This is a genomic window from Staphylococcus lugdunensis (assembly GCF_002901705.1).
Classification (GTDB): Bacteria; Bacillota; Bacilli; order Staphylococcales; family Staphylococcaceae; genus Staphylococcus; species Staphylococcus lugdunensis.
Genome location: NZ_PPPV01000012.1, coordinates 996,453 through 1,047,583 on the forward strand (window position 1 = coordinate 996,453; position 51,131 = coordinate 1,047,583).

The 51,131-nt window shown below is 34.7% G+C and carries 43 protein-coding genes, 1 other RNA gene and 3 pseudogenes (1 of these 47 only partly in view); 9 read left to right on the top strand and 38 right to left on the bottom strand.

All coding sequences use genetic code 11. The features are described 5' to 3' along the window. On the bottom strand, nucleotides 1-185 hold the beginning of the coding sequence (locus CD041_RS05490) for a MarR family winged helix-turn-helix transcriptional regulator (RefSeq protein WP_002492753.1). The gene continues 334 nt to the left of window position 1, outside the view; 185 of the gene's 519 nt are visible here — the first part of the coding sequence; it begins with the start codon at nucleotides 183-185; its stop codon lies beyond the left edge, outside the window. A gap of 608 nt (nucleotides 186-793) precedes the next feature. Between CD041_RS05490 and CD041_RS05495 the strand changes: the two genes are divergently transcribed. Continuing rightward, nucleotides 794-1,303, top strand: a complete 510-nt coding sequence (locus tag CD041_RS05495; RefSeq protein WP_002459684.1) for a YagU family protein — start codon at nucleotides 794-796, stop codon at nucleotides 1,301-1,303. A 551-nt stretch (nucleotides 1,304-1,854) separates the two neighbouring features. Here CD041_RS05495 and CD041_RS05500 read toward each other — a convergent pair. Further along, nucleotides 1,855-2,240: pseudogene (locus tag CD041_RS05500) on the bottom strand (DUF1433 domain-containing protein). A gap of 412 nt (nucleotides 2,241-2,652) precedes the next feature. On the opposite strand from CD041_RS05500, the pseudogene CD041_RS05505 reads away from it, so the two are divergent. Together CD041_RS05505 and CD041_RS05510 are read left to right on the top strand one after the other, a co-directional pair. Continuing rightward, nucleotides 2,653-2,937 (top strand): annotated as a pseudogene (locus CD041_RS05505) (site-specific integrase); the annotation flags it as partial. Continuing rightward, complete coding sequence (locus CD041_RS05510; RefSeq protein ID WP_225306464.1) at nucleotides 2,930-3,154, top strand: hypothetical protein; 225 nt, start codon at nucleotides 2,930-2,932, stop codon at nucleotides 3,152-3,154. The pseudogene CD041_RS05505 and the gene CD041_RS05510, both read left to right, overlap by 8 nt. Before the next feature lie 78 nt (nucleotides 3,155-3,232). On the opposite strand, the gene ssrA is transcribed toward CD041_RS05510, so the two are convergent. From ssrA to CD041_RS05575, 13 genes are all read right to left on the bottom strand, one after another. Next, nucleotides 3,233-3,594: a transfer-messenger RNA gene (ssrA, locus tag CD041_RS05515) on the bottom strand. 65 nt (nucleotides 3,595-3,659) lie between these two features. Next, nucleotides 3,660-4,124 (bottom strand): SsrA-binding protein SmpB, encoded by a 465-nt coding sequence (gene smpB, locus CD041_RS05520; protein WP_002459686.1) that lies wholly within the window; start codon nucleotides 4,122-4,124, stop codon nucleotides 3,660-3,662. Nucleotides 4,125-4,145: 21 nt separating this feature from the next. Further along, nucleotides 4,146-6,521 carry a ribonuclease R gene (gene rnr, locus CD041_RS05525; protein WP_070647883.1) on the bottom strand — a complete coding sequence of 792 codons (2,376 nt, stop codon included), beginning with the start codon at nucleotides 6,519-6,521 and terminating at the stop codon, nucleotides 4,146-4,148. Between the two features lie 40 nt (nucleotides 6,522-6,561). After that, entirely contained in the window at nucleotides 6,562-7,302 is a 741-nt protein-coding gene (locus tag CD041_RS05530) for an alpha/beta hydrolase (RefSeq protein WP_002479324.1), read from the bottom strand. A gap of 146 nt (nucleotides 7,303-7,448) precedes the next feature. After that, a complete protein-coding gene (gene secG, locus CD041_RS05535; RefSeq protein WP_070647882.1) occupies nucleotides 7,449-7,682 on the bottom strand; it encodes a preprotein translocase subunit SecG in 234 nt (77 codons plus the stop codon). A gap of 69 nt (nucleotides 7,683-7,751) precedes the next feature. After that, complete coding sequence (locus CD041_RS05540) at nucleotides 7,752-8,213, bottom strand: hypothetical protein (RefSeq protein ID WP_070647881.1); 462 nt, start codon at nucleotides 8,211-8,213, stop codon at nucleotides 7,752-7,754. Between the two features lie 290 nt (nucleotides 8,214-8,503). Further along, nucleotides 8,504-9,817, bottom strand: a complete 1,314-nt coding sequence (eno, locus tag CD041_RS05545) for a surface-displayed alpha-enolase (protein WP_002459691.1) — start codon at nucleotides 9,815-9,817, stop codon at nucleotides 8,504-8,506. A gap of 135 nt (nucleotides 9,818-9,952) precedes the next feature. Then, nucleotides 9,953-11,473: a 2,3-bisphosphoglycerate-independent phosphoglycerate mutase gene (gene gpmI / locus CD041_RS05550; protein WP_070647880.1), complete on the bottom strand. Its 1,521-nt coding sequence runs from the start codon at nucleotides 11,471-11,473 to the stop codon at nucleotides 9,953-9,955. Nucleotides 11,474-11,475: 2 nt separating this feature from the next. Beyond that, nucleotides 11,476-12,237, bottom strand: coding sequence for a triose-phosphate isomerase (gene tpiA / locus CD041_RS05555; protein WP_002459693.1), 762 nt, complete (start codon nucleotides 12,235-12,237; stop codon nucleotides 11,476-11,478). A 125-nt stretch (nucleotides 12,238-12,362) separates the two neighbouring features. Next, the gene (locus CD041_RS05560; RefSeq protein ID WP_070647879.1) at nucleotides 12,363-13,553 is read right to left on the bottom strand and encodes a phosphoglycerate kinase; all 1,191 of its coding nucleotides are present in this window, start codon (nucleotides 13,551-13,553) and stop codon (nucleotides 12,363-12,365) included. A gap of 132 nt (nucleotides 13,554-13,685) precedes the next feature. Beyond that, nucleotides 13,686-14,696, bottom strand: coding sequence for a type I glyceraldehyde-3-phosphate dehydrogenase (gene gap, locus CD041_RS05565; protein ID WP_002459695.1), 1,011 nt, complete (start codon nucleotides 14,694-14,696; stop codon nucleotides 13,686-13,688). Nucleotides 14,697-14,743: 47 nt separating this feature from the next. Continuing rightward, nucleotides 14,744-15,763, bottom strand: coding sequence for a sugar-binding transcriptional regulator (locus tag CD041_RS05570; protein WP_002459696.1), 1,020 nt, complete (start codon nucleotides 15,761-15,763; stop codon nucleotides 14,744-14,746). A gap of 352 nt (nucleotides 15,764-16,115) precedes the next feature. Beyond that, nucleotides 16,116-16,745 (bottom strand): DUF4887 domain-containing protein, encoded by a 630-nt coding sequence (locus tag CD041_RS05575; RefSeq protein WP_002492757.1) that lies wholly within the window; start codon nucleotides 16,743-16,745, stop codon nucleotides 16,116-16,118. Nucleotides 16,746-17,343: 598 nt separating this feature from the next. Between CD041_RS05575 and CD041_RS05580 the strand changes: the two genes are divergently transcribed. Next, complete coding sequence (locus CD041_RS05580) at nucleotides 17,344-18,243, top strand: TIGR01777 family oxidoreductase (protein WP_070647878.1); 900 nt, start codon at nucleotides 17,344-17,346, stop codon at nucleotides 18,241-18,243. Between the two features lie 303 nt (nucleotides 18,244-18,546). Here the strand turns inward: CD041_RS05580 and clpP are convergent, their stop codons facing one another. The 21 genes from clpP to fakB1 form a co-directional block, all read right to left on the bottom strand. Beyond that, on the bottom strand, nucleotides 18,547-19,134 hold the full coding sequence (gene clpP / locus CD041_RS05585; protein ID WP_002459699.1) for an ATP-dependent Clp endopeptidase proteolytic subunit ClpP: 588 nt from the start codon (nucleotides 19,132-19,134) through the stop codon (nucleotides 18,547-18,549). A gap of 358 nt (nucleotides 19,135-19,492) precedes the next feature. Then, nucleotides 19,493-20,437 carry a DNA-binding protein WhiA gene (whiA, locus tag CD041_RS05595; protein ID WP_002459700.1) on the bottom strand — a complete coding sequence of 315 codons (945 nt, stop codon included), beginning with the start codon at nucleotides 20,435-20,437 and terminating at the stop codon, nucleotides 19,493-19,495. Between the two features lie 45 nt (nucleotides 20,438-20,482). Then, nucleotides 20,483-21,490, bottom strand: coding sequence for a gluconeogenesis morphogenetic factor MgfK (mgfK, locus tag CD041_RS05600; RefSeq protein ID WP_002459701.1), 1,008 nt, complete (start codon nucleotides 21,488-21,490; stop codon nucleotides 20,483-20,485). Next, nucleotides 21,487-22,398, bottom strand: a complete 912-nt coding sequence (rapZ, locus tag CD041_RS05605; RefSeq protein ID WP_002459702.1) for an RNase adapter RapZ — start codon at nucleotides 22,396-22,398, stop codon at nucleotides 21,487-21,489. The genes mgfK and rapZ overlap by 4 nt, the downstream gene beginning before the upstream one ends. Nucleotides 22,399-22,553: 155 nt before the next feature. Continuing rightward, on the bottom strand, nucleotides 22,554-23,492 hold the full coding sequence (trxB, locus tag CD041_RS05610) for a thioredoxin-disulfide reductase (RefSeq protein WP_002479331.1): 939 nt from the start codon (nucleotides 23,490-23,492) through the stop codon (nucleotides 22,554-22,556). Nucleotides 23,493-23,556: 64 nt separating this feature from the next. Then, complete coding sequence (locus CD041_RS05615; RefSeq protein ID WP_002459704.1) at nucleotides 23,557-24,996, bottom strand: tetratricopeptide repeat protein; 1,440 nt, start codon at nucleotides 24,994-24,996, stop codon at nucleotides 23,557-23,559. An 11-nt stretch (nucleotides 24,997-25,007) separates the two neighbouring features. Then, a complete protein-coding gene (locus CD041_RS05620; RefSeq protein WP_070647877.1) occupies nucleotides 25,008-25,487 on the bottom strand; it encodes an acyltransferase in 480 nt (159 codons plus the stop codon). Further along, nucleotides 25,484-26,332 (bottom strand): prolipoprotein diacylglyceryl transferase, encoded by an 849-nt coding sequence (gene lgt, locus CD041_RS05625; protein ID WP_002459706.1) that lies wholly within the window; start codon nucleotides 26,330-26,332, stop codon nucleotides 25,484-25,486. The genes CD041_RS05620 and lgt overlap by 4 nt, the downstream gene beginning before the upstream one ends. A 3-nt stretch (nucleotides 26,333-26,335) precedes the next feature. Continuing rightward, on the bottom strand, nucleotides 26,336-27,271 hold the full coding sequence (hprK, locus tag CD041_RS05630) for an HPr(Ser) kinase/phosphatase (protein ID WP_002459707.1): 936 nt from the start codon (nucleotides 27,269-27,271) through the stop codon (nucleotides 26,336-26,338). A 369-nt stretch (nucleotides 27,272-27,640) separates the two neighbouring features. Beyond that, nucleotides 27,641-30,475, bottom strand: coding sequence for an excinuclease ABC subunit UvrA (uvrA, locus tag CD041_RS05635; RefSeq protein WP_070544959.1), 2,835 nt, complete (start codon nucleotides 30,473-30,475; stop codon nucleotides 27,641-27,643). 7 nt (nucleotides 30,476-30,482) lie between these two features. Beyond that, entirely contained in the window at nucleotides 30,483-32,468 is a 1,986-nt protein-coding gene (gene uvrB / locus CD041_RS05640; protein WP_002459709.1) for an excinuclease ABC subunit UvrB, read from the bottom strand. Nucleotides 32,469-32,706: 238 nt separating this feature from the next. Next, entirely contained in the window at nucleotides 32,707-32,940 is a 234-nt protein-coding gene (locus tag CD041_RS05645) for a CsbA family protein (protein ID WP_002459710.1), read from the bottom strand. A gap of 5 nt (nucleotides 32,941-32,945) precedes the next feature. Continuing rightward, on the bottom strand, nucleotides 32,946-33,587 hold the full coding sequence (locus CD041_RS05650) for a YfbR-like 5'-deoxynucleotidase (RefSeq protein WP_002479337.1): 642 nt from the start codon (nucleotides 33,585-33,587) through the stop codon (nucleotides 32,946-32,948). Between the two features lie 159 nt (nucleotides 33,588-33,746). Further along, nucleotides 33,747-34,718 carry a COG3942 and LysM peptidoglycan-binding domain-containing protein gene (locus CD041_RS05655; RefSeq protein WP_070647875.1) on the bottom strand — a complete coding sequence of 324 codons (972 nt, stop codon included), beginning with the start codon at nucleotides 34,716-34,718 and terminating at the stop codon, nucleotides 33,747-33,749. Between the two features lie 491 nt (nucleotides 34,719-35,209). Then, nucleotides 35,210-36,329 (bottom strand): peptide chain release factor 2 gene (gene prfB / locus CD041_RS05660; protein WP_096032083.1). Its coding sequence is split into 2 segments (ribosomal slippage): nucleotides 35,210-36,256 and nucleotides 36,258-36,329, totalling 1,119 coding nucleotides; the frame shifts between segments, so codons are not numbered across the junction. Between the two features lie 237 nt (nucleotides 36,330-36,566). Beyond that, the gene (gene secA, locus CD041_RS05665) at nucleotides 36,567-39,098 is read right to left on the bottom strand and encodes a preprotein translocase subunit SecA (RefSeq protein WP_070647871.1); all 2,532 of its coding nucleotides are present in this window, start codon (nucleotides 39,096-39,098) and stop codon (nucleotides 36,567-36,569) included. 541 nt (nucleotides 39,099-39,639) lie between these two features. After that, the gene (locus tag CD041_RS05670; protein ID WP_080606622.1) at nucleotides 39,640-40,419 is read right to left on the bottom strand and encodes a peptidoglycan recognition protein family protein; all 780 of its coding nucleotides are present in this window, start codon (nucleotides 40,417-40,419) and stop codon (nucleotides 39,640-39,642) included. Nucleotides 40,420-40,835: 416 nt separating this feature from the next. Next, nucleotides 40,836-41,408, bottom strand: a complete 573-nt coding sequence (gene hpf / locus CD041_RS05675) for a ribosome hibernation-promoting factor, HPF/YfiA family (protein ID WP_002479342.1) — start codon at nucleotides 41,406-41,408, stop codon at nucleotides 40,836-40,838. 58 nt (nucleotides 41,409-41,466) lie between these two features. After that, nucleotides 41,467-42,141 (bottom strand): ComF family protein, encoded by a 675-nt coding sequence (locus CD041_RS05680; RefSeq protein ID WP_062078667.1) that lies wholly within the window; start codon nucleotides 42,139-42,141, stop codon nucleotides 41,467-41,469. Beyond that, entirely contained in the window at nucleotides 42,104-43,294 is a 1,191-nt protein-coding gene (locus tag CD041_RS05685) for a DEAD/DEAH box helicase family protein (RefSeq protein ID WP_080606623.1), read from the bottom strand. The genes CD041_RS05680 and CD041_RS05685 overlap by 38 nt, the downstream gene beginning before the upstream one ends. A 197-nt stretch (nucleotides 43,295-43,491) precedes the next feature. After that, a complete protein-coding gene (fakB1, locus tag CD041_RS05690) occupies nucleotides 43,492-44,358 on the bottom strand; it encodes a fatty acid kinase binding subunit FakB1 (RefSeq protein WP_070647868.1) in 867 nt (288 codons plus the stop codon). Between the two features lie 397 nt (nucleotides 44,359-44,755). Between fakB1 and CD041_RS05695 the strand changes: the two genes are divergently transcribed. Continuing rightward, the gene (locus CD041_RS05695) at nucleotides 44,756-45,397 is read left to right on the top strand and encodes a YigZ family protein (protein ID WP_002479345.1); all 642 of its coding nucleotides are present in this window, start codon (nucleotides 44,756-44,758) and stop codon (nucleotides 45,395-45,397) included. Nucleotides 45,398-45,449: 52 nt separating this feature from the next. On the opposite strand, the gene CD041_RS05700 is transcribed toward CD041_RS05695, so the two are convergent. Further along, entirely contained in the window at nucleotides 45,450-46,508 is a 1,059-nt protein-coding gene (locus CD041_RS05700; protein WP_037540533.1) for a glycosyltransferase family 4 protein, read from the bottom strand. 320 nt (nucleotides 46,509-46,828) lie between these two features. Between CD041_RS05700 and gdpS the strand changes: the two genes are divergently transcribed. From gdpS to pepT, 4 genes are all read left to right on the top strand, one after another. Further along, the gene (gene gdpS / locus CD041_RS05705) at nucleotides 46,829-47,902 is read left to right on the top strand and encodes a GGDEF domain-containing protein GdpS (protein WP_002459722.1); all 1,074 of its coding nucleotides are present in this window, start codon (nucleotides 46,829-46,831) and stop codon (nucleotides 47,900-47,902) included. 254 nt (nucleotides 47,903-48,156) lie between these two features. Next, nucleotides 48,157-48,918 carry a threonine/serine exporter family protein gene (locus CD041_RS05710; RefSeq protein WP_002459723.1) on the top strand — a complete coding sequence of 254 codons (762 nt, stop codon included), beginning with the start codon at nucleotides 48,157-48,159 and terminating at the stop codon, nucleotides 48,916-48,918. 16 nt (nucleotides 48,919-48,934) lie between these two features. Then, nucleotides 48,935-49,429 (top strand): threonine/serine exporter family protein, encoded by a 495-nt coding sequence (locus CD041_RS05715; protein WP_002459724.1) that lies wholly within the window; start codon nucleotides 48,935-48,937, stop codon nucleotides 49,427-49,429. A gap of 14 nt (nucleotides 49,430-49,443) precedes the next feature. Beyond that, on the top strand, nucleotides 49,444-50,673 hold the full coding sequence (gene pepT / locus CD041_RS05720) for a peptidase T (RefSeq protein ID WP_070647866.1): 1,230 nt from the start codon (nucleotides 49,444-49,446) through the stop codon (nucleotides 50,671-50,673). 186 nt (nucleotides 50,674-50,859) lie between these two features. Here pepT and CD041_RS12445 read toward each other — a convergent pair. After that, a pseudogene (locus CD041_RS12445) lies at nucleotides 50,860-51,034 on the bottom strand (IS5/IS1182 family transposase); the annotation flags it as partial. Nucleotides 51,035-51,131: the final 97 nt, after the last annotated feature.

Here is a 51,131-nt window from a genome sequence, read left to right on the forward strand (position 1 = left end):
GAAAACTTAGCTTCTGACAAATCATATTCTTCTATAAACTTGTCATATTTACTTTTCATAATTTTGTAAGCTTTATTAATTTCAAGATATAACATGACAGAAATAATATCTAAGTTTTCATATTCTTTTTTCAGTCCTTCTAATTTTGTATAAGTCGGACTATCTATCAAATAAAATTCGTTCACGTGAACAACCCTTTCTAATATAGTTAGGCGCCTAACCACTTAAAGCGTAACACATCTTTTTATTTTTGAAAAGTATAAATACATTCAATTAGTTCGTGTCTAGATTAGGTTCAAATTCACTTTTCTTAACCACAAACTTTTTATTACTATTTCATCGTCTATACGCAGTCCTCTTTTCGCAGATTCTTTAAACCATATTACTAAATGTAGTGTTGGTTAATACTCGTAGTCTCAATTAATGTCTGCTTTATTCTATTTATCTAATTTCACAATTTTCGAAGCGTGAGAGAAAAATACGTCACTGAATGTATGACTTAGTATTTCATGTCCCCTAAAAACAAAGGAAATTCCATTTTTTCTACTCTTTATATCTAACAGAATGAATTGTTTAAGTAGCTATTTTCAAAAATTAGACATTGTTATTCATAAAGAATAGATAATCATTCAAACATACACATTAATTAGATTTCTATGCTTAATCTACCTAATTTTTTAGTAAAGCATCACAAAAATACTAATTTTGACTATTAACTTTAAATAGTATATTAAATATTCAAAAAGTTCTAATAATGCTATAATAAAAATGATATAGAAAGGAGAAATTAAAAATGGACAATACTAATAAAAAGCAAAACTGGTTAAAAGTTCTTTGGGTAGGTATTTTAGCCGGTTTACTGTCAGGAATAGTTAAATTAGGTTGGGAAGTTATGTTCCCACCAAGAACACCAGCTAGAGATGCAACAAATCCGCCTCAAGAACTCTTACAGATATTGGGAATACCTTCAAATGTCACACACCTTACATATAGTTTTTCTGAACATGCATTGCCATTTGTAAGCTTTATTGTTCATTATAGTTTTTCAATTGTAATAGCAATTATTTATATTATTTTAGCTAATAAATATTCTAAGATTACTTTGGGATATGGTGCATTATTTGGAATTATAATTTGGATTGCTTTTCACTTGGTTATTATGCCTATCATGCAAGTTGTCCCAAGTCCTTTTGAACAACCATTCACAGAACATATTTCTGAACTATTTGGTCATGTAGTTTGGATGATGGTTATAGAAATGGTCAGACGATATTTTTTTAAGTTAAAAATAATAAATGCTTAATTTAAGTCATACTATTAAAAATCAAAACCACCCGTCAAACGGGTGGTTTGTTTTGCGGCTATAAGCCCGCTATACCGGCCAGCGTCTATAGGCGCTGGCTTTTTCATTTCATTTCCAATCCAAAATGTGATTGTCACTTTAGCTAGCCTATAAAGAGGTTTCTCTTACATTCAATTTACCTAGTGCTTTATCTTGCATTTCTTAGTTTTGAATATATTTTTTATTTCGCACGCTTTACGTGCTCAACAGACTAAAGTCATTAATAAAAATTGGTTCTATAATAAATCACCAGTCCGATTTATTATAGAACCTAAGTAATTTCAGTTGATTGATGGGCCATCTTTATAAATTCTAATAGAATTATATTTTAAAACTACTTAAACAAAGCATGAAACCAGTTGTTCCCTTATATTTGCATAAATCGTAACGATTAGTCACTTGATATTTACCATAACCCACAACCTTTACGTAGTAATTCATCTCTACTTCAACAAAGAACATATCTCAGCGTAAAAACACCACTTAAAATATTGCTTAGTTACAATTTTGACCTACCTATGTTCTTTCTTTATTTGTGATACTGTTTTCGTATTTTTAATAAATTTATTTTCTAATTCTTCTGAATAAGATATATTTCCATTAAATTGAAAATTTTCTGTAGACCTTATACCTACACTAAAAGATAAATTTTTATCTTTATTTATATAACCGCTAATATCATAGCCATCCATTGGATTTTTTTGAATTCTGTAAATTCAATGTTTTTGAAATCTTTGACATTGTATTTCATATATAAAGTTATTCTTTCTTTTTGTTCATTATAGTACTTTTGTTCTTTTTCTTTTTTTTCATCATATTTCATTTTTAAATAGACGCCTCCTACGATCAATACTATACTAATTAATATAATAACTGTTAAAAATATTTTTTTATTCAATAAAATCAATCCTTATTTAATTTTAAATATTTCGTATCAAATTTATTTCTTTCAACTTTTCTTCTAAATTTTAAAAGTGTTTCTCCAATAACTAATGATTGATACGCTTCATACAAATACTTGCTAACTTTCTAAATTCATTTATCCACTCAATTCTAGCTTTTGAGATAATTTCAGCATGCAGTTTTATATTATTAAATTTCCTATTAATCCAATAAAAAATATTGTTGTAATTATCCCTGATACTAGAAATGACTAATAATCATTCCAATAAATCCCCACAATCTCAATTGTCCCTTTCTTTACATTTATTCTTTTAGAATAACCGTTAAATTTTGTAATTTGAATTATAATTTTTTAATTAATAATTAATTTTCTTAAAAGTGATAATACTATTTTTATATAAAAATAGATAAACAATAGCAAAGATTATTTAAAATGTTATAAAAAAAATAACATTTATAAAGATAATTATGTATTATTTGGTACGTTCTTCAAAGCCTACAGTGAATCTACTATTTTAAGACATTCTCATGCTTCTATGTTAGTCAATCATGGTGCATGCATTATGATAATAGCACAACGTTTAGGTCATGCAGGTTGTTATGAAGTATATAATAGATACGGACATTTGTACCCTAGTACACAGAAAGAAATAATTAAATATTTATGGAGGCTAAATTATGATAATGTTTAACTGGAAAATTATTAACAAATCAAATTACGAAATAACATGCGATAACTTAGATAAAGATATAATTATTGTCGACAAAACAAATAATAAACATCTTACGTATTTTAATTATAATGATAAAAAAGAGATTTATACCAAGTTTGACGATGTTCATAAAGTAGTTGCACAAATTAATGCTATAAATAAAACAATCACGATTTATAATAATATTACGTCCTAATTTATAGGGCTTTTTTATGCGCTGGGTCAATATAGACGCACTCAAAAAAGCCCACAACCACAGTGGTTGCAGGTTATATAATGGAGACGGCGGGATTCGAACCCGCGTCCAGAGGTCCTGATACAAATCTTTCTACGTGTGTAGTCTATATTTCAGTTTCGCACAATGAAAGGTCATAGACAACCAACGTTATGCTAGCTTGATTGGTATTCTTCTAAACAGACTTCAAACGGCAGTGTTTAGCATATCCTATTCAGGTTGAATCGCGTTAACAGCACATAGGAAATGCGGTTAGGCGATGCAGAGTGCGCTTAGGCAGCTACTGCGAAATTATTGTTTGATTTGCCAGTTATTATAAACTGAATGTGTTGATGACGAAGACAACCCTCCGACACGCTTAATAAGCTCGGGGGACCCCTGTCGAATCCAAGAACGTCCCCGTAATGAATAATAAACAAGCATTAATTATCATATCAAAATCAGCCCGATTAAGCAATGACGTTGCTTAATAACGGGCTTTCATCGCACGATCTACATCGCGTTTCATCGCTTTTTCTTTCAACGCTTGACGCTTATCGTATTTTTTCTTACCTCTTGCTACGCCAAGCAGTACTTTACAATGACCGTGTTTTAAATACAGTTTAAGCGGAATGATTGAGTATCCTACTTCTCTTGTACGCTCGCCTAGTTTGATAATTTCTCGTTTGTGTAATAAGAGTTTTCTAGAGCGTAATGGATCATGATTAAAGCGATTTCCTTCTTCATATGGTGCGATGTGCATATTGTTTAAATAGATTTCTCCACGTTTTACTTGGGCATAGCTATCTTTTAAGTTAGCACTGCCACGACGTATCGATTTTATTTCGGTTCCTTGTAAGACGATGCCTGCTTCTATGGTATCTTCAATGTTGTAGTCGTGTCGTGCTTTACGATTTTCAGCTAATGTCCCTGGTGATTTCTTTTTAGCCACTGGTTATCACCTCTTTGTTGCTTATTTTTTCTTTCTTCGTGACTTTTTCTTCACACTTTTATCTTTGTAAAATGGTTTGTGATTTGTTTGGCCATTTTTTTCTTTTTTGCGTGCATTTTTACCTTTGCGCTGTTTTGACTTCTTAGATTTTTTGCGACGTTGCCCATCGTTTTTTGATTTATCTAAAGCTTTGCCGCGTGTTTTAGCTTGAATGGTTTTACCTATCGCTGGACGTTGACTACTACTTTGAGATATTGGCATACCGACAATTTGGAAGTCTATCATGCGTTCGTCTACATCTACGTGGGACACTTTAACTTTGACGGTATCTCCAATTCTAAATACTTTTGCTAAGCGCTCACCAATCAATGCCATTTGACGTTCTTCAAAATGATAATAATCGTCTGTCATATTGGAAATATGGACCATGCCTTCAATTGTATTTGGTAATTCGACAAACATGCCAAAGTTGGCTACAGAACTAATAATACCTTCAAATTGATCACCGATATGTTGAATCATATACTCTGCTTTTTTAAGCTCATCGGTATCACGTTCTGCATCTATCGCACGACGCTCACGTTGAGATGTGTGCTCAGCAATTTCTGGTAATTTTTCTGCCCAATAGTGTTGTGTCTTACTGTCCATGCTATGCTCAATTAAATATTTGCGAATCAAGCGATGGACGGTTAAATCTGGATACCGACGTATTGGTGAAGTAAAGTGTGTATAATATTCTGCCGATAAGCCAAAGTGTCCAAGGTTTACATCGTCGTAATGCGCTTGTTGCATTGAACGTAACATCATTGTTGAGATGACCATTTGTTCCGGTCGTCCTTCTACTTCTGCTTGGATAGATTGTAGTGTAGCTGGATGAATATCTTCACCTGTACCTTTTATCATTATGCCAAAGTTCGTTATAAAGTCAAAGAACTGTCTTAGTCTTTCGGATTTTGGCTGTTCGTGTACACGATAGATAAATGGTACGTCTAAGTTACTAAAATGCTCCGCTACGGTTTCATTGGCTGCCAACATAAACGATTCTATTAGCCGTTCACCATCACCGCGTTGTCGTGTGACGACATCTGTTGGAATGCCTTCACTATTCACTAATACTTTCGCTTCGCTGATGTCAAAGTCGATTTCTCCTCGACGATGACGCATTTGAATCAAGCGTTGTGATAAGTCTTGCGCTAAATCGAGCATAGGTGTGAGGGCTTCATATTGTTGACGGACTTCTGGGTCTTTTTCAGTAATAATCTGATTTACAGCATCATATGTCATGCGATAGTCTGAATGTATCACACTATCAAAGATGTCATGATTAACGACTTCACCACGTGCATTAATTTCCATACGGCAGCTTAATGTCAATCGGTCAACGTCTGGATTTAATGAACAAATACCGTTACTTAAACGGTGTGGAATCATAGGTATGACGCGGTCAACTAAATAGACACTTGTCCCACGATCGTAAGCTTCCTTATCTAGCTGAGAATCTTCAGTAACGTAGTAGCTGACATCTGCAATGCTAACGGTAAGTTCGGTGTTTCCATTTTTTAATGCTTTAACACTAATGGCATCGTCAAGATCTTTTGCATCTGCACCATCAATCGTAATCGTTAATTCATCACGTAAATCTGTACGACCTTCAATTTCAGATGGAGAAATCTCATCTGGAACAGCTTCTGCTTCTTTCAAGACTGCATCTGGAAATTCAATTTCTATGCCATGTTGATAAATAATAGACAAGATATCAACGCCTGGATCATTTTTATGACCAAGTATAGCGGATACTTGTCCTTCTGGATTATCATGTCCATCCGCATACTTAGTAATTTGTACGAGTACTTTATGACCATCTATAGCACCTAGACTTTGCCCTTTTGGTATAAAAATATCTTGCATAATTCGTTTGTCATCAGGAATGACAAAACCAAAATGTCTAGCTTCACTATATGTTCCCACAACTTGTGTGACCGAATGCTTTTCAATGGATTTCACTTCACCTTCAATTTTCCCTTTATGGTCACCTTTAGATTGTTTTACTTCAACAAGCACTGTATCACCATCTAAGGCTCTGTTTATTTTTGTCGGTGGAATAAAAATATCTTCCATATCATCATTTTCAGGTCGAAGAAAGCCAAATCCTTTTTTGTTTTGACTCAATGTTCCTTTAATCAATTTTGAGCCTAATGACTTTCCTTGCTTTCGCTGATACCTATCTGTTTTTGTACGTTCAACTAACCCCGATTGTTCTAGTTCAACAAGCACCTTTATTAAATCTCTAAATGAGTCGGCACTATTAAGACCTAAAGCATCTTGGAAATCTGACACAGACATCGGTTCGTAATCTGGTTGCTTAACGATTGCTTCAATGGATTGCTTTAAATTCATCATGCCCCTCCTTTCTATATTCATTTCTATTGTTTATTCCTTACTCTGACCATTCTAACGTATTTAAAAAGTCATTAATGTCATCAAAAACTTGTTCTTTTTCTTTATCAATCGTAATGACGTGACCTGAATTGGCATACCATTTAATGTCTTTTTGTTCTGAATCAACATGGTCATATATATAATTGGCTGATTGAGGATCAATCATCTCATCATGTTCTGCTTGTATAACCAAAATGGGATCCAGCACCTCTTCGACAACATCTCGAACTTCACTTAATGTCGCACTTAGCTCTTTTAATGTCTCAGTTGGGTGAAAGTTTTCCATTTCTTGATCAATCGTTGCTTGATCTTTTCCTTCATATTTTTTGAAGTTGCGTGCATATTCAAGGAAACCATCGTATATTGTTCCTTCAGTCTTACCTTCCATAGGAGCACACATCGTTACAATACCCTTTACATCTCGATTTAAGCTTAATTTTAGTGCAAAAACACCGCCTAGAGATAATCCAGCAACGACAATATCGTCATAGCCTTTTTCTTTAAGAAAATCATAACCATCTAATGCATCTTTAAACCAGACATGTGGGCTTGATTTTAAAATTTCTTCTGGCGGAGCCGCATGACCTTCATATTGAGGCGCGTAAGAGGTGATTCCCTTTTTCTGTAAATAACGCCCTAGTTGTCTTACATCTGAAGAATTTCCTGTGAAACCATGAAGCAGTAAGACAGCACGGGGGCCTTCTTCAAAAAAGAATGGTTGGGGTAGTTTAATTTGCATAACAACATCTCTCCTATTTCTAAACATAACTATTTTATATTATTACATGTCTTTAAAGGCGACATTATTTTCCTATTTATTGTGTACTTTAACAGTCACATACACTTATTATAATTAAAAAAGCCCGACATTTATATCGTCGGACCTTATAATTGGAAATAACTTATGCCAATCAATATGATAAAGAATATGATTGCTAAAATAATTGTTAATCTATGCAAAAATAAATCGATGCCACGTTGTTTTTGCTTACCAAATAACTGTTCTGCGCCACCACTAATAGCACCTGAAAGTACATTACTTTTACCTTCTTGGAGTAATACAACAGTTACTAATGCAATACAATCAATGATTAATAGTGCGATTAAAAATGTATGCATGAAAATTGTCCTCCATTCATTATATACGAACTGAATTATATCACAGAACGCTTGTTTATATCAAATCTACTAACGATTAAATGTACTTTTACGTTTAATCGAGATAACGAGCATATACAATGCTAGTGCTAAAGAACCAATAATTACTATAAGAATTGGTAATGCATACATGAATGAATGTGCTGTAGTGATGCCTTTTATCACTAGTGAAATATTGATTAAGGTAAAAATGGCATTTGACACGAAAACGGCAAACATAAACCACCATAAGTACATATGTCTATTCCAAAATGCAATTACACCTGCTAAATAAGCTAAAATATACATAATCCCCGTATATCTAAAGCCATTTAATAAATTATGTGCGACAGCATCTGATGTTTTCTGACCTGCAAAAGCAAGTAGCGCTTTAGCTGTAGCCATATCCAATGCGACAAAATTATGGAACACTAATAAGAAGCTGAACACAAATGAACTGATTGCAATTAAGTTGCCTGTCCGCTTTTCTCTTACTTGAGTTTGTTTTTCCATCATGTAACTCCTTTTAATCAATTCAAATCTTATTATATCAGTTTCACTACTATGTTAACATTACCGTTCCAGCTTTTTATATAAAAAATAGAACAGGATTGAAAGCGAGATAGCCTTCATTATGAATTCGTAGTCCTGTCCCGGCAAGGTTGAACAGGATTGAAAAAGCTTGGTATCAGCGTATTTTCAATCCAGTCAATTACTGCCAATATATAGTTATGAGCCTGGAACAAAAATAATGTTCCAGACTCATAATTATTAGCGTGAACTTTTATTGCATTTTTTGATAATTATTTTTTTGAAACGTCTAAATTGTAGAATGATTTTAAACCATCAAATTTTGCAGTTTCATATAATTCGTCTTCAATGCGTAATAATTGATTGTATTTAGCAATGCGGTCAGTTCTAGATAATGAACCTGTTTTAATTTGGCCAGCATTTGTAGCTACTGCGATGTCAGCAATTGTAGTATCTTCTGTTTCACCAGAACGGTGTGATACAACTGCAGTGTAGCCTGCTTTTTGTGCCATTTCAATCGCATCAAATGTTTCTGTTAATGTACCGATTTGGTTAACTTTAATTAAGATAGAGTTACCAATTCCTTCTTCAATACCTCTAGAAAGGATTTCAGTGTTTGTAACAAATAGGTCGTCACCAACTAATTGTACTTTATCACCAATGCGGTCAGTTAATTGTTTCCAACCTTCCCAGTCATTTTCATCCATACCATCTTCAATCGTAATGATAGGGTATTTACCAATTAATTCTTCTAAGTAGTCAACTTGCTCAGCTGCGCTACGTTTAGCACCATGTTCACCTTCGAATTTAGTGTAATCATATACACCATTTTCATAGAATTCTGATGAAGCACAGTCAAATCCTAAGAATACATCTTCGCCTGGTTTGTAACCTGCTTTTTCGATAGCTTTAATAATTGTTTCAACAGCATCTTCAGTACCGTCAAATTTAGGTGCAAATCCACCTTCATCACCAACAGCAGTTTCTAAACCACGTTCGCTTAAGATTGATTTTAAGTTGTGGAAGATTTCTGCGCCCCAACGTAATGCTTCTTTAAATGATTCAGCACCTACTGGTAAAATCATAAATTCTTGGAATGCGATTGGTGCATCAGAGTGAGAACCACCATTAACGATGTTCATCATTGGAACTGGTAATTGTTTACCATTAAATCCACCTAAATATTTATATAAAGGTTGACCTAATAATTCAGCAGCTGCACGTGCAACAGCGATAGAAACACCTAAAATTGCGTTTGCACCTAATTTACCTTTGTTTGGCGTACCATCTAATTGAATCATCATTTTATCGATAGATACTTGATCTAATACTGAAAATTCACCTTCAATGATTTCTGGTGCGATAATTTCGTTAACATTTTCAACAGCTTTAGTAACACCTTTACCACCATAACGTGATTTATCACCATCACGTAATTCAACGGCTTCGTGTTCACCAGTAGAAGCACCTGATGGCACTAATGCACGGCCAAACGCACCGCTTTCAGTTAATACTTCAACTTCAACTGTTGGGTTACCACGTGAGTCTAAGACTTCGCGAGCATAAACATCTGTAATAATTGGCATGTTCAAAAACTCCTTTTACTTTAATCTAAAGCTATTATAGCTTGATTTGAATAATTAATAAAATAATTTCATATATTAGCAGACAAGCTGCATGTCATCATTGCGCATCAATGATTTCACCATTAAACAATGTTTTTAGTCATGTTTAATGAGTGATTCGCCTGTCATTTCTTCTGGTTGCGTTACATTCAATAAATCTAACAATGTTGGCGCTAAATCACCAAGACGGCCAGTTTTCCGTAATTCTACGCCTTCTTTAGTGACGATTACTGGAACTGGGTTTGTGGTATGTGTCGTCATCGGTTGATCATCATCCGTTAATACTTCATCTGAGTTACCATGATCAGCTGTAATAATGGCATAGCCGTTCATTTCTAAGATTTTATCAACGACTTCACCTAAACAATCATCTACCGCTTCAATTGCTTTGATTGTTGGCGCTAACATACCACTATGTCCAACCATATCGGGATTAGCAAAGTTTAAGATAATTAAATCTAAATCGCCTTTATCCAACTCTTCAAGTAAAGCATCTTTAACTTCATAAGCACTCATTTCAGGTTTCAAGTCATATGTTGCTACTTTTGGAGAATCGATTAAACGACGACGTTCACCTTCAAATTCTTCATTTCTACCACCACTCATGAAATAAGTGACGTGTGGATACTTTTCTGTTTCGGCAATACGCAATTGCTTTAATTGGTTATCTTGAGCTACTTGACCAATTGTATTAGTTAAATCAACCTTTTCAAAGACAATTTCAGCATCAATGTGATCATTATATTTCGTGAATGTGGCATAGAATAAATCTTTGACTTGTTCTACTTTAAAGCCACCAAAAGCTTTGTTTGTAAATATTTCTGATAATTGAGCTGCACGGTCTGGACGGAAGTTAAAGAAAATTACCGCATCGCCATCATTGACTCCTTCATTTTGACCTTCAATAATAAATGGTTCTACAAATTCATCGGTTAAATCTTTAGCATAGTTAGATTCTACACCTTCTTCGGCTGAAGCAAATTGGGGTCCTTCAAAAGCACGTATTGCGTTATATGCTTTTTGCTCACGATCCCAACGTTTGTCTCTATCCATAGCATAATAGCGACCTGAAACAGAGGCGAACTGTCCAATACCTAGTTCTTTAAATTTATCTTCGGTTTCAGCAATATATTTTAATGCTGATTTTTGATCTACGTCACGACCATCTAAGAACGCATGGACATAAACTTTGTCTATGCCACGTTGTTTTGCTAACTCTAATAATGCAAATAGGTGTTTATAGTGACTATGCACACCGCCATCAGAGAGCAAGCCAAAAACATGTAAAGTAGATTGATGATCTTTGACATGTTGAATCGCATTGTTCAAGACATCATTATCAAAGAAGTCTCCTTCTTCAATTGCTTTATTAATACGCGTTAAACTTTGATACACGATTCTTCCTGCACCAATATTCATATGCCCGACTTCGGAATTACCCATTTGGCCTGGAGGTAAACCTACATCTAGACCACTTGCTTCAATTTGCGTTGTAGGATACTTATTATAATATCTATCGAAATTAGGTTTGTTGGCTTGCTTAACAGCATTACCGTGTTCTTCCTCACGATTTGCAAAGCCATCTAAAATAATTAATGCAGTAGGTTGTTTCGCCATTATTATTTTGCACCTTCTAACAATTGAACGAAATCTTCCACTTTAAGAGATGCGCCACCGACTAAAGCGCCATCAATATCTGGTTGTGCCATGTATTCTTTTACGTTGTTTGGTTTAACGCTACCACCGTATTGAATGCGTGTTGCGTCTGCTACATCTTGGCTAGAAACTTCAGCTAATGTGCGTCGTACTTGTGCACACATTTCATTCGCATCATCAGATGTTGCAGATTTACCAGTACCAATTGCCCAAATTGGTTCATAAGCAATTACAACTTCTTTAAGTTGTGCATCAGTTAAGCCAGCAACAGCTTTTTTAACTTGATTACTTACAATATCGTTTGCTTTACCATTTTCACGTTCTTCATCCGTTTCACCTACACAAATAATTGGTGTCATGTGATGGTTAAAGACTGCATGTGCTTTTTTATTTACATCTTCATCTGTTTCATGGAATAATTCACGACGTTCAGAGTGTCCGATAACCACGTATTTAACGCCTAAATCAGCTAATGCTACAGGAGATGTTTCACCTGTATAAGCACCATTATCCTCAAAATAAGTATTTTGAGCACCGATTTTAAGGCCTGTTGCTTTACCTTCTTTTACTAACGTAATCAAAGCATCAAGTTGAATTGTTGGTGCACAGATTACTGACTCTACTTCTTTTTCATCTGGTAAAGTTGGCAAATTATTTACAAAATCTTTTGCTTCTTGAACTGTTTTATTCATTTTCCAGTTGCCAGCAATAATTGGTTTTCTCATTAATAACACTCCTATTGTTTAAATTCTAAAGGTTAAAGGCGCATGACTTAAACTAATAACTCAGTACATGGAATAAGCCACCGCACTTTATATGTTAGCCAATAAATCAATTTCTGACGACAATTTTATTTATTATTAATTGCTTTGATACCTGGTAGTTCTTTACCTTCAAGATATTCTAATGAAGCACCGCCACCAGTAGAGATATGTGTAAAGTCATCAGCAAATCCTAATGAAATTGCAGCTGCAGCTGAATCTCCACCACCAATAATTGTAATGGCATCGTCTAATGCTGCAATTGATTTATAAACGCCAATGGTACCTTGAGCAAAATTACTGAATTCGAAGACACCCATTGGTCCATTCCAAACTACTGTATGTGCACCTTGTAATTCTTTGTTGAACAATTCAACCGTTTTTGGTCCAACATCTAATGCTTCCTGGTCAGCTGGAATTTGATCAATAGCTACTTCAGTAATTGCTGCATCATTAGAGAATTCTGCAGCTACCTTTGCATCAACTGGTAAAATAATTTGATCTCCATTAGACGCCAATAATTCTTTGGCGAAATCAATTTTATCTTCTTCTAATAATGATTTTCCTATTTCGTGACCTTGCGCTTTAATAAATGTATATGCCATACCACCACCGATAAGAATTTTATCAGCAATGTTGACTAAGTTTTTAATAACACCGATTTTATCTGAAACTTTAGCACCACCAAGAATGGCTACAACAGGTTTATGAGGGTCATTTACAACGCCACCAATGAATTTAATTTCTTTTTCCATTAAATAACCTGCTGCTGTTTCTAAGTGAGTAGAAATTCCTACATTTGAAGCATGCTCACGGTGTGCTGTACCGAATGCATCATTTACGAATACATCTCCTAATGAAGCCCAATATTTACCTAATTCAGGATCGTTCTTAGATTCTTTTTTGCCATCTAAGTCTTCAAAACGCGTATTTTCTACTAATAATACGTCGCCTTCTTTTAAATTTTTAATAGCTGATTCTAATTTTTCACCGCGAGTTTCAGGTACAAATATAACTTCTTGCCCCAATTTTTCTGATAAAGCTTCAGCAACGGGTTTTAATGTTAATCCAGCTTTATCACTCTCTTGTTTTACTTTTCCTAAATGAGAGAATAAAACTAATTTGCCACCTTGCTCAATGATGTATTTAATTGTCGGTAAAGCTTGAACAATTCGGTTGTCGTTTGTAATTTTTCCATCTTTAAGTGGAACGTTAAAGTCTGCGCGTTCTAGAACTGTTTTACCTTTTAAATCTAAATCAGAAACAATTTTCTTTGCCATTATAATTTCCTCCTTTTACTAGGAACACTCATATAAAAATAAGCGGAGAAGCGTTTGTGCTCCCCGCTTACTCATAAGCTTATCTTTATTATTTATCAGTACAGAGCACTCGTCAAATAACTATGCTACAAATTATTTAGATAATTGAGCTAAATATTCTAAAGTACGTACTAATTGTGCAGTATAAGACATTTCATTGTCATACCAAGCTGCAACTTTAACTAATTGACGGCCACCAACTGACATTACACGAGTTTGTGTTGCATCAAATAATGAACCGTAAGTCATACCAACTACGTCAGAAGAAACAATTTCATCTTCATTGTAACCGAATGATTCGTTAGAAGCTTTTTTCATCGCTTCGTTTACTTGTTCTACTGTTACATCTTGTTTTTCTAATACTACAGTTAATTCAGTTAATGAACCTGTAGCTACAGGTACACGTTGCGCACCACCGTCTAATTTACCATCGATTTCAGGAATAACTTTACCGATTGCTTTAGCAGCACCAGTTGAGTTAGGTACGATGTTTTGTGCAGCTGCACGAGCACGACGTTTGTCACCTTTTCTGTGTGGACCATCTTGAGTCATTTGGTCACCAGTGTATGCATGAATAGTTGTCATTAAACCTTCTACTAAACCAAATTCATCGCTGATTACTTTAGCTACTGGTGCTAAAGAGTTAGTTGTACATGAAGCACCTGATACAACTGTTTCTGAACCGTCTAAGTCACTATGGTTAGTGTTGTAAACGATAGTTTTAACGTCACCTTTAGCTGGCGCAGAAATTAATACTTTTTTAGCACCTGCATGAATGTGTGCTTCAGCTTTTTCTTTATCTGTATAGAATCCAGTACATTCTAATACCACGTCAACACCTAGGTCACCCCATGGTAATTTGCTTGCGTCTGGTTCTTCAAATGATTTAACTTCTTTACCATTTACACGGAAACCACCATCAACAACTTCAACTTCGCTAGTGAAGCGACCTTGCATAGTGTCATATTTTAATAAATGCGCTAACATATCATCATCTGTTAAGTCGTTTACTGCTACTACCTCGATGCCTTCTACGTCTTGAATTCTTCTAAATGCTAAACGACCGATTCTACCAAATCCATTGATTGCTACTTTAACTGCCATAAATAATGGCCTCCTTTAAAATGATATTTAAAAAGTCAAATAACTTTTTATTCCTTATTTAATATTACCTTTGCGGCTTCCTCATCTGTGATAAGGACTGTGTTGTCTGGCGCAATACTGAGATAAGCTTTAATAGCTTGCCCTTTCGATTTGCCACCAGCTACTGCAAATATAAATTCCTTTGATTCTAGGTCTTCGAGTTGTAGTCCAATTGTTTTAACTTTATGCACTACTTGACCATAAGCATCAAAATAATAACCAAATGCCTCGGCTACGGCATGGTGATGTTGAAGTTTTTCAACAACCTCTTTAGAGGAATGACGTCTATGCGCCATTTTCAGCGCATCACCGATACCGTGTATTGTAATATTTGCTTGCTTAATTTTGTCTAATGTATGAATGACAGACGGTTCCATCATCAACGTATTATAAGTTGTTTCACTCACATTATCTGGCACATACAATGAAGTGTAATAACCACCTGTTTGTTGTGCCATGCTTGCTGAAATGGTGTTTGCTTGATAGACCATATTTTCTCCTAGGCCCCCACGCGCTGGAACAAAGAAGACATTGAAAGGTAGTAAATGCATCGCTTCACTGACACGAGCCATTGTGGATCCGCCAGTAACAGATACAATTGCATCTTCATAAAGTATACCTTCAAGTAACTGTCCAGCTTGTCTACCCATTTCTGCTTTTACCGTTTCGGTAGTGTCAGAATTACCCGGTATAACATGAACTTCTTTCAAATTATAAATCTCTCTAATTTGCTGTGCCATCTGATGATCATCTGAATAAACATTAAAATAATCATTGAGATATTCAACAACCATTTTACCTTCTTCAGTAATTTCCATACCTGTTGTCTTAACTCGTATCAGTTCTTGCTTTTTTAACATATCCGTTTCAGCTCTCAATACACGTTCTGTCATGTCCATGTATTCACTTAAACTACGTCGACCTACAGGTTGGTTTTTAGAGATAGTAGTTAAGATAGAAAACCGACGATACATTTTATCAACAAGGTCAGGTATGAGCTTTTGTTGAACTTTCATCAAGTCTTTCACTACTACCTTCCTCCTCTTTTTATAAAAAAGGTAATGAGTAGAAATTATAACTAGGTTTGACGTTTATAGTCCCACGCGGGACAAAATCTAACCTTTCTACACTGCAATAGTACTATGTGATGTTTAAAAATGCAAGACATTTGACCGACTTTTTTAAATTTAATTGCGAAAAATTATCAATAGTCTGACTATTAAACGACTTTCCTTTTAATACTTGTATTTTCTTACCCTGATACACCAATGATAATCGTCTACGTACGAGATGTAAGCTATAAATTTTGTGCCTAAAATGCTTCATAGATAAAAAATCAGCAAACTAGTCGCTTATATGACTAGCTTGCTGATTTTATCTTTATTGCGCTTTAGATGTTGATTGTGATGTGTTCGATTGGTGACTGTTACGCTGTTTATTTTGTTGTCCATTTTGATTTGAAGAAGGTTGCTGTGCTGATGGTTTATTTGAGCGTTGTTGACCTGAAGATTCTCTCGTTGGCGTCTTATTGTCGTTTCGCGAATTGCTTTCTTTAGACTTTTCTTGTGTAGCTGGTTCTTTAGTTTTGTCAGGCTGATTATTTTCTTCGGTAGACGGCTCTTTAGTATTTTTCTCTTGTGTATTTCGTTCCTCAGTGGACGGTTTTCTTGGCTTTTGTTGTGTCGCTGGTGGCTGTTGCGTTGTCTGAGGTGTTTGTTGCGTTTGTGGAATTTGTTGCTGCGTTTGTTGTGTTTCTTGCGTCGGTTGCTTTTTCTTTTGCTCATTCGTTTTATTGTCTTTTTTCTTTGAATCTTCTTTCTTTTCCTCAGTTGACTGTTTGTTAAGTCTTTCATTGGCACGATTAGAATGGTCTACAAATGAAAAGACTGCAAAAACTAATCCACCTAAAAGCAATAATACTGTTATGATACTTATCACTTTTGCGCCTGTGCCCATACGTTTCTTATCTGAATCTTCATAATCATTGAACTGTTTATTTTCCTTAGACAATAGGCTCCCTCACTTCTCTATATTTGAGTATAATAATTTACTATTATGATGGTACATTTTACATCAATATGTCATTAAAAGATATTCATACACAACTCACTTTTTTATTATCATTTATATGATAACATTTTCAGTTCTTGGGAACATTAATTTAATTATTAAGATTTCCTTACATCCCTCTAATTTTAGTTAAATAATTGAAAAAATCAGCTATCATATTGTAACTTTGAAACATAATAGTTGATATTATGCGTGGGATGATAAAGAATGATATTAATAGGTATTGTTAGCATATCTGTTGTTAGTGGTTTTACAATTATATAGTAAAATAGACCCATACGCTTATCGCATGGGTCACTACTAAAGGGAGTCAAAATTTACCTTCGAGGGTATAATATGGGGTATACTCATACTAATTAAGAGATGTCTAATTAATTATCGAAGGTACGCTTTTATTATAACTTATTCAAAATGATTTAAAACCATTTATAAAGAAAGTAAATGACATATTAATGACTAACTATTGTATAAAGTTTGAACAATTATAATGACTATTAATAATAGTTCTTAAAAGAAAAAAATTATAGAGGTGACTTGCATGAAACATTATTTAATCACTGGTGGTACCGGCATGGTAGGACACCATCTTGTGGATCGTATTTTACAACGTGAATCAGCACAAATCACCATTCTCACGCGTAGCGATAAAGTCAGTCAAAATAATCATATTACCTATGTTAACTGGTCTAAAGACGGGTGGGAGCAAGAAATTGGTCATATTGATGTTGTTATAAATTTAGCAGGCGCTACCTTAAATAAACGCTGGACTGATAGCTATAAACAACTCATTATGACTAGTCGTATCCAATCTACTCAAGCATTAGTGTCATTATTTGAACAGCGCTCAGATAAACCTGAAGTGTTATTTAATGCAAGTGCAATGGGTTATTATCCACCTGATATCAATCGTTCTTATACTGAGTTATATCAAACGTCACCTTTTGATTTTCTATCTGATGTTGTATATCAATGGGAACGTTTTGCCAAGAAATTTGAACAATTTGGAACGCGTGTGATTTTAGGAAGATTCAGCATGATTTTATCTGATGATGGTGGTGCACTACAAACGATGGAATTACCTTATAAATTTTTCGTTGGTGGAAAATTAGGCTCTGGATTCCAATGGTATTCATGGATTCATATTGATGACCTAGTACGTGCTATTCTTTTCACTATTGATGAACCAGATGCAGCAGGCCCATTTAATTTTGCAGCACCTATCGCCGAACGTCAAAATTTATTTGGCTATACTTTAGGACGCGCCATGCATCGACCACACGAAACATGGATGCCAGCATTCGTGTTACGTACTGTACTTGGTGAAATGTCAACCGTTGTATTAGATACACAAAAGGTGTTACCAAATAAACTCGAAGCGCTAGGTTTCCAATTTAGCTATCCTCATTTAAAATCAGCATTGGATGATTTAGTTCAATAAATATTTAAAAGGAAGCAGAACAAAATTCATTTTCAATTCAGTCACCTAATGTCAATATAGGCTGAACAAGCTGGGACATAAATCATAAAATATTAGCACAAAGATGGTTTGACATAAATCATCTTTGTGCTTCTTCTATATTCAATACTTCGTCATGTTGGTTCGCTTGTGTGGTCTTATTTTTACTTAATATATTAATAATGAAGAAGGCGATCTCTACTAAATTTCAATAGAAATCGCCTTCTTCTACTTGTCTGAGACATTGATGTCTCAAGCAATTTTTGCTCTGTTGAATTGTATATATTATTTGTCTTCTGGTTCCATGACTTCATCAATTAAGCCATACGCTTTCGCTTCTTCAGCAGTTAAGAAATTATCACGATCTGTATCTTTTTGAATTTGTTCAATAGATTGACCAGTACGTTCAGCTAAAATACGATTTAATTTTTCACGTGTTTTTAAAATATGGTTTGCTGCGATTTCAATTTCAGTTGCTTGACCTTGAGCACCGCCTAGTGGTTGGTGAATCATTACTTCAGCATTTGGTAATGCAAAACGTTTACCTTTAGCACCAGCAGCTAATAAGAATGACCCCATTGATGCTGCCATACCAATACAAATCGTTTGTACGTCTGGTTTGATATGTTGAATTGTATCATAAATTGCAAAACCAGCTGTTACACTTCCACCTGGTGAATTGATATATAAATAAATATCTTTTTCAGAATCTTGTGCTTGTAAAAACAATAATTGTGATACAATTGAATTCGCAACGTTATCATCAATTGCTGATCCTAACATGATAATACGGTCTTTTAATAAACGTGAATAGATGTCATAGGCACGTTCTCCACGGTTTGTTGTTTCAATTACTGTAGGAATTAAATTCATTCATATTGCCTCCTTATAATAACTAGTAATGTTAGTTTACCTTAAAAGTCAAAAATGGTCAAAAAAGACGATTTATTATTTTATCTTATTGACGTTTGGTTCTACATTTTGTAAACTAGATTCGCTCACTAAACTAGATTGTACTGTTAAACACGCAATGAGTACAGCGTTTTGATTATATTTTATTTACCCCTCGTAGTGTAATGGATAACACTTAAGATTCCGGTTCTTACAATAGAGGTTCGATTCCTCTCGAGGGGGCTACATATTAAAACACCCGATTGGTTTAATCAATCTCAAACCATTCGGGTGTTTTCTATGTGTTATATAAATCATGGTTAAATACTGTATGAAACTATTATAAATCGATTTTTTCTCCGCTTCTGATTTTATCTGCTAATTCATTTAATTTGCGTAATCGATGGTTAACACCAGATTTAGAAATGGCTCCTGTCGATAACATTTCACCTAATTCTTTTAATGAAATCTCTTGATGCTCAACACGTAGCTTAGCTATTTCACGTAAACGGTCTGGTAGATTATCTAATCCAATCTCTTTGTCGATAAGCCGAATGCTTTCAACTTGCTTCATTGCAGCACTTACAGTCTTATTTAAATTCGCCGTTTCACAATTTACCAAACGATTTACTGAATTTCTCATGTCGCGCACGATTCGTACATCTTCAAATTTTAATAAAGCCTGGTAACCACCAATAAGACTTAAGAAATCTGATATTTTTTCTGCTTCCTTCAGATAAGCAATACTTCCCTTTTTACGTTCTAAATGTTTCGCATTTAGCTCATAGTGGTTCATTAATTTTACTAAGCCTTCTGAATGATCTTCATACTGTGAAAATATTTCTAAATGGTATGAAGAGGTCTCGGGATTATTTACCGATCCCCCCGCTAAGAATGCGCCGCGTAAATAACTACGTCTCATTTCATCATCTTGAATAATTTCTTTATCAATATCATAGGTAAAGATCCCATTTTTCAATATTCCAAGAGCATCTAATATTTCTTTTGCCTGCACTTTTGTCCGACAAATATATATATTATTTTTCTTTAATTTCATCTTTTTACGTACTAAGATTTCTACCTCAACATCAAACACACGTTTAATTAATGAATAAATACGACGTGCTGTTGCTGCATTTTCAGTTTGCACATTAATGACGAATTGCTGATTAGAAAGACTAAGCGCACCGTTCATTCGAATCAATGCACTAAGTTCTGCTTTCGCATTTAAATCGTCAACTTCAATTCGTGTTAATTCATTTTTCATTTCAGAAGCAAAACTCATGTTACCTTCACCTTTCTAATCGCGTCATTGTCAACTACTAACAATCTAATCGTTAGATTTTGATTGATGCCGTGTTGGTTTAAATGGTATTGTACTTGTTAAATCTAGTGCTATATCATATATTAATTTGGCTAACACTTCGTTGTTGTGCCTTACCCGGTAATCTTTAGACACTTCGATTAAGTTGGAAGCTGTAATTACCTTTAATCCTTTAGCTGTTAACATGTCATAATGGGCTGCTACAGGTTCAGCATTCTGTTTCTTATAATGTGCTAGCACTGCTTCATCATATAATTGCGTGTTACATATCACATATTTGATAAAATCTTTACCTGCATGCTTATGTATCGCATTAATATGGTCTAACACATCATAACCATTGGTTTCACCTGGTTGCGTCATTACATTTGCTACATATAACTTTGGTGCGTCGGTATCAAATAGTGCTTTCTGGATGCCGTTGACACATAAATTTGATATGACGCTTGTATAGAGTGAACCTGGTCCTAGAACGATTAAATCGGCCTCTTTTATGGCTTGTACTGCTTCATCCATTGGTTTTACATCGCTTGGCTCTAAATAGACCCGTTCAATTTGTTTATTGCGTTTTGGTATGCTGGACTCACCAGAAACAATCTCTCCATCTTTAAAAACAGCATTTAATTTAACGCTCGTATTAGTTGATGGGATAACTTTACCTTTGATGTTTAATATTTTACTCAGTTCTTTTACTGCGTGACCAAAATCATTTTCTATATTTGTCAGTGCTGCCAATAATAAATTGCCTAACGAATGGCCACCAATTTGATTAGCTTCAAAGCGATATTGAAATAAATCTTGTATGATAGGTTCAGCGTCACTTAATGCTGCGATGACATTGCGAATATCTCCTGGTGCCGGAATATCCATTTCATTACGTATTACGCCTGTACTACCACCATCATCTGCCACCGTCACAATTGCAGTAATATCTATTGGATAGTTTCTAAGTCCTCTTGCTAATACGGATAGTCCTGTGCCACCACCGATAAGCACAATTTTTAGCTTTTTCATTTATTCACGCCACTTTCAATATGCGCATCTCTATGATGAACATATACATTATAGTCAAAAATTTCATCGAGCTTTTCTCCGATGCGTCGCGCAAGTGCTACAGAACGATGTTGACCGCCTGTACACCCGATTGCAATCACTAATTGAGATTTACCCTCTTTTTTATAACCTGGAATCATAAATTTTAATAAATCCATTAGTTTATCAAAGAAAATTTCAGTTTCTTTCCATTTCATAACATAATTATATACAGGTTCATCTTCACCAGTCATCGGTCTTAAGTCTTCAACATAGTACGGATTTGGCAAAAAACGTACATCAAATACTAAGTCGGCGTCTTTTTGAATGCCATGTTTAAATCCAAAGCTAGTAACATTGATACTAAATGATTTAAATGTTTCATCTTTAAAATACTTATTAACACGTGTTCTTAATTCTTTCGGTTTCATCGTTGTTGTGTCTACTATATAATTAGCAATTGTGCGTATTCTTGAAAGCAGTTGGCGTTCTTCTTCAATCGCATCAATTAACGATACTTCTCCTTTTACATTCAACGGATGGGCACGTCTTGATTCTTTATAGCGTGAAATAAGCTTTTCTGTACTCGCTTCTAAAAACATAACATCAACAATAACGTCATTGCGACTTTTTATGTTATCAATTTCTTGTACGAGTGAGGTGAATAGTTCTTTCCCACGTAAATCAATAGCTATGGCTACTTTATGCAATGAAGGGTTGCCTTGTTCCATAAGCTCTACAAATTTTGGCAATAATATTGGCGGCAAATTGTCCACACAAAAAAAGCCAATATCCTCCAAGCTTTGAATAACGAGTGATTTACCGGCCCCAGATAGACCAGTTACAACGAGTAATTCACTTTTACTTATTTCCCTTTCTGATTGAGTCATATCAGAATCACCACCATAACTTTTTATTCCAACTTATTTTTATATGCTTTAATCATAACGTATAGCTTAAACAAATGTAAGTATGTAAATAAAAGCCAGTACCATTTTAATCTAAATAGTACTGGCTTTATATCATACTGTGCACATGCTTAAATTTAAGCTTCTTTGTCTTTCAATTCTTCAATATAATCAATGGCACTTTGTGCGGCGATACTACCATCACCTGTTGCCGTAACAATTTGGCGTAAACCTTTATCGCGCACATCTCCAGCAGCATAGATGCCAGGAACCGCTGTACTCATGTCGTCCTTAGTTACAATATAGCCAGTTTCATTAGTAATACCTAAATCAAGGAATGGTGCAGTTAATGGTTTCATACCTATATAGATAAACACACCATCTGCATCTAATGTTTGTTCTGAACCATCTTTAGTTGATACGAGTGTCACTGAACCAACTTTTCCATCTTTATCGTTAATTGATTTCAACGTGTGACTCCAAATAAAGTTGACTTTATCATTTTTAAATGCACGATCTTGCAAGATTTTTTGTGCACGCAGTTCATCTCGTCGATGTACAATCGTTACTTTGTCTGCAAATTTCGTTAAGAAGGTTCCTTCCTCAACTGCTGAATCACCGCCGCCAATAACAAATAGATTTTTATTTTTAAAGAAGGCACCATCACATACAGCACAATAACTTACTCCACGGCCACCTAATTCTTGTTCACCAGGCACGCCTATTTTTTTATATTCTGCACCTGTAGCAATAATAACTGCACGTGCTGTCACTTCTTTATTACCAAGATGAATGACTTTATAGTCACCTTGATCTTCAATAGATTTAATATCCCCGTATTGATATTCAGCACCGAATTTCTTTGCATGTTCAAACATTTTAGTAGAAAGATCTGGGCCTGTAATCATTTCAAAGCCTGGAAAGTTTTCAACTTCTTCTGTATTTGCCATTTGGCCACCTGGCATACCACGTTCAATCATAACTGTACTTAAGTTCGCACGTGATGCATAAACCGCTGCTGTCATACCGGCTGGTCCAGCTCCGATAATAGCAACGTCATAATTTACTTCAGTCATTTTATATGCCTCCTCGTTTATCTTTACCATGCGCATTATAAACCATAATCATTACCGATAAAATTTATATGCTCAACAAGTATTTTACTGCTGAATCTAACTTATATTTTGTGACACCTAGCCAATCAAAGATTTCTCGTTTTGTCATTTTTAACGCTGTGTGGCGATAATAGAGATATACATGTGCAGCTAAATAGCGTTCCATTTCATTATAATCCACTTTACTTGCAATAAGTGCTTCTGCGGTATCAATCCAACTAATAGACAGTTCCATATCTTGTTGCAGTTGTTTATTTTTATATAATTCAACTAAGCCACGATGGATAAAATCTAATTTTGTTAGTTTCAGTCCTTGTATCAGATACGTTAAATATAATTTTTCATAATCTGTCATTTCTTCTAAAATGGCCCATATTTCTTCTGTCATAAATATTTCTTTACCATTTAATTGATTAAGTAAAAAGATACCGTATAGTCTATAATGATTATTATCATGAAGTAATAATGGCAGTACTTTCTGATTAAATTTTTCTTTACTATCCTCAAGCGTCCATGGAGGTGGACCGACTTCGTTTTTTGCCAAATGCTGGAGCTTTTTCCACATGGCTTCACTTTCGATTTCATTTCCTAGGTAATAATGGTTAAAGCTTAAAGCATTGTACATTTGAGGTGAGGGAAATTTACTTTTACGATAAAGTGGTAGTAATAACTTTTGAGACGCTTCATATTGCTTTAAATAACTAAGAATGATACCGAGTTTAAATCTCTCGTCATCGTTCATTGGTCTAATCTTTTTCATTACTTTCATATATTTATTAAACTTTTCTTTATTATTAGTAATATATAGCACCAATGTATAATGACATAATGCGTATACGTCAGAGGAATCTTCTTTTAACAAACGCTCACATATTCTTTTCGCTTGCTGATATTCTCGTAAATAGATGTGACATAGTACAAGAGAATTTTGAACAATGTGTTGTTTGCGCAGTGGGTGTTCTAAATGAGAAATATAATTTTTAGCATCTTCAAAGCGTTGTTGTGTCAGTAAATATTGAAATACGTATTGGAATGAAACTAGCATTACTTCCGTGTAAAATTTTTCTTCATCATCGTATTCTACCTGATGTACATCTTCAAAGATAGCTCTTATATCCATGTCCTTAGACATAGCAGCACTAGACATGGCAAAAATAAACCACTTATAATGATCTTTCAATTTGAAATAAACATTGCTAATATTGTTAAATGCCGAGCGAACATGTTCATTTTTAGCAACTAAATCAAAATTAATCGCAATTGCTTCTTTGTATCGTCCCAACTCTTTTAATGCAGTTGTATAATTGGTAATAACTTCAATATTATCTGACTCATGTTCCATTACTCGACTGTAATATTCAGCTGCCTGTTCCCAATCTTCATTTTCAAATTTTTCGTCTGCCATTTTAAGATAAAAATGATTATTAAATTTCACATGTATGACATTATCATCTTGTTGATTCACTGTTGGTCACCTCACTTCCTATGTATTTGAATTGGATTACCGCTAGCAAAACAACCATCTGGAATATCTTTCGATACAATTGAACCCGCAGCAATAATCACATGCTTACCAATATATACGCCTGGTAAAATCGTCACATTGGCACCTATCATCGTATGGTCTCCTATTATCACTTGACCTTGTCGATATTCATCAACAAGAATTTCATGAGTTAATATTGTAGTATTATACCCAATCACACAGTTATCACCAATGCTTATAAGTTCTGGATAAAATAAATCTGGTGTTACTTTATAAGCAATTGCAGTAGCTTGACCGATAGACATATTTAAAAAGCGTCGATAGACATATCGCTTCAATGGCATGCTAGGAATAAAACGACAAAATTCTATAATAACGGTTTGCTTCAACACTTTTGGAAAACGAATAAAACGATACATATGCCATAATGGATTAATGCCTGTACTACTACGTTTTTGTAATCGTCTCATCGCTTAACCTTCGCCGTCTGACTTGGCCAGGTAAGTGGACCTGCATCTTTATAAACTGGCGCTTTATATTTTAAACGTCGGTAGACAATAAAAGTTAAACCGACGAGTATCAAAATGATTGAAACAAGTTGTGCCACACGAATATGACTTGTCAACATTAAGCTATCGGTACGTAGGCCTTCAACAAAAAAGCGACCAATAGAATACCAAATTAAGTAACTAAAGAATGTTTCTCCAATTCGTAAATGCTTACGCAATGTTAAGAGTATGACGAAACCAGCAACATCCCAAATGGATTCATATAAAAATGTCGGATGATAATATGTACCTTCGATGTACATGTTATTGATAATAAACTCTGGAAGATGTAGTTGTTCTAAAAACGCACGTGATACAGGACCACCATGCGCTTCATGATTCATAAAGTTACCCCAACGACCAATACCTTGCGCTAAGATAATACTTGGCGCAACAATATCACCAATTTGAAATGGATGGAGGTTTCTTAGCTTACATATAATTATTCCAGTGATAAACCCACCGAGTAACCCACCGTGTATCGCTATACCACCGTGCCAAATTTTAGGTATCTCAGCTGGATTCTGTGCATAATACGGCCATTGAAAAATAACGAAATAAATTCGTGCTGCTAAAAAGCCAAATAATGCACAGTAAAAAATAATATCTACAAGTGTGTCTTTATGTAATCCTACATTGATTAAACTCTTTTGGGCGACAAAATAGCCCAGCAAAATGCCACAAGCAATAATAATCCCATACCATTTTATCGATAAAGGGCCTAATTCAATTGCTACTGGATTTATATAACTTACCATTAAATTCATACGTTAGTGCTCCTCATGATTATGTCCATTTTTTCTAATTTCTGCGTTCAAACGTTCGTTAAATTCCTCGGCAGTATTAATGCCCATGATATTTAAGCGATAATTCATGGCTGCAACTTCAATAATAACTGCCACGTTTCGTCCTGGTCGAACTGGAATTGTTTTCTTTGTGATTTCAGTATCTAGTATGCGTAATTTTTCTTCATGTAAGCCTACTCTATCGTAGAGTTTTTCTTTATTCCAATTTTCTAAATTAATATTTAGTCGGATTTGCTTTTCTGTCAAAATGGAACCTGCACCAAATAGAGTCATCACATTGATAACACCTAATCCACGAATCTCAAGTAAATGTTCGATAAGTTTTGGCGGTTTACCAATAAGTTCGTCTTTAGATATTTCTCTTATTTCAACGTTATCATCGGCTACTAGACGGTGTCCACGTTTGACTAATTCAAGTGCTGTTTCACTTTTCCCAATACCTGAATCTCCGGTGATCAATACACCTACGCCATAAACATCTACTAAAACGCCATGCAACGATGTAGAACGCGCAAGTTGATGTTCTAAAAAAGTTGTAAGTCTACTCATTAAACTTGTAGTCGCATCGCTAGAGACAATTAATGGTGTATTCATTTCAGTGGCAGCTTCAATCAATTCTTTAGGCGGCTCTAAACCTCTTGTCACTATAATAGCAGGCGTATCAGGTCGACATAATTTTCGCATACGACCTTGTCTTTCGTCATCTGGAAGTAAATTATAAAATGATAATTCTGTCGTACCTAATAACTGAATTCGGTCTGATGCATAGTGCGAAAAATAACCTGCCATCTCAAGCCCAGGTCGTGAAATATCCGTATTCTTAATTTGTTTATTTAGTCCTTTTTCCCCAACAAGCAATTCTAACTTTAATAGCTCAACTAACTTTTTTGTTGTAAGCATGGGTTCACCTCAAAACGTAACTTGAAATTGTTCACTTCTTATCATATCAAAAATATCACACCAAGTTATATAAAAGTTCATTCAAAATGGAATATTTATAATACGATACCGTAATATCATATTATTGTCGTTACACTGATATATTTCACAGCAACAAAAATAAATAACATCAATCAAAGTCACACTTAACTAAAGCTTTTAATCGGATATAATACGTGGCTGAAGATGATTGTTAGAAAAATAACCAGTAAATGAATTCATGAGAAAACTCATTTACTGGCTTCTATACAATACGTTGTACTATTGACGTCTTTCTTAAGCCTACCTTCAGCCTTATAGTCAAAAATACATATCAAACTAGTTCGATTGTTATTCTGCTTTATCACGTGCTAAGACATTTTTCAAATATTGTCCTGTATAGGATGCATCAACATTTGAAATTTCCTCTGGTGTTCCTGTGGCAACAATTGTACCGCCACCATCGCCACCTTCAGGACCTAAATCAATAATATGGTCTGCTGTCTTGATTACATCTAAATTGTGTTCAATGATGACTACCGTATCACCGTTTTCTACTAATCGATTTAAAACTTTAAGCAAACGTCGAATATCATCAACATGCAATCCTGTTGTTGGTTCATCTAATATATAAATCGAACGTCCCGTTGATCGTTTATGCAGTTCTGAAGCAAGTTTAACACGCTGTGCTTCACCACCAGATAACGTTGTAGCTTGTTGTCCAAGTGTAATATAACCTAAACCTACATCAACCAGTGTCTGCAATTTTCGATGAATTTTAGGTATATTTTCAAAGAAATGTGTCGCTTCTTCAACAGTCATGTCTAATACTTGCGCAATATTCTTCCCTTTATACGTCACTTCGAGCGTTTCTCGATTGTAGCGTTGTCCATCACAGACTTCACAAGGTACGTATACATCCGGTAAGAAATGCATTTCAATTTTGATAATGCCGTCACCTTTACATGCTTCGCAACGACCGCCTTTAACGTTAAAGCTAAAGCGTCCTTTTTGATAACCTCTTATTTTAGCTTCATTCGTTTGTGCAAAGACATTGCGTATATCATCAAATACACCCGTATAAGTCGCAGGATTTGATCGTGGTGTACGACCAATTGGCGATTGATCAATATCGATAATTTTATCTAACTGTTCCATACCGGTAATCTTGTCATAGTCACCTGGCTTAACTTTTGAATTGTTTATCGCTTGAGCTAACGCTTTGTATAATACTTCATTCACTAATGAACTTTTTCCGGAACCCGAAACGCCAGTGACAACATTCATTACTGACAATGGAATGTCTACATCCACATTTTTCAAATTGTTGCTTCTAGCACCTTTAATACTTAATTTACGTTCAGTAATCGCTCTTCGATGTTCAGGTACGTCAATGCGTTTTTGACCACTTAAGTATTGACCAGTAAGTGATTTCTTATCTTTCATAACCTTGTCTGGGGTACCACTCGAAACAATTTCTCCGCCATGATTTCCTGCACCAGGACCAACATCAACAAGATAATCCGCAGCACGCATCGTGTCGTCATCATGTTCGACAACAATAAGTGTATTGCCAAGGTCTCTCATTTCTTTCAATGTATGAATTAAACGATCATTGTCGCGCTGATGTAAACCAATAGATGGTTCATCAAGAACATACAATACACCTGTTAATCGTGAACCTATTTGCGTTGCTAAACGAATACGCTGTGCTTCTCCACCTGACAGAGAACCTGATGCTCGGTTTAATGTTAAATATTCTAGACCAACATTATTTAAAAATGATAATCGTGCAATAATTTCTTTTAAAATTTGATTAGCAATTGCTCTATCTTGTTCAGACAGCACTAAATTCTTAAAGTAATCTAAAGCTTTACCAATCGAATATTCGACAACTTCACCGATATTGTATTGACCCACATAAACAGATAGCGCTTCTTGACTTAGTCGTTTACCATGGCATGTTTCACATGGCAATTCAGTCATATATTTACTCATCATTTCACGTGTATATTCAGAAGGTGATTCATGAAAACGTCGACTAATATTAGGTAAGACACCCTCAAAAGTCATTTTTCTATGACGTGTGCCACCATTTCTACTAGAAAAAGAAAACTCAATTTCTTTGTCTCCAGAACCATTTAATAAAATATTTTGCTGTCTATCCGTTAACTTTTTAAATGGTTTATCCATATTGATTTTGTATACCTCACATACTCGGGCAAGTAATGTTGGGTAAAAATCTGAACTCGTAGGTTCCCATGGTTCAATGGCTCCTTCATTTAACGTCTTATTCTTATCTGGAATAACTAAATCTAAGTCAACCGTCAACCTTTGACCTAGACCGTCACATGTAGGACAAGCACCAAATGGACTATTGAAACTAAACATTCTTGGTTCCAATTCACCGATTGAAAAGCCACAAATAGGACATGCATGATTCTCAGAAAATTTAAGATCTTCACCATCAATAACATTGACTGTAATGTTTCCTTCTGCTAATTCTAAACCCGTTTCAATTGAATCAGCTAATCGTGTTTCAATACCTGGCTTCACAACTAAACGATCGACAACCACTTCAAGCGTATGATTTTTATTCTTATCTAGTGGTGGGACTTCATTAACATCGACGATATCACCATCCACTCTTAAGCGTACATATCCTTTCTTACCAATGCTTTCTATTAACTTTTCATGGCTCCCTTTTCTATGAGAAATCACAGGTGCCAAAATTTGAATTTTAGTACGTTCTTCAAGTTCTAATATACGATCAACCATTTGCTGAACAGTTTGGGACTCAATCTCTATACCATGATTGGGACAATAGGCTTTACCTACCCTAGCATAGAGTAAACGAATATAATCATATATTTCCGTTACTGTAGCCACTGTGGAACGTGGATTTTTACTTGTCGTCTTTTGATCGATAGATATTGCAGGAGATAAGCCTTCAATCGTATCAACATCAGGCTTATCCATCTGTCCTAAAAATTGCCGAGCATATGCACTTAATGACTCAACATAGCGACGTTGCCCTTCAGCATAAATGGTATCGAAGGCTAATGAAGATTTTCCAGATCCCGACAATCCAGTCATAACGATTAATTTATTTTTAGGCAGCTCAATATCGATATCCTTTAAATTATGCGCACGCGCCCCTTTAACTACTATACTTGGTCCTTTCATGTAACTGTCACCCTTCTGATTTTAGTTCAAACAACATATCTCTTAACTCTGTTGCTTTCTCGAAGTCCAATTCTTTTGCTGCTTTTTTCATTTCTTTTTCGATATTTTCAATTGTTTTTTGTCGTTCTTTTTTCGTCATTTTCTTAGGAACTGTAGTTTGCTCTTGTGCATTTGTTTCATCATTCTCAACAGTAGCACTGATAACATCGTGTATCCGTTTATGAATCGTTTGCGGTGTAATACCATATTTTTCATTGTGTGCGGTTTGTATTTCACGACGACGTTGAGTTTCGTCTATGGCATACTTCATAGAATCGGTCATCTTATCTGCATACATGATGACTTCACCTCGATCATTACGCGCCGCACGTCCAATCGTTTGAATTAATGACCGATTTGAACGTAGGAAACCTTCTTTATCCGCATCTAAAATGACGACTAACGATACTTCTGGTATATCAATACCCTCTCGCAATAAGTTAATGCCAACAATGACATCATACGTACCCATACGTAAATCCCTAATGATTTCAATACGTTCTAATGTTTTAATTTCCGAATGAAGATAATTTACTTTAATTCCCGCTTCTTTCATGTACGTTGTTAAATCTTCACTCATTTTTTTCGTTAATGTTGTCACTAATACGCGTTCATTACGTTCAACACGTTCTTGTATTTCGCCTAATAAATCATCAATTTGATTTTCGGTTGGTCTGACGTCAATTTTAGGATCTAATAGGCCTGTAGGTCGAATAATTTGTTCTACCATTTCATCCGTATGTTCTAGTTCATAAGGTCCCGGTGTAGCTGATACATATACGAGTTGCTTTGTCTTATCCTCAAACTCTTCAAACATTAACGGTCGGTTATCTAGTGCACTCGGCAATCTAAATCCATGATCCACAAGCACTTGTTTACGTGCTCTATCACCGTTATACATGCCTCTTATTTGCGGTAAAGTTACGTGTGACTCATCTATCATAACTAGCCAATCATCACCAAAATAATCTAATAATGTATAAGGAGTTGATCCCAAAGGTCTTAATGTTAGGTGTACTGAATAGTTTTCAATCCCCGAACAAAAGCCCATTTCTCGCATCATTTCCAAATCGTAATTTGTGCGTTGCTCTAAACGTTGTGCTTCTAATAATTTATTTTCAGCTCGTAATTCCTTAAGTCGTTCTTCAAGTTCCTTTTCAATTCGTTGAATCGCTAATTGCATCTTCTCATCTCGAGTGACGAAGTGAGAGGCTGGGAAAATAGCGAAGTGTTCTCTTTCTCTCAACACTTCACCCGTTAAATAATTTACTTCTCTAATACGATCAATTTCATCGCCAAAAAATTCCACCCTGATGCACATTTCTTCTCTTGAAGCTGGGAAAATTTCTACGACATCGCCACGCACTCTAAAAGTTCCGCGTTGAAAATCTATATCATTTCTAGAATACTGAACATCGACTAATTTTCTTAAAAGTTCTGTCCGCTCCATTTCCATACCGACACGCACACTAACAACTAAATCCTTGTATTCTTCAGGATTACCTAAACCGTAAATGCAACTCACACTTGCGATAATAATAACATCATCGCGTTCAAATAAAGCACTTGTAGCTGAATGGCGTAACTGGTCGATTTCATCATTAATTGAAGCATCCTTTTCGATAAATGTATCTGTGGAAGGCACATAGGCTTCTGGTTGATAGTAATCATAATAACTAACAAAATATTCGACTCTATTTTCTGGGAAAAACTCTTTGAATTCACTATAGAGTTGACCTGCCAAGGTTTTGTTATGGGCGATAATCAAAGTAGGTTTGCCAACCTCTTTAATTACATTGCTCATTGTAAATGTCTTACCTGTACCAGTTGCTCCCAATAATGTTTGATGTCGCTTACCTTCATTAATGCCCTTAACAATCTTTTGAATTGCTTGAGGTTGGTCACCTTGTGGCTCAAATTCAGATTTTAGTTTAAATGGTACGTGCTCAACCATATTAAGATACGCCTCCTATCGTTTGTCTCATCATATACTTTGCTCGATTTATTCTCTATTCTAACAGATAATTCAACAAAAATACAAACGTTTGTTCGCTAAGCATCCCGTTAAATCTTTTATTCTTTTAAACAAAAAACAAACACAGTGTTGCTACTATGTTTGTCCTTCTTCATGGTCAGTTTGAACTGCTAGCGTTTATCATATTTTTAATTTTAAACATCATATTCGACGTTCGTTAGTCATTATCATGTGATTGATGTAATTTAAGATTATCAATGATAACATAACCAGCTAATAATGAAACGACATCTAAAAATATGATCCATTCATTGTGAAAAAAACCTTTATATATGGACGTTGCAATTAAAATCAATGCGACCAGCGTTCCAATCCATTTATTTCTTGTTACAACACTAAACAAGACGACTAATAAACATGGAAATAACGCAGCACAGACATACCAAATCATGATGTTCACCCATTTCTTTGTTTTAAGATTGACATCGTTGTCTCGCGTAATTCTGTTCTAGGAATAAAGTTTTCGGTTAACATTTCTGGAATTACATTCTCAATAAAGTCTTGCACCGAAACTAAATGATCAAATTGAATTATTGTTTCTAGGCTATTTTCATATATTTCGAAAAATAAGGGTTCAGGATTACGTTTTTGAATTTCTCCAAACGTTTCATATAGTAAGTCTATTTTATCAGCTACTGCTAGTATTTGCCCTTCTAAAGAATCATCTTTTCCCTCTTGTAATCTCTGGCGATAAATATCTTGATAAGGTTCAGGAATCTCTTCATTGACAAATGTATTTACCATTTCTTCTTCTACTTGGGAAAATAACATTTTAAGTTCTCTACTTGCATACTTCACTGGCGTTTTTATATCACCAGTAAACACTTCAGCAAAATCATGATTAAGTGCCTTTTCATACAAACTTTTCCAATCAACTTCGTTACCATGATGTGCCTCAACGGTTGCTAAATATTGTGCTATTTTAGTGACTTTAAAAGAATGCGCAGCAACATTATGTTCAAAATATTTAAATTTACCAGGCAATCTTATTAACTTTTCTAAGTCTGATAATCTTTTAAAATACTGGTGAATTGCCATACTTGTCATCCTTTCTATTATTTTATCGCTGATGATACTTAGCTTTATTATACCAAGCAACTATGTTAAAGAAAGTAACTCTATCATAAAAAATAAATAAAGGTGAGACTTCCTCAATGCATTTGCATTCAAAGCCTCACCTTAATTAAGCTGTTGTTATTAATGAATATATTTATAACTGCTCACATTATAAATTGAACGATGTGTGACATTATTGAAATGTCCATTATAATTCATTTCAGATACATAAATAGAACCATTGCTGTTCACACGTTCAACTACGCCAACGTGTCCATAATAGCCTGCACCTGTTTGGAAAATCGCACCTACTGCTGGAGTATTATTAACGGTAAATCCAGCTCTTTTTGCTGAATAAGCCCAGTTATTTGCATTGCCCCAAGTACTGCCAATTGAACGTCCTAATTCACTACGACGATTAAAGACATAGTATGTGCAGTTGCCATATGCATATAGGTTGCCTTGATTAGCTACAGATTTATATTTGTTAGGCGCTGGTGTTGAACCATAATGGTAGCGATGATGTGTTACTGCATTATAATGTGCTGGCGCTGATGTTTGTTGGCCGTTGTATGATGATGCTTGCGTATTATTATGATAGCTTTGAGATCCTGCAGTGCCAGAAGTCACATGTGATTGTGAGCTTGTTGTTGCATTTGCATGTGTTAACTCATCAAAAGTTAAATCATGTTGTTTATCATATGATGTTGTCGATGTAACTAAATGCGCAATATCTTGTGGTTGATTTGACGAAGATACTTCGGTATAAGTTGCACCATTAATATTAGTACCAAGTAATGCAGCACCTTTGCTAGAAACTGCGATTAAGTCCCCCGGATGAATTAATTCAGTAACTCCTGGGTTAAAGTTATAAATATCTGTCACTGTAATATGATGAGCAGAAGCAATTGAATTTAATGAATCGCCTGATTTAACTACCACGATATCATTTTCAGAATAATTATTTGCTGTTACAGCTTCTGTATGTGATGTATCTAAATTATTAATCGTTGTTTGCGCTTTAACTGGTTTAGCCGGAGAAGCATCCGCAATACCATTTACAGCTAAAAATGCGGCTACTGATGAAACTGTTGCTGTTATTGTTTTCTTCATGATGTCATTCCTTTTCATTTGTAGTCTGATTTAATCTTAGACTAGCATAAAGTCGTTGCGAATTGGCTATTGTTATCACTATGTAACATAAAGTTTATATTTTCCCTATATTTTGATGCATTTACTAGGGTTAAGTAATATAAATAACTGCATTTTACATCCATTTTGTTTAGTAATGCGTAAACAAACAATCAAATCTTAGAGTTTTAGCAATTCTAAAAGCAATAAATTTTTTACAATAAGTTCCAACCTTACTATTTCTATACAAGGCGTCTAATAAAAAGCATTACGCTATCTTAATATAATGTTGCGTTACCTATATTTAAAACGAGAGCGGGACAGAATTCATAATGAATTCTGTCCCGCTCTGGCAAGGTTGACTAGGATTGAAATAAACTTGGTATCAGCGTATTTTCAATCCAGTCAACTAGTGACAATATATCGTTTATAGCCTAGAACATAATGATGTCCCATGCGCGTTCTAATAATCATTATGACGAGTATGACTGATCCATTTGCTGTCTTAAGTAAGCTTCTATAAATGGCCCAATATCTCCATCCATCACGGCATCTACTTTCCCAGTTTCTTCATTCGTCCGATGATCTTTAACCATTGAATATGGATGAAATACATAAGAGCGTATTTGACTGCCCCAACCTATTTCTTTTTGTTCACCACGGATTTCCGCCATTTCCTGCGCTTGTTCTTCTAACTTCAACTGATATAGTTTGGATTTTAACATTTTCATTGCGGCTTCACGATTTTTAATTTGTGATCGTTCATTTTGGTTGTTGACAACTATGCCAGTCGGATGATGGGTAATTCGAATAGCTGATTCAGTTTTATTAATATGTTGTCCACCAGCGCCCGATGCTCTAAAAGTATCAACCGTAATATCATCAGGGTTAATTTCAATTTCTATCTCATTATTATTAAAATCAGGTATCACATCACATGACGCGAAAGATGTATGACGACGTCCTGATGCATCAAATGGTGAAATACGAACCAAGCGATGAACACCTTTTTCAGCTTTTAAATAACCATACGCATTATGTCCTTTGACAAGTAACGTCACACTTTTAATACCTGCTTCATCACCAGGTAAATAATCTACCGTTTCAACTTTAAATCCATTTTGTTCACAATAACGCTGGTACATACGGAGTAACATACTCGCCCAATCTTGAGATTCTGTACCTCCAGCGCCTGGATGTAATTCTAGTATCGCATTATTAGCATCATGTGGACCATCTAATAACAGCTGTAATTCAAATTGATCTAATTTATCGTTAAAGGCTAAGACATCCATTTCCAACTCAGCCTTCATATCCTCATCATACTCTTCTTGTAATAACTCGGTCGTGGCAAACATGTCCTCAACTTCATTGTCTAAGTCATGATAGCCCATAGTTATTGCTTTCAAAGCGTTATTTTTATCAATAATATCTTGCGCTTTATTTTGATCGTCCCAAAAATTAGGCTCGGTCATCATTTCTTCATATTCTTGAATATTTGTCTCTTTATTTTCTAAGTCAAAGAGACCCCCTAATTTGAGTTAAACTATCTTGATACGCCTCTATACGACGTTTGATTTCTGAAAGTTCCATGCTTATCTCTCCTATAACGATGATATCTTCTGTCTTCTTTATGATACATATATGATTATATTTTGTCACGATTGTATTATGATTGATGATTAATCTAATCCATAAAAAGAGCAGGATAGAAGTCTTTGTGTAACTTCAATATCCTACTCCAAAAAGGCTCAAAACGGATTAAGCATAACATTTATGGTCACGCTTCGTTTAAGTATTGAGAATTTAATTCAATTACCGTCAAGCACATTATTTACCATGACAGTTTTTATATTTTTTGCCACTACCACATGGACATGGATCATTTCTACCTACTTGCTCACCTTTTACGATAGGTTGTGGTTTCACTTTTTCTTTACCATCTTCGGCAGAAACATGTTGGGCTTTACCAAAGTCAGTTGTTTTTTCTCGCTCAATATTTTCTTCTACTTGCACAACAGATTTCAAGATGAATTTTGAAGTGTCTTCTTCAATATTTTGCATCATAATATCAAACAATTCATGACCTTCATTTTGATAATCACGCAATGGATTTTGTTGTGCATATGAGCGCAAATGGATTCCTTGACGCAATTGATCCATAGTATCAATGTGATCTGTCCAGTGTGTATCAATAGATCGGAGCAAAATCATACGCTCAAATTCTGGCATCTGTGTGCCAATAGTTTCTTTTTGAGCATCATATGCTTGTTCGATTTTACCCCAGACAATATTATAAATATCTTCGGAATCTTTACCTTTTATTTCTTCAACTGTTAAGCTACCTTCTTGTAAAAAGACATCGTTAACATAATTGATGAATGGATTATAATCTAATGCTTCATCTTCTTCATTAATGTAATAATTAACTGCGCGTTGTAAAGTTGATTTCAACATGGCAGTAACAAGCTCTGAACTATTATCACTATCAATAATATTATTACGTTCATTATAGATAATTTCACGCTGTTTACGCAATACTTCATCATACTCAAGAATACGTTTACGGGCATCAAAGTTATTACCTTCAACACGTTTTTGCGCAGATTCTACTGCCCGAGAGACCATTCTTGATTCAATCGGTGTTGAATCATCCATGCCTAAACGCCCCATCATTTTTTGTAAGCGCTCAGAACCAAAACGAATCATCAACTCATCTTGCAGTGATAAATAGAAGCGGCTATCACCTCTATCACCTTGTCGACCAGAACGGCCACGTAATTGGTCATCAATACGACGTGATTCATGACGTTCCGTACCTATAACAGCTAAGCCGCCTAATTCTTCGACACCTTCACCAAGTTTAATGTCGGTACCACGTCCGGCCATGTTTGTCGCAATTGTTACAGCGCCTTTTTGTCCAGCTTTAGCAACAATATCTGCTTCGCGCTCGTGATTCTTTGCATTTAAAACATCATGTCTCACACCGCGTTTTTTCAACAAGGCTGAGATATACTCACTGGTTTCTACAGCAACTGTACCTAACAGTACAGGCTGACCTTTTTTATGTTTCTCTACTACATCTTCAATAACAGCATTAAATTTACCTTTTTGACTAATATAAATTAAATCTGCTTTATCTGTACGTTGTACCGGTTTGTTCGTAGGAATTTGCGTAACCGTCATATTATAAATATTACGGAATTCTTCTTCTTCAGTTTTTGCTGTACCAGTCATGCCTGCTAATTTATTGTACATTCTAAAATAGTTTTGGAAAGTAATGGAAGCCATTGTCTTAGATTCATTTTGAATTTGAACGCCTTCTTTAGCTTCTATCGCTTGGTGTAATCCTTCAGAAAAACGACGTCCTGGCATCGTACGTCCTGTAAATTGGTCAACAATGAGCACTTCCCCATCAACCACCATATAGTCTTTATCGCGTTGCAATGAAACATGTGCTCTTAAGGCAGTATTAATATGACTGATGACATCAACATTTTGGACATCATATAGGTTTTCAATTTTGAACATGCGTTCCGCTTTATCTGCACCTTGTTCTGTTAAATGTACAGCTTTTGTCTTTTCATCATATTTATAATCGTCTTCGGCTTTTAACATTTTAGCAAAAACATTGGCTTGCGTATAAAGTGATGTTGATTTCTCAGCTTCCCCAGAAATAATTAATGGTGTACGCGCTTCGTCGATTAAAATAGAGTCGACTTCATCAATAATAGCAAAATGCAGTGGACGCATAACACGTTCTTCGGCATAATTCACCATATTATCACGCAAATAATCGAATCCTAATTCATTATTTGTACTATATGTGATGTCTTGTAAATATGCTTCTCTTTTTTCTGCTGTTGTTTTACTATTTAAATTCAAGCCTACAGACAACCCAAGGAAATTGTATAATTGGGCCATTTCTTCGCTTTGTACACTTGATAAATACTCATTGACTGTAATAACATGAACACCTCGGCCAGCAAGGGCATTGAGGTATGTTGGCATTGTAGCTGTTAATGTTTTACCTTCACCTGTTCTCATCTCTGCGATATCGCCTTTGTGAATAGCGATACCACCCATCACTTGTACTTTGAATGGAATCATGTTGAACACTCGTTTAGATCCTTCACGTACTAATGCATATGCTTCAGGTAATATTTTATCTAGATAATCATTTTGTTTCTTAACATCATCTATCTCTTTAAGTTCTTCTTGATATTTTTTTGTCTTATTACGAATCTCTTCATCCGTTAAAATAGCGATATTTTCCTCTAATGCAAGTACTTTATCAGCTAGTTTTTCTAATCGTTTTATTTCTTTTTTATTGCCGTCAACAATTTTTGATAAAAATCCCATTTTGTTCGCTCCTTTAGCTAAAACTGTTTGGCCTACAACAATTTATCTTATCATTTATACCATTAAATTTATACTTATATTACTCATACTACGCGTCTCTCAATGTCATCTCTAATCATTTCTTTCACCGAAAAACTCATGCGTGCTACTACTAAGTTGATGCGTGATTCCTTTTGGGCTATTGATTGCCCTGCAAATCGACAACATATTTATTTTAACACGATAGAAACAACTTTTTCTCGTCATAAATAAATAATTTTCGAATATATTAATAAAAGCGTATTTTAAAAACGTACTTTGAGAAACTGAAGATGAAATAATACAATTTTAGAATCGTCAAATTACATTAGCATAACCTAAGATATGTGTCCATTGATTAAACATTTGCTTCTTAAAAACTAAAGTATGTACAAATTCTTAATCATGAACCTCAATGTTGATAATGGGATTATTAAAGTTTGTAAAAAACACGCGAACAAGACTAGGAATCTAAATAACAGATTCCTAGTCTTGCTACTACATGTATTAAAGCATTTTTAATTTACGCCATATTATCATAATAGTATTTAATTAAATCAAACATTTGATGCATATCGTATCCCCATCTTCCATAGTATTCGATTGGATCTACGTGATCTGTACCGCCCCAATATTTACCTACTGCATTGTGGCTAATGACAGAACCTTTACCAGCGTTATCATCAGCAAGTGTTGGCGTAATTCCATTTTGCTTTAACATATAGGCTGCAAGCCAAGCTTGATTATTAACTGATTTTGCAAAGTCTTCAAAATTATACATTCTTACTAATTCGATTTGATAAAAGTATGGATTAGCTTTAGGACCAGCTCCCCACACATAATATTCTGCAGGTGCAGTAAGATGTATTTCGTTATTATCAACGAATGCGTGTACAAATGCTCTAGTATAAGTTTCATACATGCGATCTACCCATACTTGTAAAGGACGATTGTCTTCGCCCACTTCGTGAATAACAACACCCATGTAAGTGCCGTTTTTATATTCTAATTTAGGAAGTGTATCCATACGTGGATCTTTTACTACTGGCGAATGCTGAAGATGATTGTCGATAATATATTGATTGACTTTAGAGTTTGCAAATAAGGTTGCTGTATCATTTGCTTTTGTTTCTTTCGAATTATTCAGTTTTCCTGAAACTTGAGTATTAGTATCTTTTGGATTCTGCTGATACAACGTTGCTTGCTTAGAGGATAAACCTTGCGCATGACTAACAGGCATAAAAATTAACGACATCAACATTAAAAGAATACATGTAGAAAAAAGAACTAACATTTTTGACATAAAATCACACTCCTTTGATATTGTTTTAATTATTAAAATTAATATTTAATAATTACACTTATATTATTAATCTAATAACAAATTAAAATCAAGTGGTTATTTTCATCAAAAGTGAAATATTTGTGTATCTTGTTAAGTTTTTTTAAAAAAATATGTTTCTTAACAATTATCTTTTAAAAAATATTTAATAAAAAAAGAGTAGCTTGTTCAGCTACTCTTTTCATTATCCAAATATATTTTAAAATATTGGCAGTGGCTAACTGTATTGAAAATATGCTTGTATCAAGCTTCTTTCAATCTTAGTCAGCCTTGCCAGTGAGGGACAATGAAATTATTTTTTGCAAATGATATTTCTGTCCCATTCTCTAGAAAATCACTCAAGACATTGTGGCTATAAGCACAATGACTCAAAATTTTTATTCTGTTGTTTCGATTAAACCATATTTACCGTCTTTGCGTCGGTATACAATACTTGTTCCTTCTGTTTCTCTATCAGCAAACACAAAGAAATCATGTCCTAGCAAATTCATTTGTAATACAGCTTCTTCAGAATCCATAGGTTTTAAGCTGAAGTGTTTAGAACGAATAATTTCAATGTCGCTATCATTTGTTTCGACTTCTAATTCAGATGGTTCTGGAGTAGCTTCAGCTACTTCTGCCACGAATACTTCTTGATCCCCATGATCTCGATTTTTTCTGTTGACACGTGTTTTATATTTACGTACTTGACGCTCTAATTTGTCATTAACTAAGTCAATAGCTGCATACAAATCATCGTGTCGTTCCTCCGCTCTAAGTGTGACATTTTTGAGTGGAATTGTTACTTCAATTTTAGTTGCAGAATTAGCATACGTTTTAACTTTAACATGTGCTACTGCATTTGGAACGTTATTAAAATAGCGTTCTAATTTACCAATTTTGTCCTCAATATAGTTGCGGATTGCATCTGTAATAGTGAGGTTATCTCCATGAATTTCAAATCTAATCATAGTAATCTCTCCTTTAACCTCTATTGGTAATTCTTACTTATATCATACCACGTTCGGACTACCGTGCAAACGTATACACACTGAATTTTCTGACTTTATTTTCTAACAATTTACACCCCGCATGATGTATGGTTAATCCAGTAGTATAAATATCATCTACGAGTAATATTTCTTTATTTGTCAAGTCGATATCTAAAGAAATATAAAATGGATTAGATGCTTCAGCACGCTCTATTTTTGATAATTTCGATTGCTTAGGACGCAAATCCGTAGCTAAAAGATTAATATATTGAATACCTTTATAAGCTAACACTGTAGTTACAGGGTTAAAGGTTCTTGCATCATCTCTTACTTTCGGGGACGGAATCGGCACAACGTAGTCATATTTAATTTGAGGTAGCTTCAGTTGATATGCCAACACTTGTGCTAAATAGTGATCTTTCATAAATTTGTATTGATGGATGAGCGCTTTGATAATTCCTGTGTACTGATAATCACAATATAGCTGCGTCATTAATTGAAACCGATTTGCTAAAAACTGACAGTCTAAACACTGTTGCGTTGAATGACCACATTGATTTAGACATCTCGAACAACGTTGTTTTTTGTCTTTAATACGACAAGCTTGCCACAAACTTTCACATTGTGAACATATAAGTTTAGGCGGCTTGTATATATTTATAGCCGTTAATGGTTCATGGATGGGTTGAAGACATTGGAGGCATCTTCTCATCTAACCACCCTTTTTCTCTTGCCAAACGATTCATAGATTGCACCTCACGTCTAGCAGCAATCATGCTTAAACTTACACCTTGATGTAAATACAATACCATGCCATCAGGTGCATGTGCTTTTCTCCCAACTCGACCAGCAATCTGTATCAATGCTGCCTTGCTAAATGTTTGTGCATCGATAACAATGACATCTAAATGTGCCATTGTGAAGCCTCTTTCTAAAATTGTTGTCGTAAAAACAATTTCGTAGTTCCCTTGTCTGAGCGCTTCAACCTTTTCAAAACGTAAGACATCTTCACTATATACGTAGGTGAGTGACGACAAAACAGCTTGATATCGATGATAGGCAGCTAACATCGTTTCTATATGATGAAAAAACACTAAAGTTATTCGTCGTTTATTTAGTTGATTTTGCAAAATGCGCACTAAAGTTTGTTGTTGTCGATTGCACTTCAACTTAAAATATTTAAAGCGTGGTACAGGAAGTGGATGTCGATGAAATCTAGCTGGTAAATATATGATTTGTTCATGATTAAATTGCGCTAATAACGCTTTAGGTGGCGTCGCAGTCATATAAATAATTGAAGCTTGTCTACAGGCTGCCATCTGAATTGCAATAAATAATGATGATTCCATAGCTAATGGAAAAGCATCTACTTCGTCAACAAAAATAAGGTCAAAATGATTTTTAAAACGATACAACTGATGAATCGTTGCAATGACAAAATGACCGTTAAATTGTTGTCTCGATTGCTGATGCAATACATCAATCTGTTCACCTTGAAAAGCATCCAGGATACGCTGACTAATTTCTAAAACAACATCTACTCTTGGAGATACAATAGCAACATTGTACCCCTCGTGTCTGGCATACTGAATACCAGGAAACATCATTTCCGTCTTACCAGCACCCGTTACTGCATAGAGTAATAATTTTTGGTGGTGCTGTATAGCATAAATCATTTTTTTACTGGCATAACATTGTTGATCAGACAAATTAAATGGCAATGTGTACGAAGCGGTAGTCTTATTTCTCTTCGATTCTATTAATACATAATCTGTCATATTATCTACTCTTCCCAATTGAAGGCAGTTACGGCAATAAACAATCTCTTCCTGATGATTACTTATATATTTATGAAAATATAGCATATCTCAATTGCCACATTGCAGACATACTATTCCTTTGTTATCGGTGTAAATTCCTTTTTGTTTCGATGCTACTGGCTCATTATTTTGAACATCAGATGCAGGTATTAATTGACCATAGCGTATGATTCTAGTCACCTCTTTTTAATGTATAAAAAAAGACATGAATCATTGTTGATTCATGCCTCCCTCGAAATGCATTATTCTATAGAAATCTTTTTGCCAAAACACCCTAATCCTAACCCGCCTGAACCAAGATGTGTAGCAACAACTGGTCCAAATTCGGAATAATGAATATTATAGGATTCCGGATACTTTTCTTTCAATTCTCGGTAAAATGCCTTACCTTCTTCAATTTTATCTCCATTTATCACAAATATCGTCACTTCATCAAGCTCACTAGCAATGCGCATAATATTCTCTTCTAATGACTTATAAGCTCTTTTCTTAGTACGCACTTTTTCTTCCGGTACTATTTTCCCATTTTCAAAGCGTAATACAGGTTTCATCTTCAACATCGTACCAACCCAAGCTTGTGCACCGGTAATACGGCCACTTTTTTGTAGGTTTTTCAAATCATCTACAAATAAATACGCAGTTGTATGTTCACGAATTGCGCTTAATTCTTGAATAATGTCGTCAGGTGAAAAACCTTTGTCCACTAAGTTTATTGCATGTAACACATATGATCCTTCCATCATTGCAGCTAATTTGCTATCAAATGAATGCACATTAACGCCTTCGACCATTTCTCCAGCTTGTGTTGCAGATTGGTAGCTACCGCTGATACCGCTTGATAAACATATAACAATGATATCTGTGTAACCTTGATCTCGCAGTGCTTCATAGCGTTGAATCCACTCTCCAATAGCAGGTTGACTTGTAGTTGGTGGTGTTTTCGATGATAGCATTTTATGGTAAAACTGTTCCATGTCAACATCATTTGATTCAACAAATGTTTCTCCGTCGTCAAAGATGACACTAAGAGGTGCAACTGGAATTTGGTATTTATCTAGTAACTCTTGTGAGAGATAGCTTGTAGAATCAGTCATTACAGCAATCTTCATAGTAGTCCTCCTCAATTATACTTAATTCTCATTATAAAATAATTTAACTTAAAAGCAAACAACTATCCCCTCTTTAACAACGAGTCTGGCACATAATTAAATTTTAGGTTCTGAGCTCTATATTGGCAGTAGTTGACTGGATTGAAAATACGCTTATACCCAGCTTTTTTCAATCCTAGTCAACCTTGCCGGGGCGGGCCTACGAATTCATAATGAATTCTGTCCCGCTCCCTGCTCTTCTTAAAAAATAAATCACAATTTGCAATATCATCATTCGTCACACATGACATATGACACACAAGATAAATTTTTAAGCAGATTAAAACAGTGCTTTATTGTTTTGATATCATGCTGTATAGTTAAATTAATCGATACGCTATAGGGGGAATCAATTTTAATGAGCGAACCCATTATTACAATAAAAAAAGAACATATTATTGAAAATGTCATACACAAATCTAGATTTATCGCCCATATTAAACCAGTAAATAGTGAAGATGAGGCTAAACAATTTATTGCCGATATCAAGCAGCGTCATAAAGATGCAACACATCATTGTTCTGCCTATACAGTGGGAGCACACATGAATATTCAAAAAGCAAATGATGATGGAGAGCCTACTGGTACAGCTGGTGTGCCGATGTTGGATATTTTGAAAAAACTCGATGTTCATAATGTTTGTGTAGTTGTGACGCGCTATTTTGGAGGCATTAAACTTGGTGGTGGCGGTTTGATACGTGCATATAGTGGTGCCGTGCGTGATGTTATTTTTGCGGTAGGACGTGTAGAATTACGCGATGCCATTCCCGTTATTGTAACAGTTGCTTACGATTTAACTGGTAAATTCGAATATGAGTTAGCATCAACATCCTATATGCTTCGCGATACTACTTACCTTGATAAAGTCCGTTATCATATAGATGTAATCGCAGACGACTATGATGCTTTCATCGCATTTTTAAATCAACATACTGCTGGCAATTACACATTAACTACTGAAAAAACGAAAAAGTTACCTTTCGATATTTCTACAAATTAAAAAGCTACTCAGCCTGAAACAATATTATATATCAGGCTGAATAGCTTATTTTTTATTTATGTTCATGGTGATGGTTCTTCTTGGCAATTAACTTTAATAAAGGTCGATAATTATCATCAATTAATCCGGTAAATTCAACAATCATCTCAATCGTAATTAAAATCAAGATAAACATCAAGACAACACCTAATGGTTGTGATAAGTACAAAATGATACTTGATAGACTGAATAAAATGGCAATTGAATAAATCAATAACACCGTTTGTCTATGTGAATAACCCAAAGCCAACAATTTATGATGTAAATGTGACTTATCTGCTTGCATAATATGTTGCCCTTTCTTCACACGACGTATCATCGCAAATAAAGTATCGATAAATGGAACTGCAAGTATAATAATCGGGAAAAATAATGAAATAAACGTAATATTTTTAAAGCCTAGTAACGAAACAAAGCCAATAATAAAACCAATCATTAATGCACCACTATCGCCCAGAAAAATCTTTGCTGGATGAAAATTAAAGAATAAAAAGCCTAGCAGTGAACCAATTAATACACTACAAATCATTGTTATAAAGATATTCCCTTGCAAAATAGCAATAAATGCTATTGTTAACAAAGCAATGATAGAAACACCTGACGCTAAACCGTCTAAACCATCAATAAGATTAATTGCATTTGTAATGGCTACAATCCAAATGATTGTAATTGGAATACTTAAAAACCCAAAATGAATAGTTGGTCCCATTGGAAACGAAATAAAGTCAATCGTAATGCCATAGAACACAATCACACTCGCTGCGACGACTTGCCCCAAAAGTTTAAGTAGTGGTTTTAAATCACATATGTCATCAATAAGTCCTACTACGTACATAATAAAAGCACCTATGATTAAGGGTTTTATTTCTCTTTCCATAGGATGACTAATCCAAATCCCAATAAGGAAAGAGAAAAGTATCACGGTGCCACCAAGAACCGAAACTGGTTGAGTATGAACTTTTCTAAAGTTCGGTTTATCAACAATATTGAGCTTTTTAGAAATAGCGATAACGATTGGTGTAATCATTAAACTAATCAACATCGTAATCACTATGAGCAATAATGTAAGCATCCGTTCACCTTCAATAGATATATTTCTTATTTTTTAGCGCCTTATATTTTTTATTTGTTAAGACGTCAATATCATCAGTCATAAAGGTTCTCTATACGCACTGTGACATAAATACACTATATAATTGTGGTGTATGTTAACACATGTTGTCTATACAGTATAATAAATAAGAAGAAAATGTTTTTTCTTATCATACCATGGAAAATTTTATTTTAACATGAAAGACTGTAATTTAGCATAAATTTCTTTCCAGAGTTAATGACAAATTGTAAGTTTTCACTTACAATTACTAGTGGAGAAATAAAGGAGTCGGTAAATACATGTTGGAAGCAATCATTTATAATATTTCTGTCATGGTTGCAGGTATCTATTTATTCCACAGATTACAATATTCTGAGAATAAACGGGTAACTTTCTCTAAAGGCTATGTTACAGTTTTAATGACCCTTGTTGCACTATTATTAGCTGCTTATCCAATCCCATCATATAACGATGAATTTTTAGTACATTTAACATTTGTACCATTGTTGTTTTTAGGACGTTATACCCATATGCCTTATACCCTTGCTGCAGCCACAATTGTCGCATTGGTTGATATCTTTGCCTATGGGAATTCAATATTATATGGTGTGACATTACTTGTCATAGCAGGCATTGTAAGTGCAATTGGTCCATTTTTAAAACAAAATGATATCGTGTCACTACTCATCTTAAATTTAATTAGTATCATTATTTTAGCTATTTTATCAATTTTCAGCCCGATATATGACATTAAAGAATTAATTATATTGATACCTGTATCATTTGTCTTAACTATTGCTTCAGCAGTAACGTTCGTAGATATTTGGCGCTTCTTTTCACTTGTCAATCGCTACGAAAATGAAGATAAATATGATTATTTAACTGGTTTAGGTAACGTTAAAGAATTTGACCGTCATCTTAATCATATTTCTCAACAAGCTGAAGAACATCACGAAAGCCTTGCATTGTTATTAATTGATATAGATGGATTTAAAGACGTCAATGATTCGTATTCACATAAATCAGGCGATGCTGTATTAAAGCAAATGTCCCAATTATTAAAGAATTATGTACCTAAGAAATTTAAAATCTTTAGAAATGGTGGCGAAGAGTTTTCAGTAGTTATACGCGATTATTCCTTAGACCAAAGCGTTAAACTTGCTGAAAATATCCGTCTAGGTGTAGAAAAATCATCATTTCATTTACCAAATAAAGAAGTTATTAAATTATCAGTGTCCATTGGTGTAGGTTATTTAACTAAAGATGATCACAAATCCCAACGAAAAGTATTTAAAGATGCTGATGATATGGTACATGTGGCTAAAAATGAAGGACGAAATCAAGTTATGTTTAATCCAATTATCAAATTATAAAGTACAATATCACTTTCCGTATTACACTATCATTCTGTACAAGACAGTATCTGAATGATAGTGTTTTTTGTATGAATAGCTCATGATTTTAAGTTTATCTTGACTCATTATTCATTTTAGTTAAAACTTCTATTATAATAGTGCAATATAGAAGTTATATAACTTGTACGTTGAACAACATAGATGTACAAAAAAGGCAACGTTAAATTTTTTTATGACTATATATTTTTATTCCACCATGGAGGTGTCGCGTTATGTCTGATTCAATCACTATTATAGATGAAAATAAAGTGATTGATGTGGTTTTAATTGCAGGTCGAATTTTACTTGAAGCTGGTGCAGAAACTTACCGTGTTGAAGATACGATGAATAGAATTGCGCATAGCTATGGTTTACATGATACATATAGTTTTGTGACCTCAACCGCGATTATTTTTTCACTAAATGATCGCACAAGTACACGGCTCATTAGGATTAGAGAAAGAACTACCGATTTAGAAAAAATTGCATTAACCAACAGTCTTAGTAGAAAAATTGCCAATAATCAGTTGACAATCGATGAAGCCAAAAACGAATTAATTCATCTACGTCAAGCGTCATTGCAATTTTCATTTCTAACTAATTTCTTAGCGGCAGCCATTGCATGTGGATTTTTCTTATTTATGTTTGGCGGCGTAGCATCAGACTGCTGGATCGCAATATTGGCTGGGGGTGCTGCATTTTTAACATTTAGCTTTGTTCAGCGCTATATACAAATTAAATTTTTCTCAGAATTTGTAGCTTCAGCTGTGGTAATTAGTATTGCAGTGTTTTTCACTAAGATGGGCATTGCAACAAATCAAAACATTATTACTATTGCCAGCGTGATGCCTTTAGTACCTGGGATTTTAATATGTAACGCGATTCGTGATTTGATGGCAGGAGAGTTGCTAGCTGGTATGTCTCGTGGTGTAGAAGCCGCTTTAACTGCGTTTGCAATTGGTGCTGGTGTCGCAATTGTTTTATTACTATTCTAAGAAAGGCTGTTTATAAATGCTATTTTATTTATTTCATTTTACAATTAGTTTTATTTCTACAGTGCTTTTCTCAATTATTTTCAATGCACCTAAAAGATTACTCGTGGCATGTGGTTTCGTAGGCGCTGTTGCTTGGACGATTTATCAATACACCGTTGATTTAGATTTAGGTAAAGTAGGTGCTGCATTTTCTGGGAGCCTTATTTTAGGATTGCTAAGTCACGTTATGAGTAGACGATACAAACGTCCGGTCATTATTTTTATTGTTCCTGGAATTATTCCACTTGTCCCTGGTGGTGCTGCATATGAAGCAACCCGTTTCTTAGTATCAAATGATTACACACATGCTGTAAATACATTTTTAGAAGTGACACTTATTTCTGGCGCGATTGCCTTTGGTATTCTTGTTGCCGAAATTTTATATTATCTTTATACGCGAATCAAACAGTTTTTTGGGAAAATTAAAGGGAAATCTTATAAAAAATCTTATAATATGAACAATAGAGTTTAAGGGGTTGAATAACGATGAAAGCACAAATTATTGATAGATTAACAAGATATGTCAAAATAGATACACAATCAGATCCAAACTCACAAACTACACCCTCTACAGCTAAACAATGGGATTTATTAAATCTTTTACAAAGAGAGCTTGATGCTTTAGGTCTAGCAACTGAACTCGACGATAACGGTTATCTTTTCGCTACTATCGAGAGTAACATTGCGCATGATGTGCCTACAGTTGGCTTCTTGGCCCATGTAGATACATCTCCTGATTTTAATGCCAGTCATGTCAAACCTCAAATTATCTCGTCATTTGATGGTCAATCGATTAAATTAGGCCAAACATCTCGAGTGCTTGATCCAGAGGTATTTCCTGAATTACAAGGCTTAGAAGGACACACATTGATGATTACTGATGGCACATCATTACTTGGGGCTGATGATAAAGCCGGTGTGGTTGAAATCATGGAAGCTGTAACATATTTAGTAGACCATCCTGAAATTAAGCATGGCCGTATTCGTATCGCTTTTACTCCTGATGAAGAAATTGGTAAAGGCCCTCACCATTTTGATGTTGCACGCTTTAATGCTGATTTTGCATATACAATGGATGGCAGTCAATATGGCGAGTTGCAATTTGAAAGTTTTAATGCAGCGGAAGCAACGATTACCTGCCATGGCGTAAATGTTCACCCTGGTTCTGCAAAAAATGTCATGGTTAATGCGATTTTGCTCGGCCAACAATTTAATAGCTTATTGCCTCCTCAAGAGGTGCCAGAACGGACAGAAAATTACGAAGGTTTTTACCATTTAATGCATTTTAATGGCAATGTAGAAAAAGCAACCCTTCAGTATATTATTCGTGATCATGATCGCAAAAACTTTGAATTACGCAAGAAGAAATTACTTGAAATTCGAGATAATATAAATGCGCATTATGAAGATTTCCCAGTCAAAGTAGATATCGAAGATCAGTATTACAATATGGCAGAAAAAATTAAACCTTTACCTCATGTGATTGATATTCCTAAAAAAGTGTTTAGTGATTTAGGAATAACGCCAAACACTGCTCCTATTCGTGGTGGTACAGACGGTTCACAATTATCATTTATGGGCCTTCCAACACCTAATATCTTCACTGGATGCGGTAATTTCCATGGTCCATTTGAGTTTGCATCTATAGACGTTATGGAAAAAGCAGTACAAGTAGTGTTAGGCATAGTCGAAGAAGTCACACATTATAACAAATAATACGTGCTAACAAAATTGCAATTATAAGAAAATCGAATCCGGGACATCATTATGTTTTAGGCTATGAACGATATACTGGCAGTAATTGACAGGAAGGCCTGGGCCATTAAGTTCTTAAGCAATGTAAAAAAGACCATTTCTATTAAAATTATTTGATAGAAATGGTCTTTTCGCTTATGTATTAGATAATATACAGCTTGTTATCATTTTTGGATGATATGATGTTGCACCACGATGATGATTGAACTCATTATCTGGGATTGTTTATACATATCGAGAAATATTATTTGTAGGAATAAGAATTGAAGTTTCCATTGGTAGTGTATAGTGTAAGTTGAGTCATGTTATAATCTTTATAGATAAGGCACCTCGTTCATTTAGTTTAGTAAAGTTTATTAAATGACACGAAAGTGCCTTATTTTTAAAGCATTTAAAGGTAAAATTACATGTTAATACGC

What these genes read in the sequence shown, in the direction of transcription:
- CD041_RS05495 (WP_002459684.1), top strand. Translation starts at nt 794, where the DNA reads ATGGACAATACTAATAAAAAGCAAAACTGGTTAAAAGTTCTTTGGGTA.
- CD041_RS05510 (WP_225306464.1), top strand. Translation starts at nt 2,930, where the DNA reads ATGTTTAACTGGAAAATTATTAACAAATCAAATTACGAAATAACATGC.
- rnr (WP_070647883.1), bottom strand. Translation starts at nt 6,521, where the DNA reads ATGAATTTAAAGCAATCCATTGAAGCAATCGTTAAGCAACCAGATTAC.
- CD041_RS05530 (WP_002479324.1), bottom strand. Translation starts at nt 7,302, where the DNA reads ATGCAAATTAAACTACCCCAACCATTCTTTTTTGAAGAAGGCCCCCGT.
- secG (WP_070647882.1), bottom strand. Translation starts at nt 7,682, where the DNA reads ATGCATACATTTTTAATCGCACTATTAATCATTGATTGTATTGCATTA.
- CD041_RS05540 (WP_070647881.1), bottom strand. Translation starts at nt 8,213, where the DNA reads ATGGAAAAACAAACTCAAGTAAGAGAAAAGCGGACAGGCAACTTAATT.
- eno (WP_002459691.1), bottom strand. Translation starts at nt 9,817, where the DNA reads ATGCCAATTATTACAGATGTTTATGCTCGCGAAGTCTTAGACTCACGT.
- gpmI (WP_070647880.1), bottom strand. Translation starts at nt 11,473, where the DNA reads ATGGCGAAACAACCTACTGCATTAATTATTTTAGATGGCTTTGCAAAT.
- tpiA (WP_002459693.1), bottom strand. Translation starts at nt 12,237, where the DNA reads ATGAGAAAACCAATTATTGCTGGCAACTGGAAAATGAATAAAACAGTT.
- CD041_RS05560 (WP_070647879.1), bottom strand. Translation starts at nt 13,553, where the DNA reads ATGGCAAAGAAAATTGTTTCTGATTTAGATTTAAAAGGTAAAACAGTT.
- gap (WP_002459695.1), bottom strand. Translation starts at nt 14,696, where the DNA reads ATGGCAGTTAAAGTAGCAATCAATGGATTTGGTAGAATCGGTCGTTTA.
- CD041_RS05580 (WP_070647878.1), top strand. Translation starts at nt 17,344, where the DNA reads ATGAAACATTATTTAATCACTGGTGGTACCGGCATGGTAGGACACCAT.
- clpP (WP_002459699.1), bottom strand. Translation starts at nt 19,134, where the DNA reads ATGAATTTAATTCCTACAGTAATTGAAACAACAAACCGTGGAGAACGT.
- whiA (WP_002459700.1), bottom strand. Translation starts at nt 20,437, where the DNA reads ATGAGTTTTGCTTCTGAAATGAAAAATGAATTAACACGAATTGAAGTT.
- mgfK (WP_002459701.1), bottom strand. Translation starts at nt 21,490, where the DNA reads ATGAAAAAGCTAAAAATTGTGCTTATCGGTGGTGGCACAGGACTATCC.
- rapZ (WP_002459702.1), bottom strand. Translation starts at nt 22,398, where the DNA reads ATGACTCAATCAGAAAGGGAAATAAGTAAAAGTGAATTACTCGTTGTA.
- trxB (WP_002479331.1), bottom strand. Translation starts at nt 23,492, where the DNA reads ATGACTGAAGTAAATTATGACGTTGCTATTATCGGAGCTGGACCAGCC.
- CD041_RS05620 (WP_070647877.1), bottom strand. Translation starts at nt 25,487, where the DNA reads ATGAGACGATTACAAAAACGTAGTAGTACAGGCATTAATCCATTATGG.
- lgt (WP_002459706.1), bottom strand. Translation starts at nt 26,332, where the DNA reads ATGAATTTAATGGTAAGTTATATAAATCCAGTAGCAATTGAATTAGGC.
- hprK (WP_002459707.1), bottom strand. Translation starts at nt 27,271, where the DNA reads ATGCTTACAACAAAAAAGTTAGTTGAGCTATTAAAGTTAGAATTGCTT.
- uvrA (WP_070544959.1), bottom strand. Translation starts at nt 30,475, where the DNA reads ATGAAAGGACCAAGTATAGTAGTTAAAGGGGCGCGTGCGCATAATTTA.
- uvrB (WP_002459709.1), bottom strand. Translation starts at nt 32,468, where the DNA reads ATGGTTGAGCACGTACCATTTAAACTAAAATCTGAATTTGAGCCACAA.
- CD041_RS05645 (WP_002459710.1), bottom strand. Translation starts at nt 32,940, where the DNA reads ATGATTTGGTATGTCTGTGCTGCGTTATTTCCATGTTTATTAGTCGTC.
- CD041_RS05650 (WP_002479337.1), bottom strand. Translation starts at nt 33,587, where the DNA reads ATGGCAATTCACCAGTATTTTAAAAGATTATCAGACTTAGAAAAGTTA.
- CD041_RS05655 (WP_070647875.1), bottom strand. Translation starts at nt 34,718, where the DNA reads ATGAAGAAAACAATAACAGCAACAGTTTCATCAGTAGCCGCATTTTTA.
- secA (WP_070647871.1), bottom strand. Translation starts at nt 39,098, where the DNA reads ATGGGATTTTTATCAAAAATTGTTGACGGCAATAAAAAAGAAATAAAA.
- CD041_RS05670 (WP_080606622.1), bottom strand. Translation starts at nt 40,419, where the DNA reads ATGTCAAAAATGTTAGTTCTTTTTTCTACATGTATTCTTTTAATGTTG.
- hpf (WP_002479342.1), bottom strand. Translation starts at nt 41,408, where the DNA reads ATGATTAGATTTGAAATTCATGGAGATAACCTCACTATTACAGATGCA.
- CD041_RS05680 (WP_062078667.1), bottom strand. Translation starts at nt 42,141, where the DNA reads ATGAGAAGATGCCTCCAATGTCTTCAACCCATCCATGAACCATTAACG.
- CD041_RS05685 (WP_080606623.1), bottom strand. Translation starts at nt 43,294, where the DNA reads ATGCTATATTTTCATAAATATATAAGTAATCATCAGGAAGAGATTGTT.
- fakB1 (WP_070647868.1), bottom strand. Translation starts at nt 44,358, where the DNA reads ATGAAGATTGCTGTAATGACTGATTCTACAAGCTATCTCTCACAAGAG.
- CD041_RS05695 (WP_002479345.1), top strand. Translation starts at nt 44,756, where the DNA reads ATGAGCGAACCCATTATTACAATAAAAAAAGAACATATTATTGAAAAT.
- CD041_RS05700 (WP_037540533.1), bottom strand. Translation starts at nt 46,508, where the DNA reads ATGCTTACATTATTGCTCATAGTGATTACGATGTTGATTAGTTTAATG.
- gdpS (WP_002459722.1), top strand. Translation starts at nt 46,829, where the DNA reads ATGTTGGAAGCAATCATTTATAATATTTCTGTCATGGTTGCAGGTATC.
- CD041_RS05710 (WP_002459723.1), top strand. Translation starts at nt 48,157, where the DNA reads ATGTCTGATTCAATCACTATTATAGATGAAAATAAAGTGATTGATGTG.
- CD041_RS05715 (WP_002459724.1), top strand. Translation starts at nt 48,935, where the DNA reads ATGCTATTTTATTTATTTCATTTTACAATTAGTTTTATTTCTACAGTG.
- pepT (WP_070647866.1), top strand. Translation starts at nt 49,444, where the DNA reads ATGAAAGCACAAATTATTGATAGATTAACAAGATATGTCAAAATAGAT.